Annotated in this window: 40 protein-coding genes and 3 pseudogenes (1 of these 43 running past the window's edge); 27 read left to right on the forward strand and 16 right to left on the reverse strand. The window is 69.3% G+C overall.

Translation table 11 applies throughout. From position 1 onward, the window contains the following. Positions 1-364: 364 nt before the first annotated feature. Positions 365-661 (reverse strand): hypothetical protein, encoded by a 297-nt coding sequence (locus PP1_RS29540; protein ID WP_010226681.1) that lies wholly within the window; start codon positions 659-661, stop codon positions 365-367. A 206-nt stretch (positions 662-867) separates the two neighbouring features. Between PP1_RS29540 and PP1_RS29545 the strand changes: the two are divergent. The 3 genes and pseudogenes from PP1_RS29545 to PP1_RS29555 all read left to right on the forward strand — a co-directional run. Continuing rightward, positions 868-1,215 (forward strand): annotated as a pseudogene (locus tag PP1_RS29545) (SRPBCC domain-containing protein); the annotation flags it as partial. 162 nt (positions 1,216-1,377) lie between these two features. Continuing rightward, positions 1,378-1,693 (forward strand): annotated as a pseudogene (locus PP1_RS29550) (ArsR/SmtB family transcription factor). Positions 1,694-3,161: 1,468 nt separating this feature from the next. After that, a complete protein-coding gene (locus tag PP1_RS29555; protein WP_337819693.1) occupies positions 3,162-3,575 on the forward strand; it encodes a hypothetical protein in 414 nt (137 codons plus the stop codon). Positions 3,576-4,212: 637 nt separating this feature from the next. Here PP1_RS29555 and PP1_RS29560 read toward each other — a convergent pair. The 4 genes from PP1_RS29560 to PP1_RS29575 form a co-directional block, all read right to left on the reverse strand. Then, positions 4,213-5,685 (reverse strand): acyl-CoA synthetase, encoded by a 1,473-nt coding sequence (locus tag PP1_RS29560; RefSeq protein WP_010226686.1) that lies wholly within the window; start codon positions 5,683-5,685, stop codon positions 4,213-4,215. Between the two features lie 267 nt (positions 5,686-5,952). Then, positions 5,953-6,639, reverse strand: a complete 687-nt coding sequence (locus PP1_RS29565; protein ID WP_010226687.1) for a TetR/AcrR family transcriptional regulator — start codon at positions 6,637-6,639, stop codon at positions 5,953-5,955. Between the two features lie 206 nt (positions 6,640-6,845). Next, positions 6,846-7,610 carry an SDR family NAD(P)-dependent oxidoreductase gene (locus PP1_RS29570; RefSeq protein WP_010226689.1) on the reverse strand — a complete coding sequence of 255 codons (765 nt, stop codon included), beginning with the start codon at positions 7,608-7,610 and terminating at the stop codon, positions 6,846-6,848. Then, positions 7,607-8,419 (reverse strand): crotonase/enoyl-CoA hydratase family protein, encoded by an 813-nt coding sequence (locus tag PP1_RS29575; protein WP_010226691.1) that lies wholly within the window; start codon positions 8,417-8,419, stop codon positions 7,607-7,609. Before PP1_RS29575 ends, PP1_RS29570 begins: the two co-directional genes overlap by 4 nt. A gap of 116 nt (positions 8,420-8,535) precedes the next feature. Here PP1_RS29575 and PP1_RS29580 point away from each other — a divergent pair, with 116 nt between their 5' ends. Further along, complete coding sequence (locus PP1_RS29580; RefSeq protein ID WP_029239321.1) at positions 8,536-9,633, forward strand: NAD(P)-dependent alcohol dehydrogenase; 1,098 nt, start codon at positions 8,536-8,538, stop codon at positions 9,631-9,633. A gap of 2 nt (positions 9,634-9,635) precedes the next feature. Further along, positions 9,636-11,078, forward strand: coding sequence for an aldehyde dehydrogenase (locus PP1_RS29585; RefSeq protein WP_010226695.1), 1,443 nt, complete (start codon positions 9,636-9,638; stop codon positions 11,076-11,078). Between the two features lie 51 nt (positions 11,079-11,129). Here the strand turns inward: PP1_RS29585 and PP1_RS29590 are convergent, their stop codons facing one another. Continuing rightward, the gene (locus PP1_RS29590) at positions 11,130-12,779 is read right to left on the reverse strand and encodes a long-chain fatty acid--CoA ligase (RefSeq protein WP_029239322.1); all 1,650 of its coding nucleotides are present in this window, start codon (positions 12,777-12,779) and stop codon (positions 11,130-11,132) included. Positions 12,780-12,929: 150 nt separating this feature from the next. Here PP1_RS29590 and PP1_RS29595 point away from each other — a divergent pair, with 150 nt between their 5' ends. The 8 genes from PP1_RS29595 (at position 12,930) to PP1_RS29630 (ending at position 21,610) form a co-directional block, all read left to right on the forward strand. Continuing rightward, positions 12,930-14,174 carry a cytochrome P450 gene (locus PP1_RS29595; RefSeq protein ID WP_029239323.1) on the forward strand — a complete coding sequence of 415 codons (1,245 nt, stop codon included), beginning with the start codon at positions 12,930-12,932 and terminating at the stop codon, positions 14,172-14,174. 76 nt (positions 14,175-14,250) lie between these two features. Beyond that, the gene (locus PP1_RS29600; RefSeq protein ID WP_010226701.1) at positions 14,251-14,445 is read left to right on the forward strand and encodes a ferredoxin; all 195 of its coding nucleotides are present in this window, start codon (positions 14,251-14,253) and stop codon (positions 14,443-14,445) included. After that, positions 14,442-15,683, forward strand: a complete 1,242-nt coding sequence (locus PP1_RS29605) for an NAD(P)/FAD-dependent oxidoreductase (RefSeq protein WP_010226703.1) — start codon at positions 14,442-14,444, stop codon at positions 15,681-15,683. Before PP1_RS29600 ends, PP1_RS29605 begins: the two co-directional genes overlap by 4 nt. A 36-nt stretch (positions 15,684-15,719) precedes the next feature. After that, on the forward strand, positions 15,720-16,877 hold the full coding sequence (locus tag PP1_RS29610; protein WP_010226705.1) for a thiolase family protein: 1,158 nt from the start codon (positions 15,720-15,722) through the stop codon (positions 16,875-16,877). Further along, complete coding sequence (locus tag PP1_RS29615; RefSeq protein WP_010226707.1) at positions 16,874-17,287, forward strand: Zn-ribbon domain-containing OB-fold protein; 414 nt, start codon at positions 16,874-16,876, stop codon at positions 17,285-17,287. Before PP1_RS29610 ends, PP1_RS29615 begins: the two co-directional genes overlap by 4 nt. A 607-nt stretch (positions 17,288-17,894) precedes the next feature. Next, complete coding sequence (locus tag PP1_RS29620) at positions 17,895-19,043, forward strand: acyl-CoA dehydrogenase family protein (protein ID WP_010226709.1); 1,149 nt, start codon at positions 17,895-17,897, stop codon at positions 19,041-19,043. Positions 19,044-19,070: 27 nt separating this feature from the next. After that, on the forward strand, positions 19,071-20,699 hold the full coding sequence (locus PP1_RS29625; protein ID WP_010226711.1) for a class I adenylate-forming enzyme family protein: 1,629 nt from the start codon (positions 19,071-19,073) through the stop codon (positions 20,697-20,699). A gap of 110 nt (positions 20,700-20,809) precedes the next feature. Continuing rightward, the gene (locus PP1_RS29630; protein WP_033199019.1) at positions 20,810-21,610 is read left to right on the forward strand and encodes a TIGR03084 family metal-binding protein; all 801 of its coding nucleotides are present in this window, start codon (positions 20,810-20,812) and stop codon (positions 21,608-21,610) included. 135 nt (positions 21,611-21,745) lie between these two features. Here PP1_RS29630 and PP1_RS29635 read toward each other — a convergent pair whose 3' ends face one another. Continuing rightward, complete coding sequence (locus tag PP1_RS29635) at positions 21,746-22,900, reverse strand: acyl-CoA dehydrogenase family protein (RefSeq protein ID WP_010226715.1); 1,155 nt, start codon at positions 22,898-22,900, stop codon at positions 21,746-21,748. Positions 22,901-22,922: 22 nt separating this feature from the next. Then, on the reverse strand, positions 22,923-24,461 hold the full coding sequence (locus PP1_RS29640) for an acyl-CoA synthetase (RefSeq protein ID WP_010226716.1): 1,539 nt from the start codon (positions 24,459-24,461) through the stop codon (positions 22,923-22,925). A gap of 310 nt (positions 24,462-24,771) precedes the next feature. On the opposite strand from PP1_RS29640, the gene PP1_RS29645 reads away from it, so the two are divergent. The 9 genes and pseudogenes from PP1_RS29645 (at position 24,772) to PP1_RS29685 (ending at position 36,411) form a co-directional block, all read left to right on the forward strand. Further along, on the forward strand, positions 24,772-27,102 hold the full coding sequence (locus PP1_RS29645) for a molybdopterin cofactor-binding domain-containing protein (RefSeq protein ID WP_010226723.1): 2,331 nt from the start codon (positions 24,772-24,774) through the stop codon (positions 27,100-27,102). A 9-nt stretch (positions 27,103-27,111) separates the two neighbouring features. After that, positions 27,112-27,581 (forward strand): annotated as a pseudogene (locus PP1_RS29650) ((2Fe-2S)-binding protein). 517 nt (positions 27,582-28,098) lie between these two features. After that, positions 28,099-28,626 carry a hypothetical protein gene (locus tag PP1_RS29655; RefSeq protein WP_010226727.1) on the forward strand — a complete coding sequence of 176 codons (528 nt, stop codon included), beginning with the start codon at positions 28,099-28,101 and terminating at the stop codon, positions 28,624-28,626. A 60-nt stretch (positions 28,627-28,686) separates the two neighbouring features. Beyond that, a complete protein-coding gene (locus PP1_RS29660; RefSeq protein WP_249266146.1) occupies positions 28,687-29,994 on the forward strand; it encodes a DUF1173 family protein in 1,308 nt (435 codons plus the stop codon). Between the two features lie 94 nt (positions 29,995-30,088). After that, complete coding sequence (locus PP1_RS29665; RefSeq protein WP_075315338.1) at positions 30,089-31,090, forward strand: gamma-glutamyltransferase; 1,002 nt, start codon at positions 30,089-30,091, stop codon at positions 31,088-31,090. An 18-nt stretch (positions 31,091-31,108) separates the two neighbouring features. After that, positions 31,109-32,419: an MFS transporter gene (locus tag PP1_RS29670; RefSeq protein ID WP_010226731.1), complete on the forward strand. Its 1,311-nt coding sequence runs from the start codon at positions 31,109-31,111 to the stop codon at positions 32,417-32,419. A 14-nt stretch (positions 32,420-32,433) separates the two neighbouring features. Continuing rightward, entirely contained in the window at positions 32,434-33,456 is a 1,023-nt protein-coding gene (locus PP1_RS29675) for a LacI family DNA-binding transcriptional regulator (protein ID WP_010226732.1), read from the forward strand. A 1,117-nt stretch (positions 33,457-34,573) separates the two neighbouring features. Beyond that, a complete protein-coding gene (locus tag PP1_RS29680) occupies positions 34,574-35,710 on the forward strand; it encodes an alcohol dehydrogenase catalytic domain-containing protein (RefSeq protein WP_083697415.1) in 1,137 nt (378 codons plus the stop codon). A gap of 56 nt (positions 35,711-35,766) precedes the next feature. Then, positions 35,767-36,411 carry a TetR/AcrR family transcriptional regulator gene (locus PP1_RS29685; protein ID WP_010226734.1) on the forward strand — a complete coding sequence of 215 codons (645 nt, stop codon included), beginning with the start codon at positions 35,767-35,769 and terminating at the stop codon, positions 36,409-36,411. A 651-nt stretch (positions 36,412-37,062) separates the two neighbouring features. Here PP1_RS29685 and PP1_RS29690 read toward each other — a convergent pair. Together PP1_RS29690 and PP1_RS29695 are read right to left on the reverse strand one after the other, a co-directional pair. Next, positions 37,063-38,067, reverse strand: coding sequence for a YdcF family protein (locus PP1_RS29690; protein WP_010226735.1), 1,005 nt, complete (start codon positions 38,065-38,067; stop codon positions 37,063-37,065). Positions 38,068-38,071: 4 nt separating this feature from the next. After that, a complete protein-coding gene (locus PP1_RS29695; RefSeq protein WP_050802260.1) occupies positions 38,072-38,905 on the reverse strand; it encodes a CPBP family intramembrane glutamic endopeptidase in 834 nt (277 codons plus the stop codon). Between the two features lie 199 nt (positions 38,906-39,104). On the opposite strand from PP1_RS29695, the gene PP1_RS29700 reads away from it, so the two are divergent. The 3 genes from PP1_RS29700 (at position 39,105) to PP1_RS29710 (ending at position 42,623) form a co-directional block, all read left to right on the forward strand. After that, positions 39,105-40,892: a DEAD/DEAH box helicase gene (locus tag PP1_RS29700; protein ID WP_010226743.1), complete on the forward strand. Its 1,788-nt coding sequence runs from the start codon at positions 39,105-39,107 to the stop codon at positions 40,890-40,892. After that, the gene (locus PP1_RS29705) at positions 40,889-41,425 is read left to right on the forward strand and encodes a hypothetical protein (protein ID WP_075315336.1); all 537 of its coding nucleotides are present in this window, start codon (positions 40,889-40,891) and stop codon (positions 41,423-41,425) included. The genes PP1_RS29700 and PP1_RS29705 overlap by 4 nt, the downstream gene beginning before the upstream one ends. Positions 41,426-41,510: 85 nt before the next feature. Next, positions 41,511-42,623 (forward strand): IS110 family transposase, encoded by a 1,113-nt coding sequence (locus PP1_RS29710; RefSeq protein ID WP_083697246.1) that lies wholly within the window; start codon positions 41,511-41,513, stop codon positions 42,621-42,623. A 324-nt stretch (positions 42,624-42,947) separates the two neighbouring features. On the opposite strand, the gene PP1_RS29715 is transcribed toward PP1_RS29710, so the two are convergent. Next, positions 42,948-43,172, reverse strand: a complete 225-nt coding sequence (locus PP1_RS29715) for a hypothetical protein (RefSeq protein ID WP_075315334.1) — start codon at positions 43,170-43,172, stop codon at positions 42,948-42,950. Between the two features lie 331 nt (positions 43,173-43,503). Between PP1_RS29715 and PP1_RS29720 the strand changes: the two genes are divergently transcribed. Next, positions 43,504-44,760: a hypothetical protein gene (locus tag PP1_RS29720; RefSeq protein ID WP_139324217.1), complete on the forward strand. Its 1,257-nt coding sequence runs from the start codon at positions 43,504-43,506 to the stop codon at positions 44,758-44,760. Positions 44,761-44,888: 128 nt separating this feature from the next. After that, complete coding sequence (locus PP1_RS29725) at positions 44,889-45,254, forward strand: hypothetical protein (protein WP_010243716.1); 366 nt, start codon at positions 44,889-44,891, stop codon at positions 45,252-45,254. Between the two features lie 375 nt (positions 45,255-45,629). On the opposite strand, the gene PP1_RS29730 is transcribed toward PP1_RS29725, so the two are convergent. From PP1_RS29730 to PP1_RS29750, 5 genes are all read right to left on the reverse strand, one after another. Beyond that, a complete protein-coding gene (locus PP1_RS29730; protein ID WP_010243714.1) occupies positions 45,630-46,700 on the reverse strand; it encodes a hypothetical protein in 1,071 nt (356 codons plus the stop codon). A 669-nt stretch (positions 46,701-47,369) separates the two neighbouring features. Beyond that, entirely contained in the window at positions 47,370-48,710 is a 1,341-nt protein-coding gene (locus tag PP1_RS29735) for a hypothetical protein (RefSeq protein WP_050802588.1), read from the reverse strand. A gap of 197 nt (positions 48,711-48,907) precedes the next feature. Further along, complete coding sequence (locus tag PP1_RS29740) at positions 48,908-54,064, reverse strand: helicase HerA domain-containing protein (RefSeq protein ID WP_010243708.1); 5,157 nt, start codon at positions 54,062-54,064, stop codon at positions 48,908-48,910. Then, complete coding sequence (mads7, locus tag PP1_RS29745; protein WP_010243706.1) at positions 54,061-55,716, reverse strand: methylation-associated defense system protein MAD7; 1,656 nt, start codon at positions 55,714-55,716, stop codon at positions 54,061-54,063. Before mads7 ends, PP1_RS29740 begins: the two co-directional genes overlap by 4 nt. Then, a protein-coding gene (locus PP1_RS29750) for a protein kinase domain-containing protein (protein WP_075315332.1) crosses the window boundary here: on the reverse strand, positions 55,713-57,671 show its 3' portion. The gene runs 1,872 nt beyond the window's last position; the window shows 1,959 of its 3,831 coding nt (coding positions 1,873-3,831); the start codon falls outside the window, past its right edge; the stop codon is at positions 55,713-55,715. The genes mads7 and PP1_RS29750 overlap by 4 nt, the downstream gene beginning before the upstream one ends.

Genomic DNA, 57,671 nt, shown 5'->3' on the forward strand with positions numbered 1-57,671 from the left:
GCGGGGGTTCGGTCTGGCCCGGCCGGTGTGAGACCGCGACCGGGACCACGACCCCGGCCGGGAACAGGCGCAACCGGCCCGGACCGTCCAGTGCCAGCAGGTGGGCCGCACCCCGCGAACCCGCACCGGGACGCGCAGCCGGCACCGGACTGACCGGATCTGCTCCAGTCCGTCGGGTTTGGGCGGTCTCACCCGGGCGGGTCGGGCAGGTTCATCGCCGCGCACCCCACCACCGATGTGCTGACCTGCGGGCGATCCGGCACGAGCCTCACCCGGCTCCTGGACCAGGCCACCACCCGACGCGCAGGCTGACCCCCGGACATGGCGCACTGGGGCGCCCCCGCCCCGGAGGCCGGCTATCAGCTCAGACCCGCGCCCCGCCGGCCTCCTCACCATCAGGTGCACCCTGCTCGTCGAGGTCGACGCATTCTCTGAGCACGACCGGCTGGTCGCCCTGCACGCCGTCCTGGTCGGCGGTGTCGTCGGCGGTGTCGTCGGCGAGGACGAGGTGTTCGACCTCGGCCAGGGCGTAGCCCCGATCACGCAGCTGGGCGAAGCAGCGCCGCGTCGCCGGGGTCGGTTGGGCCAGCTGTCGCAGGTGGTGCCGTCGTCGTAAGCGGACAGTACGAACGGAAACATCGTGGCCTGGCCGCAGTCGCATGTGCGGCGGATCGCCCTCGGCGCCCGCTGCAGTGGCCCAGCACGCTGCCTGGTTCTACTTCGTCCGCCGTCCGCTTTCGAACCGGCGGCTGAGGGGCTGCGAGCTGATGTGGGTGTCCTCGCCCTCGACGCGTTCGACGCGCGACTGGACGCTTGTTGCCCCACTAGATATATTCCCAATGGGCAATTATAGGTGGAGGTCGATCGATGACAGCTCTGGGGACTCTGAGCATCACCACGGACGGTCGATGCGCCCTGCGGTTCGAGCGCCGGCTGGCACACCCGCAGGACAAGGTGTGGCGTGCCCTGACTCAGATCGAGCATCTCCGTTGGTGGTTCGCAGAGGTCCTCGACTACGACCAGAGCAGGTTCGATGCCGCGCTCGGAGCCGAACTCGGGTTCGTGCCCACCGCCGAGCACGCCGCCATCGGCACCAGTCATGGACGCGTGACTCAGGTCGAGGCGCCGACGCTGCTGGAGTACACCTGGGGATCTGAGCTCCTGCGGTGGGAGCTGGAGGCGGACGGGGCCGGCTGTCGACTGGTCTTTACCAACATCTTCGACGACCGGGGTTCGCCCCCGCGATGGGCGCGGGGTGGCATGCAGGCCTGGAGCGCCTGCACGATTACCTCGACGATCGCGCCCCGGACCAGGCGACCCTGGAGATCGACCCGCCGCATGGGAACGGCTCCAGGCCGACTACGAGCGCGCACTCGCATGACGCCTGCGGTGCAGGAGACGTTCGCGGCGCTGGCCGAGCCGCATCGCCGTGCGATCGTCGAGCTGCTCCGCGATGGCGAACGCCTCGCCGGCGACCTCGGCGGGCAGCTTGCGCTCACGCAGCCCGCTGTGGTCTAAGCATCTGAAAGTGCTGCGGGAACCGACTCGTCGAGGTCCGCACGACCGCCCAACGGCGCTGTACGCCTGCAACCGCGCCTCTGTCCGAGATCGACACTGGCTCGCCCCGTACCGGCGATTGTGGACCGAGCGCCTCCAGCACTCGAGATACCTGGACACCATGCCGAACGACTGACCCGGAACTTTGCCTGCCGAGTCGTCGGATGGGGCGACCGCCCGCTGACCGAGCACCTGCGAGGCTCGTCTCGCCCGGGCGGATCAGCGAACTGCCACTGCGGCCGCATGGCGGCGCCGGTCGGGTGCAAGGGTCGACCCGGCTGGGTCCGGCTCCCGGGCCCAATCGCCGGGTGGAGACAGTGGACTTTCCCCGCGGCCTGCTCCGCCTCCGATTTGGTCACCACCGTCCTCGACCTCCTTGCCGGTGTCGTGGGTGCCACTGGGAGTGTCCTCGTGAGATTAGCTGCTCGACATCGGCCACGGCCTGCTCGACATCGGCACGGCGTAGTCCCAGTCGCGGAGCTGGCGACATGGCGTCGCGTCGCCGGGGTCCTATTGCGCCGACTGTCGCGGGGTCCGTCTTCGTTGCGCCGGGACGAGGGCGAGCGCGAGCATCGTGGCCCTGGCCGGCGAGGCCGCCGTGCAGCCTGGGCGACCGAGGCGCCTACGAGGTCGAGGCTTCAGCGCTGTCGCCGGCCTGAGTAGGCGATCACGTATGGCGCGCATGCCAGACCAGGTCGAGCGCCAGCGCCTGCTCCGGTGTGGCCCACTGGTACTCGTCTGCTCCACGGGTCGTAGGACCACCGGACTCTCGCTGACTTCCTCGGCTCGATATGTGACTGTGTGGAAGCAGATGGGGCGCCCGCCGGTGTCGGCGTTGGTGAAGTGGGTCAGCTTGTCGGTGATGCGGACATGTAGGCCCGCTTCCTCCGAAGTCTCGCGGTGGCGGCCTCGCGGGGTGACTCTCCCGTCCTGACGGTGCCCCGGGGATGTCCCGGTGCCCGCCCAGGTATCGGCCGGCCCGCCGATGCAGACCAGCAGCCGCCGTCCCGCCGTAGCAGCGCGTGCGCCACCCACCGGTGCTCGGCGAAGCGAAGGCCGTCGTCGATGCGGGGGCGCCAGTGGCGCCGGGGTCGGCGTCGGGGGCCATCGGGCTCCTTATCCAGGTCGGGCGAGGAGGGCGAGTCGTTGGTCATGGCGCCGCGCCCTGCCGCAGCCGGTCCGACCGATCGGCCTGCTCGGCCAGGCCGGCTACAGCCCGGCGAGGACAATCTGTACCTCGTCCGGTGGTGGCAGGCTTCGCGTAGCGCAGTCGAGAGCGGTAACGGTGTGTGCTCCGACCTGACCGGATACGCGGCCGTGCAGACCGCCGTGTGACGCGGCGCTTCGAATGGGGCTGGTGTTGACCAAGTGCGGGATGGGCGCACGATGCCGGCCAACTCGCGACGACCCTGGCCTGATGCTGAGGACGCCCGGCTGAGGAGGATGGGATGTGGAGGGTAGGCGATGACTGACGACGATCTCGAGTCCCCGTCGCGGATCAGTCGGCTTCTGTGGCGGAGCTGGACCGTGGTGGTCGTGGGGCTTGCGGTGTGGCCCGCGGTCGACGTCGTCGTCGGACGGGGCGCACGGGTGGACAGGATCTGATGGTGCTGGCCTGGTTGCTGCTGCTGACAGCTCCTGTGGCCGGGGTTGTCGCCTGGTGGCTGGCAGCGACGCCCCGTCCGGCCGAACCGCGTTATGCGATGACGCGTCGAGAGCTCGGGCCCGGGCACCGACGGGAGATCGATCTGTCGCTGCGCCGAGGCGAGGCTGCGGCCGTCGCGGGGCGCCCGTTCTACGCCAGGGCCCGGGTTGCCCAGGGCCGGCGCGAGCTGATCACTCTCGGCCCGATCGTGGTCCTGGTCTGGAGCATGTTGCTGCTCCAGCCCGACGGCGGCTGGTTCTGGCTGGTTGCTGCAGCGGGTGTCGCGGTGGCGGTGACTGGGATCTTGTCGGTGACGGGGCAGCTCCGCAGGGAGCGGGCTTTGAGTTCCGCGGGCGTGGCGGGGCTGTCCTGACGCCACCGGCAGTTCGTGCTCGTCGACGACCTCGCCGTCTGCCCGGACGGTATCGCTGACTCTCGCCGTGGTGGTGGTTCACCGCCAGGGCGAGGGCAGCGTGAGGACCCGGTGCGCCTGATGCCGCCGCTTGGTCGACTGCCCGGACCCGGCGGTCGGTTGTCGCCGCGCTGTGAGGCTGTGTGCTGCTCGCACGCGAGGTCGTAGATCCAGGCAAGCCTGAGGCGCAGTGTCCACTGTGGCCATATCGATCCGTTTGGGACGTTGTCGAATGACCCTTGGCCTTCAACCGATTCGCCCGAGCGACACGACTGGCGCTGGCCGAGATCTTCGGCTGAAGATCGGCCTCCCGAGACGAGGTACAGCGCAGCGCCAATCCGCCGGCACCGTCGGCGTCGTCCGGGTGACGTCGAGAGGCGGTACCGACATCGCGGGCCTGCGGCTACCAGGGGCCCGGAGCCCTGTCCGCAGCGGTTCCTTGCTCGGCATGTTCGGATCGATGCGCGCTCACCCGACGCGATAACCACCGCGCGCCGCATCTCTTGGTGTGGATCGTCGGTCGTGCCTGGCAGTGCGGAGCTAGCCCGCGTCGCCGACGTCCGTCCTGGACCGCTGTCCGTGTGCTGGCATCTGACCGTCAAGCGAGGCGCAGGCGCAGCTCGCGCTTGAGGATCTTACCCGTCGGGTTGCGGGGCAGCGCTTCGACGAAGTCGACCGAGGTCGGGCACTTGTAGTGCGCGAGCCGCTCCCGAGCGAAGGCGATCAACTCCGCTGCTGCGAGCCCATCCCCGACGGGCACGACAACCGCTTTCACCGTCTCGCCCCACTTGGGGTCGGGCACACCGATGACTGCGACCTCGGCGACGACGGGATGCTGATGGAGCACTCGCTCCACCTCGGCGGGATAGACGTTCTCACCGCCGGTGATGACCATGTCCTTGACCCGGTCCTCGATGTAGAGGTACCCGTCGGCATCGATGCGGCCGGCGTCACCGGTCCTCAGCCAGCCGCCCGGCAGGAGCGTTTCCGCGGTCTGCTCAGGCTTGCGCCAGTAGCCACCCATGATCTGGTCGGACCGGACCCAGAACTCGCCCGTCGCTCCCGCCTTCGCGTTCTGCCCCGTGACCGGGTCGACGATCCGGACTTCCGTGCCGGGCAACGGTCTTCCCGCCGAAGCCCGTCGGTGTGGGCGATCGGAGTCGCGGTGGTCGGCCGGGCCCAGCACGCAGAAGACTCCCGACATCTCGGTCATCCCGTACACCGAGTACAGGGGCGTAGGCAGAGTTTGCACGACCTTGTCCATGAGTGGTGCAGGCATGGGAGAGCCTCCGTAACCCAGCACCGCGAGCGATCGAAGTGCAGCCTGTGCCCGATCCTCGTCGGCGACCAACATCTGGATCACGGCGGGCACGAAGAACGCGTGTGTGGCCCGCTCGGCCTCGATGAGGTCCAGGATCGCCGCTGGAACGACCTCGCGGACGATCACCGTGTGTCCGCCCGCGTACATGCTGCCAAGTGCCCAGCTCGTGCCACCGACATGGAACAGGGGCATCGCGACGACGTTGACGCTGTCCTCGTCCATTTCGTACGCGGGTCCGACCGATGTCGTGTGTGCGCACATGCTGCGCTGGGTCAGCATCGCGCCCTTCGGCCGGCCGGTGGTGCCGGATGTATAGAGCTGCAAGAAGCAGTCGTCGTCGCCGGACTCGTACGGCACCGACACAGGGTCGGCCGCGCCGATCCACTTTTCGTACGAGTCGATCCCGATGACAGTCTCGACCGCCGTCTCTCGTGCCTCGCCGAGCACGGCTGCAAACTCCGAGCCGACGACGACTAGGCGTGCGCTGGAGTCAGACAGGACGTACTCCAGCTCCTCCGGTGCGAGCCGGTGGTTGACGACAGCGTTGACCGCGCCGATCAGGGAAGCGGCCAAGGTCAACTCGATGCAAGCGGGGTGGTTCTTGTCCAGGACGGCGAACCGGTCCCCCGGACCGATCCCGGCCGCCCGCAGAGCACCGGCCGCCTGCCGGATCCGCTTGTCGAGCTCCGCCCACGTCCAGGATCGGTCGGCAAAGGCCAGCGCAGCGCGGTCAGGCTGTCCTCCGCCCACCTCGACACGATCTCGTGCGCACGACGCAGCCCGTTGGGCATGGAGTCTCCTCGCTGAGAACTGACCGTATGAGCGGTCAGTTTCGCAGCACTGCCCTCGACGCACAAGCCTGCAACGACCAGGCGGCGACCATGGGGACCCGTCCGACCGGCGAGCGATCGAGCAATGCGCGGGCAGTGTGTCCCGCGCTCGACGATCCACCGCAGCTACCAGCGGAGGACGGAGTGCCCACTGGCGCCTTCGGAGCCAGCGGAAGTCGATGTTGGCTCAGGATGCGCGGACGGCGGGCTCGGGCACCACAGCATCGCGGATGGCTTCGTGCATCACCTGCGCCGCGTGGCCGTCGGAGGCAGAGAGCTCTGCGAGTCCGTCCCGGTCAACCAGGAGTCCACCCAGAGCCAAGTCGACGAACGCCGTACCGATCTCGTCGATGCTCCGATTCCCGTCGGGTGTGAACCATGTCCATGCCCACTGGGCCGAGCCGAACATCAACAAGGCATCGATCCCGGGATCGACGGGGCGAAAGACCCCTGACGCAACCCCTGCCTCGACGAGACAGCGCACCCGAGCGAGGTAGCGCTCGCGCAGGGCGCGTCCGTCGGCCATCGCTGGTTCGTCGGCGAGACGCGCGATCTCACGCTGGAACGCCACCGTCGCCGTCCGGTCCTCGACCTGATAACGCATGAAGGCATGCAGCACCGCGGCTAGCTGCTCTTGCGGGGCGTCTAGCCGCTCGACGATCAGATCGAATTCGGCCAGACGGCGCCGCATGTACGACTCGTGCAGAGCGGCAAGTATCCGCTCTTTCGTGCCGAAATGGTGCACGATCGTGCCCTTGGACACGCCCAGCTCGGCGGCGACGGCCCCGAAGTTGGTGCCGTCGTAACCGTCGCGTGCGATGTGCCGGGTGAAGGCGGCCAGGATCTCTCCGTATCGTCCCGCACCCCGAGGCATGCCAACTCCGTCCGCTGCTGTCCACCAGTGGCGATTCAGTCCGCCGTGCGCCGAGGATAGCGTCCTGACCGGTCGTCCGGTCGGCCGCCGCTGAGTGGCGTTCCTCATCGCCGGTGCGGCTCACCATGCGCCGGAACCGACCGTGTGCGGAGCGGCATGGCTCGGGGTGCACGAGCCGGTCTGGCCGTCGCGCACCCTGACCCTGTTCAGTGACCAGCCATGCCGCCATCCACGGCGAGCGTGCTGCCGGTCACGTAGCTCGATGCGGGACTGGCCAGAAAGATCAGGGCGGCGTCGAGCTCCCTCTGCTCCCCCAGACGGGCGAGCGGGCTGCGACTGCCGATGAAGCCCGTGAGCATCTCGGTCGGGACCTCGGCCGTCATCTCGGTGGCCACGTAGCCGGGGGCCAGGGCGTTGACGCGAATTCCCCGACGTCCGGCCCACTGGGCTGACAGGTCCCGGGTCAGGCCGACCAGACCGGCCTTGCTCGCGGCATATGCGGCCTGCGGGGCCGACGGGGCGATGAACGCCAATGTGCTGGCGATGTTGACGATGCTCGCGCCTGACTCCATCACCCGCGCGCACGCCTGCGCCGCCCAATAGGCACCGAGCAGGTTGACATCCAGGACCCGGCGAAAATCCTGTGGGGCTTCGCGTAGAGCTGGAACTGCAGTTCCCAGGCCTGCGTTGTTGACCAGCACGTCGATGCGCCCGAACTCCGCGACTGCGGCTGCGGCCATCGCTTCGCAGTCCTCCGGTTGCGCTACATCCGTGGCTACCGCGATCGCGCGCCGGCCCCGTGACCGCACTTGCTCGACGACCTGAGCGAGTCGGTCCTGGCGACGCGCGGCGAGGACGACGTCCGCGCCGGCTTCGGCGAGTGCCATGGCGAACCCGGCCCCCAGCCCGGAGCTGGCTCCCGTCACCACGGCGACCCGGTCGTCGAGTCGGAACTGGTCGAGGATGCTCACGAGCCGTCCCACTGCGGCCGACGCTTCTGGGCGAACGCCGTCGCTCCCTCTCGAGCATCGTTGCTGCGACGGACCGCAGCGAACTCGGACTCGTTCATCGCCCAGACCTCGTCGTCCCAGTCCGAACCAGTCGTGCTGCGCGACATGATGCGTTTGCTGGCTCGAACTGCCATCGGCGCGTTGTCGGCAATCCTGTCGGCGAGATCGAGCGCTTCGTCCAGCACGCGCTCGGCGGGGACGACGCGGTTGACCAGTCCATGGTGCTTGGCGGTGGCGGCGTCGATTGGGTCGCCGGTGAACACGGCTTCGAAGGCCAGCTTCGGCGGCATCTGGCGATGGAGCCGCAATAGGCCTCCCGCCGCAGCAACCAGACCACGGGTGACCTCGGGAAGGCCCAATGTGGCGTGGTCTGCGAGTACTGCCAGATCGCAGGCGAGCATGATCTCGGTCCCTCCGCCGAGCGCGAAACCGTTGACCGCGGCGATGAGAGGTTTGTCGACAAAGTGGCGCACGATCCCGGCGAAGCCGCGTTCGGGGTGCGCGGCGTCGTGTACGGGACGGCCAGCGGCCAGTTCCTTGAGATCTGCACCGGCGCAGAAGGCACGGCCTGCTCCGGTGATGACCGCGGCGCGCAGGGTCGGGTCCGCCGTGAACTCCGCCAGTGCATCGCCGGCAGCTCGGGCGAGATCTGCGTTGACGGCGTTCATCGAGCGAGGCCGGTTCAGAGTGATCAGCGCTACCGCCCCACGGCGTTCGAGCACGGCAGCCGGGGCGACCTCGGTCGCGGTCGTGCGATCGCTGCTTGTCACTGCGACTGGCCCTTCTCTCGGGAGGGTTCGGGGTGTGACTCACGCCGCGGGCAAGGACCGCGTGCGGCGCCGACGCTAGTATTGACCGTACGAACGGTCAACAAAGGAGCGAAGTGATGCAGATCGAGGCCGCGGTGTTGCGCAGCTATGACCGCCCATTCGTCCTCGAGCAGGTGGAGCTCCCCGAGCCCGGCCCCGGGCAGGTGGTGGTCGAGATCGCGGGCACCGGGTTCTGTCACACCGACGTCCTGCCGCGGACCCCGGGCTTCATGGCTGCGCCGCCGTTGATCGCGGGTCATGAGGGTGCGGGGGTGGTTACCGCGATCGGCGAGCATGCCGCGGTGCCGGTAGGGACTCCGGTGCTCCTGTCCTATGACTCGTGCGCGACGTGTGAGACCTGCCTGGACGGACATCCGGCGTATTGCAGGCAGTTCTTCCGCCTCAACATGACCGGTCGCGGAGCGAAGGGATCACCCATCGTCCGGGATCGGGGTGGCGAAGCGGTCGCATCGCGCTGGTTCGGTCAGTCTTCCTTTGCCACCCACGTTCTGGCCGGTCCGCGCAACGTCGTTCCGGTGGCGGAGGACCTGCCTCTGCACTTGTTCGGGCCGTTGGGCTGCGGGATCCAGACTGGCGCAGGCTCGGTGTTGATCGCCCTCGGGGTGCGTGCCGGTTCCGGGGTCGTGGTGTACGGCGCGGGCGCCGTCGGGCTTGCCGCCGTCATGGCCGCCCGCGTCGCCGGCGCCACCACCATCGTGGCCGTCGACCTGCACGATGCGCGCCTGGAGACCGCGCTGGAACTCGGCGCCACCCATGTGGTGCGCGGGAACTCGGACACCCTGGTCGAACAAGTGGTCGCGGTGACCGGCGGAGGCGCCCACTACGCTTTGGACACCACGGCCGTGCCCCGGATCATCTCCGCAGGAATAGACGGGCTGCGACCGACTGGGACGATCGGCCTGGTCGGTGCCGGGGACCAGGACCTCGTGCTCGCGTCCTCGGCGCTGGCGGCGGGCAAGAACATCATGGGCATTCTCGAGGGCGATGCCGTCCCGCAGCTGTTCCTGCCGCGACTGATCGAGCTGTGGCGTCAGGGGCGCTTTCCCTTCGACCGGCTGGTCACCACGTACCCGCTGGCGGAGATCGACCGCGCTGAACACGACGCCGCATCGGGCGCGACGATCAAGCCGGTCCTCATCCCCGGAAAGGACTGACCATGCACAATGAGCGTGAGCACCTCTACATCGACGGAGGCTGGCGGCCGGGCTCCGGAGCGTCGATCACGGTGATCAACCCGGCGACCGAGCAGCCGTGGGGGTGGTCCGCCGGTGCCGGACGAACCGACATCGATTCGGCGGTCGACTCCGCCCGATGTGCCCTGCGCTCGCCCGCATGGGCCGGTCTCGAGCCGCAGGACCGCGCTGCGTTGATGGAACGCTTCGCGCAGGCGCTGGCTGCGCGCGGTGACGACACTGCGGCGGTGGTGACTGCGGAGAACGGCATGCCGATAGCGCTGTCTCGGGTCGCCGAGGGGCAGGGCCCGGCCGCAACTCTGCGGTACTACGCACAGCTGTGTCGGTCCACACCTGTCGAGGAACGTCGGCGGGCGGTCGGCGGCCGTGGAACCACCGTCGTACGGCGAGAGCCGATCGGCGTCGTGGCCGCGATCGTTCCGTGGAACTTCCCGCAGTCGCTGACCATGTTCAAGGTCGCACCGGCGCTGGCGGCCGGGTGCACGGTGGTGCTCAAGCCAGCCCCTGAGACGGCTCTGGACGCATTCGCGATCGCCGACGCCGCTGAGGCGGCGGGACTGCCGCCGGGCGTGGTCACCGTCGTACCGGGCGAACGCGAGGTCGGGGAGTATCTGGTTGCGCACCCCGGAGTGGACAAGGTGGCGTTTACCGGGTCGACCGCTGCAGGGCGAGCGATCGGGGAGGTGTGCGGTCGCCTGCTGCGACCAGTCACCCTCGAGCTCGGCGGCAAGTCGGCCGCGATCGTCGTCGACGATGCCGACCTCGGCGCTGTCGCTCGTGGTCTGTCTTGGGCGAGCCTGCTCAACAACGGGCAGACGTGCTATCTGAGCACCCGGATCCTGGCTCCGCGTTCTCGCTACGGCGAGATCGTCGACACCGTCGCCGACCTGGCGTCCTCGATGCGCGTCGGCGATCCGGCCGATGAGGGCACGCGTATCGGACCAGTGGTGTCGCAGCGGCAGCGTGATCGGGTCGAGGAGTTCATCGCATCAGGGCGTGTCGAGGGCAGGATCGTGACCGGGGGCGGGCGTCCCGCCGGCTTGTCGCGCGGCTGGTTCGTCGAACCCACGGTCGTCGCAGACCTCGAGCCGCACGCCGTGATCGCCCGCGAGGAGGTCTTCGGTCCGGTCCTTGCGGTACTTGCCTACGACTCCCTTGACGACGCCGTCCGCCTCGCCAATGACTCCCAGTACGGGTTGGGCGGGACGGTGTGGACCGCCGACGAGGAACGCGGTCTCGACCTGGCTCGGCGGATCGAGACGGGTTCGGTCGGTGTCAACGTGTTCGACCTCGATATCGGCTCGCCGTTCGGCGGAGTGAAGGCCAGCGGTCTTGGGCGTGAGCTCGGGCCCGAGGGGCTCGCGGCGTACGTGTCGTACAAGTCCATCTATACCCGGGGCCGTTGAGACGGCTGTCGGCTCCGGGGCCTGTACAGACCCCGGAGCCGGTGGTCTCGCTCAGGCGTCCTTCGCAATGGTGTTGATCTCGACGATGTCGAACCGCCCTGCGCCGTGAGTGGCTCGCACGGTCTTCTTGTCGAGCTTGCCGACGCTGGTCTTCGGAATCTCGTCGACGAATGCCCACCGCTCGGGCAGCCACCAACGCGCCACCTTTCCGTGCAGGAACTCCCGCAGTTGTGCAGGACTGGCATCGGCTCCCTGCCGGAGGCGGACGCACACCAGAGGCCGTTCCTCCCACTGCGGATCCGGTACGCCGATCACGACGACCTCGGCGACCGCCGGGTGGGCAGCGAGCTGGTTCTCCAGTTCGACACTGGAGATCCACTCGCCACCGCTCTTGATGCCGTCCTTGAGCCGGTCCTTCAGCTCGACCCAGCCGGAAGGATGGATGACCCCCAGATCACCGGTGCGCAACCAGCCATCGCGAAACTTTTCGGCGATCGCGGCGGGACTCGCCCGGAAGTAGCTCCCGGCGATCGTGGCCCCGCGCAGTTCGATCTCTCCTGCGCTCTCACCGTCCCAGGGCAGCTCGCTGCCCTGCTCGTCGACGGCGCGGGCACGCACGCCGGGGACCAAGCGCCCGGTGCGCGCCCGGTAGGCGACGTCGGCGCCCTCGCCCTGTGCTGTCCCGGCCGGTGGCCGGGAGAAGGTGAGCAGGGGGCTCGTCTCGGTCATCCCCCAGCCCTGCGTCAGACGCAACCCGTGATGTGCCGCGAAGCTCTCGACCAGGGCGGCAGACAGCGGCGAGCCTCCGACGACTCCGAGACGGAGGCTGGAGAAGTCCGTGTCGTGTTTGACCCCGTGGGCGTCCAAGGCCGTCCACAGGGTGGGCACTGCCGCCGCGGCAGTCGGCCGATGCTCGGTGATGATCTGGGCCAGGTGCTCAGCCTGCAGATATCGGTCGGTCATGATCAGGGCAGCCCCGGCTACCCAGGCGGCGTAGGGCCAGCCCCAGGCGTTGGCGTGGAACATCGGCACGATCGGCAGCACACGGTCTGCGTCGGAGAACCCGAAGGCACTTCCCGTGGAGATTGCAAGGGTGTGCAGGTAGATGGAGCGGTGGCTGTAGGCCACCCCCTTCGGGTCACCGGTTGTCCCGGTGGTGTAGCAGAGCACGGCTGCGCTGCGCTCGGGCAGTTGCGGCCATCGCCGGACTGGTTCGGCGCGGGCCACCAGGGTGTCGTAGTCGAGGACCCTGACTCCTGAGAGCTCGGCCTCGGCAGGGCCGACCACGATCACGTCTGTGACGCTCGGGCACCGCGGCAGGATGCGGGCGAGTTGCGGGGTCAGGTCGGCGCCGACGAGCACGACCCGGTCCTCGGCGTGGTTGACGATGTAGATCAGCTGGTCGTCGGACAGGCGCAGGTTCAGCGTGTGCAGCACAGCGCCCATGGCCGGCACGGCGAAGTAGGCCACCAAGTGGGCCGGTGTGTTCCAGCTCAAGGTCGCGACGACATCGTCGCGACCTACCCCGAGTTCACGCAGACCACCGGCCAACCGGGCGGCCTCATCAGCCACGTCGGCGAAGGTCGTGTCCGTGCTCGGCCCGCCGTCGTAGTGCACCACGCGTGCCTCAGCGTGGACCCGCGCTCCGTGTTCGAGCAGGTCTGCGACCAGCAGCTCGGTCTGCTGCATCGTGCTGTCCATGCGCTCCACTCCCTCGGGGCGCGCGAGCTTCGGCGCCCGATCATGCTGTGAGACCGTACGGACGGTCACATGCAGGTACCTTGCCTTCCTTCCTCGGGAAGCGCACTATGATGTGACCGTACGGACGGTCAATTTTCCAGGGAGTGCGACGTGGCGTCAACGCAGTCATCGGGGCCCTCGACGAGGGTCGACCTCGGTCACCCCGACACCTATACCCAGGGCATGCCGCACGCCGAGTTCGCCCGTCTACGCCGCGAGGCGCCGGTCGCGTGGGTCGAGGAGCCGGCCTACGAGGGGTTCGCAGGCGGGCCCGGTTTCTGGGCTGTCACCCGTCACCGCGATGTCATCACGGTGTCCAAGCATCCCGAGATCTTCTCGTCTCATGCCGGCGCCACGTTCCTGCGCGACCAGAGCCCCCGTGACCTAGCGGCACTACAGCAGATGATGCTCAACATCGACCCGCCCGATCACTCCAAGCTGCGCAAGATCGTCAGCAAGGTGTTCACCCCGAAGATGGTGAACGGGATGTTCGACTCGGTCGACCGTTATGCAGCCCAGATCGTCGACGACCTTGAACCGGGCACGGAGGTCGATCTGGTCGAGAAGGTCTCCTCGGAGATGCCGCTGCTCGTGCTGGCCGAGCTACTGGGTGTGCCCACCGAGGATCGCCACCTGCTCTACAGCTGGACCAACCGCATGGTGGGCCTCGACGATCCCACCTACGGTGGCCGGCCCGCGTTCCTCGCCGCCTTCATGGAGATGTTCGCCTACGCCGAGAAGCAGACCGAGATCCGCCGGGCGAACCCCGGCGAAGACGTCTGGAGCCTGATCGCCAATGCCGAGATCGACGGCGAACGGCTCACCCTCGATGAATTGCAGCGGTTCTTCCAGCTGCTGATGATCGCCGGTAACGAGACGACCCGGAACCTGTTGACCGGGGCGGTGATCACCCTCGACGCCCACCCCGACCAGTGGGCCCGGCTGCGCGCGGAGCCCGATCTGCTCGCGCCGGCGATCGAGGAGATTCTGCGCCATCACCCGCCGGTGATCCAGTTCCGGCGCACTGCGATCAGCGAGACAGAGCTGGGCGGGCAGCGGATCGCCGCTGGCGACAAGGTTGTCATCTTCTACGCCTCGGCGAACCGCGACGACGAGGTGTTCATCGACCCCGACCGGTTCGACATCGACCGCAACCCGACCGGGCACCTGGCTTTCGGGGTCGGTCCGCACTTCTGCCTGGGCAACAGCCTTGCTCGGATGGAGGCCCGGGTCTTGCTCGGCCGGCTGTTCGCGCGCTTCCCGCAGATGCGCGTGGCCGGTCAGCCCGCCCGCTTCCGCTCGCATTTCATCAACGGCTACCGCGAGCTGCCCGTAGCGCTCGGGCCGGCTGCCTGAACGCTGCCTCGCCGTTGAGACCCCGAGGCACATCAGAACCCTGTCACGCCGTAGCACCGCAAGGGAGGACGAACACATGAAGGTCACTGTCGATCGCACCAAGTGCACCGGGCTGGGCATCTGTGAGGCCATGGCACCGGACGTGTTCGAGGTCGACGACGACGGCGAGCTCGTGCTTCTCGCCGACACCGTCGGCGCCGACGGACTCGACGAGGCCCGGGCTGCGGTCGAGGGCTGCCCCACCGAGGCGCTACGGCTGGTCGAGGAGTGAACAGCCCGCACCTGGTCGTCGTCGGGGCGTCGCTGGCGGGGCTCCGCGCGGTGGAGGCAGCCCGTAAGGCGGGCCACACCGGCCGGATCACCCTGGTCGGCGCGGAGCCGCACCTCCCCTACGACCGGCCGCCGCTGTCCAAGGCTTTCCTGGACGATTCGGAGCTCCCCGACGTCGCCTTCCGCGAGGAACGCCACCTGCGTGAGGATCTCGACGTCGCTCTCGAGCTGGGATGCCCGGCCAGCGGCCTCGACACCGAGCATCGCACCGTCGAGATCGGTGATCGCGAGCTGAACTTCGACACCCTGGTCATCGCGACCGGTGCTCACGCCCGCCGCCTTCCGGCCGCCGACGGGATCGACGGGGTGCACCTGCTGCGGACCCTCGATGACGCCCGCGCAGTGCGGGCTTCGCTCGAGGCCGGCGCCGAGACCGTCGTGGTCGGATCCGGATTCATCGGCTCGGAGGTCGCGTCCGCGGTACGCAGGCGCGGGCTGCCCGTCACGATCGTCGAGGCCGCTCCGACCCCGCTCGTCCGCGCGATCGGCGAGCAGATGGGCGGGGCGCTGGCCGAGTTGCACCACCGCGAGGGAACCGACCTACGCTGCGGGGTGTCGGTCACCGGGCTCGGCACCGACCACGGCGGCCGGGTCACGACCGTGCAGCTCAGCGACGGCAGCAAGGTACGCACAGACCTGGTCGTGGCGGGCATCGGAGCCGACCCCGCCACGACCTGGCTCCAGGACTCCCAGCTCGGCATCGACAACGGTGTCGTTGCCGACAGCACCCTGCGAGCGCTCGACACGACCGGCCGCCCGGTGCCCGGTGTCTACGTCGCGGGGGACGTCGCCCGCTGGCACAACCCGCTGTTCGACCGAACGATGCGCATCGAGCACTGGACCAGCGCCGCCGAACAGGGCGCCGCGGCGGCACGGAACGCCCTCGATCCGGAAGCCGCGAAGCCCTACTCCACGGTGCCCTACTTCTGGTCGGACTGGTACGGCCAGCGCATCCAGTTCGTCGGGCTCACCGTCGCCGACGAGGTGCGCGTCGTGTCCGGCGCTCCGGACACCGACCGCTTCGTCGCGCTCTACCGCACCGGCGACCGGCTCGGCGGCGCCCTCACCCTCAACGGACAGTCGGTGATCATGAAGTACCGCAACCAGATCGCCAAGGGCGGCAGCTGGGACGACGCCCTGGCCTTCGCCGACAAACGCAACGCCACCGAGCCGGCCTGACACGGGTCTGGCAAGGATCGACCGAAGGAGCACTCCGTGCAGCGCACCGCAGCAATCGTCGGCGCCGGGCTGACCGAGGTCGGAAAGGTCTACGACCGCAGCGCACGGACATTCGCCGCCGACGCGGTCCGTCTGGCCGTGGCCGACGCCGGACTCGAGATGGCCGACCTCGACGGGCTGCTGATCAACGCCGGCAAGAGCGGCGGCCTGGACCTGAGCCTGGCCCGTCAACTCGGTCTACGGGACCTGCGCATGCTCAGTATGATCGATGCGTTCGGGGCCTCTGCGGGCATCATGGTCGCTCAAGCCGCACAGGCCGTCCTGTCCGGCGCCGCGGACGTCGTGGCGTGTGTCTTCGCTGACGCCCCTCGCACGCAGGGCACCTCGACCGGAGCCGCCTATCAGGCGTCCTCACAGCAGGCGGCCGGGCTGCGCAGCGCCGAGACCGCCGCGGGGTTCACCAGCGTTAACCACCGCTACGCCCTGGCCGCGTCTCGGTACATGCACGAGTTCGGAGTGACCCAGGACCAGCTCGGAGCGGTGGCTGTGGGGCAGCGGGCCTGGGCGGCGGGAAACCCGGCCGCGCAATTGCGTGAGCCACTCACCCTGGAGGACTACCACCGGTCTCGGTGGATCGTCGAACCATTGCACCTGTTCGACTGCTGCCTGGTCTCCAACGGCGGAGCCGCCGTCGTGGTCACCACCCCCGAACGGGCCGCGCACCTGGCCCGCCCACCGGTCTTCGTCCTGGGCTGGGGCCAGGCCCACCCCGGCTACGTCCTCGAACGCGACTCGGACTTCGGGCTCGTGACCGGAGCGGTCGCCTCCGGGCAGGCAGCGCTCAAGATGGCCGACCTCACCGCGGCCGACATCGACGTTCGAGAGATCTACGACTGCTACACCTACACCGTTCTGGTCACTCTCGAGGACTACGGATTCTGCGCCAAGGGTGAGGGCGGCGCGCTCGCCGCGAGCGGAGCCCTGGCTCCCGGCGGCGCGCTCCCGACCAACACCGGCGGCGGTCAGCTCTCCTCGTTCTACCTGTGGGGTATGACCCCGCTGATGGAGGCCGTCACCCAGGTGCGCGGCGAGGCCGGTACCCGACAGGTCGACCGGCACGCGACCGCCTTGGTCAGCGGGAACGGCGGCATCCTCGACCACCACGCCACCCTCGTCCTCGGAGACCCGTCATGAACGCCCCCTCGGTGCCCACCGCGGACCTGCGAGGCACCGCACGGCGCGACGACCGCACCGCCCCCTGGTTCGATGCGCTCGCCGGCGGCGTACTCGTCCTGCGCAGGTGCGCAGCGAACGGCCACTGGGCACGACCCGACGCGGCCGCCTGCTCCCGCTGCCACGATGCGAGCCTCGAGTGGGCCCCGGCCCGCGGCGGCGGGACCGTCGTCGCGGTGATCACCGACCACACCCCCGTGCGTGACGGCGGCGAACCGCTCACCCTGGGGCTGGTCGAACTCGACGAGGGGCCGTGGCTTCACGCCCGCTTGCTCGGCGAGCCCGAGATCGGCGACGTCGTGTCGCTAGTCGTGCTCACACCGGAGCCGGGCGGCGAGGGCGAACCTGCACCGGCGTTCCGCCGCGCCTGAGCGGCTCGTGATCGCCGTGGTCCGGACGTGCCGGTCGCTCGGTGCCGACATCGACACCCCCCGACCCGGAGCGGGGCACTGTCAGCCCAGGACCCGGCCGCCGTCCACCGCCATGTCGGTGTCGGTGACGAACGTGGTGTCGTCCAGGCCAGGAACAGCGCGCGGACGCGGTCTCGTCCGGCCTGCTGATACGTCCCGCTAGCTGCGTAGCGCCGACTGACTTCCGGGAACGCGGCGGATCGGCCGTCTTGCCGATGAAGCCGTCGAGCAGATCGGTCTCGACCACACCCGGGTTCAGCGAGTTGACCCAGGATCCGGGCGGCCGAGACTTCGACCGCCAGAAGCGCGCGTCAGCGAGATGACCGCCCTGTTGGACGCGATGGAGGCGACCAGGTTGGGCCACGCCAGGCCCTCACGGGCCGAGCCCGAGCCTGCCGATGACCGTACGGTCGGGCGATCCAGCAGGTCGGTCACCGACCGCCTCGCAGTGGCGACGATAGCTCGACGAGCGTCTTGACCGTCCGTACGGTTAACGCCCATCGTCGGGCTCGGTGACAGGACCGGTGACCGTTCCAACGTGCACATGCCACAGGCTGGAGAGTTGTTGATGGTGACGTTCAGCGAGGAGCACATCGCCTTCCGCAAGATGGTGCGGCAGTTCGTCGACAAGGAGATCCAGCCCTTCAGCGACGACTGGGAGGCCCAGGGCGGATTTCCTGCGCACGAGCTGTTCCCCAAGCTCGGTGAGCTCGGCCTGCTCGGTCTCGAGTACGACGCCGCCGTCGGCGGACAGGCCGCCGATCATCTGTTCACCGTCATCCTCCGCGAGGAACTCGGCCGCATCGACGCTGGTGGGATCGCGATGGCCATCGGTGTGCAGACCGACATGGCGACCCCGTCGCTGCACCGCTTCGGCAGCGAGGAACTCAAGCAGCGCTACCTCGTGCCGGCGATCGCCGGAGAGGCCGTGTGCTCGATCGCGGTCACAGAGCCCGACGCCGGGTCCGACGTGGCCGGCCTGCGCACCCGCGCAGACCGCGACGGCGACGACTGGGTGATCAACGGCTCGAAGCTGTACATCACCAACGGCGTGCAGGCCGACTGGATCTGTCTACTCGCCAGGACCTCTGACGAGCCCGGAGCGCGGGGCTTCTCCCAGATCGTCGTCCCCAGCGGCCTGCCCGGTTATGCGGTGTCGCGCAAGCTCGACAAGCTCGGCATGCGTTGCTCGGACACCGCCGAGCTGACCTTCACCGATCTGCGGGTCCCCGTTGCGAACACGATCGGCGAGATCGGGCGCGGCTTCCAGCAGCAGATGACCCAGTTCCAGAACGAGCGGATGAGCGCCGCCTATGACCGCGTCGGCGGGCTCGAGCAGGCCCTGGACCGGACCCGGGACTACCTCAAGACGCGGCGGGCATTCGGTCACCCCCTGATCGACAACCAGTACCTCGCGTTCCAGCTCGCCGAGCTCTACGCCCGCCTGGATATGGTCCGGCACTACAACTACGCGTGCGCAGAGGCCCACGTGCGGGGCGAGGACACGAGCCAGTTCGCCACGGTCGCCAAGCTTGCCGTCGGGCGCCTCTCGCGCGACGTCGCCCAGACCTGCCTGCAGTACCACGGCGGTATGGGCTACATGGAAGAGACGTGGACCGCGCGCTTCCTTCGGGACATGACGCTCACCTCGATCGGCGGCGGAGCTGACGAGGTGATGCTCCAGGTGCTCACCAAGATGCACGGCCTCCATTCCTGAACCCATCTCGTAGAAACGGGAACAACGATGTCCCTGCGACCTGCCATCGACAACGTCGATCCGCTGGCGGTCAACCTCATCGGCCGCGTCTGTATCGGTGACGTCCTGACCCGGTCCGCACGGCACTTCGGCGACCGCCTGGCGGTCGTCGACGGCGAGTTCGAGCTCAGCTATCGCCAGCTCGAGTCCCGTGCGAACTCCGTGGCCCGTGGTCTCAGCGGGGCCGGAGTCGAGCGCGGCGATGCGGTCACCCTCGTCCTACCGAACTGCTGGCAGTTCCTGGCGACGTTCTTCGGCTGCGCCAAGCTGGGCGCCGCGGTCGTACCGGTCAACCTGGGCCTCGCCCCAACCGATATCGCGTTCCAGCTCGACGACACGGGCCCCCGGGTCGCCGTCGTCGAGGAGTCGTTCCTGCCGCTGCTGGAGAAGTCGCTCTCGGCCGCCGCGAGCGCGACCTCCACCTTGGAATCGATCGTGGTGGTGGGCGGGGGTGAGGATCACCCGGCTGAGGTCGCCGGGATCACGGTCACCAGCTTCGACACCGTCATGGCCACCTCCGATGCGCCGGTCGAGACGTTCGTCGACGACCGCGACGTGGTCCAGTGTCTCTACACCTCCGGCACCACTTCGCGCCCGAAAGCGGTGTTGACCAGCCATACCGCGGTCACGATGGCCGCGTTGAGCGCCTGCCTGCAGTTCCGCCACGAGCGCGGCGATCGCTACTCGGTCTTTCCGATCGTGCTGCCGCTGTTCCATGTGACCGCGCTCGACACCCTCACCCTGCCGGTGCTGTTGAGCGGTGGGACGGTGCTCTTGCACCGCGGCTTCGACCCCGAGGCGATTCTGCGCGACGTCGCGACGCGGCAGGTCACCCATTTGATGCTGCTCCCGATCATGTGGGGTGTGATGGCGCAGCGGGCCGGCGTCGCAGCTGCTGGGTGCGAGAACGTACGAATGGCTGTTTACGCCATGGCCCCGATGAGCCAGGAGCGGCTCAGCGAGGTCCGAGTGGCCTTTCCCAACGCCGACGTCGTCCTCGGCTCCGGACAGACCGAGTTCATCCCACCGACGGTCATGCAGTGGCCGTCGCATCAGTGGCAGAAGTTTTCCTCGTGGGGGGCGCCGGTGGCGACGACCGACGTCCAGATCATGAACGCCGACGGACGACTGCTGCCTCCCGGCGAGGAGGGAGAGATCGTCTACCGGGGTCCGCAGGCAATGCAGGGCTACCACGGCAACGAGGACGCCAACACCGTCGCGTTCGCGCACGGTTGGTTCCACAGCGGCGATGTGGGCTATCTCGACGAGGACGGCGTGTTGTGGTTCACGGACCGACTTAAGGACATCGTCAAGAGCGGCGGGGAGAACGTCTCCTCGGTCGAGGTCGAGCGCGTGCTGCTCGCCCACCCAGACGTAGCCGACTGTGCAGTGGTGGGGACGCCGGACGACCGCTGGGGTGAGGCCGTGACCGCGGTCGTCGTGCCCGGCGACGGCGTCGCGGTCGACGTCGAGACGTTGCGGTCCTACGCAAAGCAGCACCTGGCCGGTTACAAGGTGCCGAAGCGGTTCGTCGCCGTCGAGCAATTGCCAAAGACGACCACCGGCAAGATCCAGAAACACGAGCTGCGGGCCCGGATCGACACCGACGAAGGCTGACGCGATCCCGGGTAGGCGACGACCGGAAGGCGTCGCCGTGCGCGGAGCCCTCGCCAAACCATCGCGCTGGCAGGCCGTCGATCGGCCGTCCGTCTACCACGGAGTTGGCAATGACAAGAACTGGTGACGCGGCCGACCTGGTGGGCGACCTTCTCGCCGATCTGGCCGCCGAACGGGCGCAGCTACGCGCCATCGTGGACACGATCGAGAGCCCAGCGTGGTTCGCGGCGACACCGTCGCCGGGGTGGTCAGTTCGCGATCAGATCGCCCATCTGGCGTTCTTCGACCAGATGGCGGTCCTGGCTGTCGCCGATCCGACGCAGTTCAGCCTCGAGCGTGCCGCCGCTCTGGCGGACACCTCGGCGTACGGGATCGAGCACCTGCGAAGGGTCCCGGCGCGCGCTCCTGCGCTGCTCACGGAGCGGGCAGACGCGGCGGATTCGTTCCATGCAGCGGTGCACTCGGTACCCGCAAACAGCCGGGTGCCGTGGTACGGACCGCACATGAGTCTTGCCAGCATGGTGAGCGCACGTCTCATGGAGCACTGGGCGCACGGACACGATGTCGCCGCAGCGCTCGGGGTTCAACGCGAACCCACCGACCGTCTCCGACACGTCGCGACGCTCGCCGTCCGGGCACGCGGCTACGGGTACGTCGTTCGTGACCGCGAGCCGTCCAGCGTCCCCGTCCGAGTCGAACTCACCGCACCCTCCGGAGAGAGTTGGACCTACGGCCCGCCGGACGCGCCGGATCGCATCAGCGGCGGAGCTGCGGACTTCTGTCTGGTACTGGTGCGCCGGCGCCACCCTGACGATACCGAGCTGACGATCACCGGAGCGGCCGCCCGAGAATGGCTGGAAATCGGCCAGGCCTATGCAGGCCAGCCGGGCGCCGGTCCCGCACGGCGCTAAATAGGGATGTGGTCCACGGAGTACGCCGAAAGCTGCTCCGACGAGATCGGCGCCGACGTCAGTGGCACGCCCGCGGCTCGGCCGCCACTCCGGCATGGTCCCTGGTAGGACCCGCCGAGCCGGGGCGCCCTCAGATCAGACCTTGTCGATGATCTGCTTGGCGATGATCTCGTTCATCATCTCGGTGGTCCCGCCGCCAATACCGAGAATCCGAGAGTCGCGGTAGTGGCGTTCGACCTCGGAATCGCGCATGTAGCCCATTCCGCCGTGGATCTGCACAGCTGCGTTGACCACGCTGTCGCAGGCGGCGACCGCGGCGTTCTTCGCCATCGCCACCTCCTCGGGCGTGTGGCCTTCTTCCGACCAGCGCACGGCGACGTCACGGACGAAGGTGCGTGCGACGGCGACCTCCCGCGCCATGTCGGCGAGCTTGTGGCGGATGACCTGGCGGTGAGCCAGTGGTTCACCGAAGGTCACCCGGTCCCGGGCCCACTGCCGGGCTAGGTGCAGTGAACGCTCGGCGGTCGCGGCGGCCTGTGCGGCCATCAACAGCCGCTCGGACTCGAAGCGCTGCATGATCTGGACGAATCCGGTGCCCTCGTCCCCGATGAGATTGCGGAGGGGTACCCGGACCTCGTCGAAGGACAGCTCCGCGGTGTCCGAGCAGAGCCAGCCCATCTTCTTGAGCTTGGAGGTGACAGCGAAGCCGGGCCGGTCCGACTCGATGATCAGCAGCGAGACACCCCGGTGGCCGGGGCCGCCGGTGCGCACCGCGGTGGTCACGAAGTCAGCCCGAGTGCCGGAGGTGATGAAGGTCTTCGCGCCGCTGACGACGTAGTCGTCGCCGTCGCGCCTCGCGCGGGTGGTGATGGCGCCGACATCGGATCCGGTGCCCGGCTCCGTCACACCGAGCGCAGCGATCTTCTGTCCGGCGAGCGCGGGCCGGACGAAGGTGTCGATCTGCCACGGGTCGCCGGCCGCGGCGATGTGGGGCGCCCCGATGCTGTGGGTAAACAGTGCCGAGCACACTCCCGTGCTGCCGCCGGCCAGCAAGATCGCCTCGTTGGCGACGAGGAAGTCGATAAATTCCCCGGCGCCACCCGCCTTCTCCGGGAAGCCCAGCTCGAACAGCCCCAGCTCGGCCGCCTTCTCGTGCAGGCTGCGCGGCAGTTCACCGGCGTCTTCCCAGGCAGCAAGGTTCGGAACGATCTCGCGAGTGGTGAAGTCAGTGACGACCTCGCGTAGGGCCTGGCGTTCGGGTGTCGTCCATGCGTCGTTGGCCGAAGTCATCAGTAGCGCTCCATCAGTTTTCTCATCGGGTGACGGCGGTCGCCGCCGACGTGAAACGAGTCCGAAGCTCCCGCTTGAGCAACTTGCCGGTGGCGTTACGAGGCAACTCGTCGACGACCTCGACCCGGCGGGGGCACTTGAAGTGGGCGATCCTTTCCCGGCAGAACGCGATGACCTGGTCGCCGTCCACCGTGGTTTGCGGGGTCGGCACGATCACGGCGACGATCATCTCGCCCCACTGCGGGTCCGGCGCACCGATGACCGCGACATCGGCGACATCCGGGTGGCGATGCAGCACCTGCTCGATCTCGATGGGGTAGACGTTCTCCCCGCCGGAAATGATCATGTCCTTCTTGCGGTCGACCAGGGTCACGAACCCCTGGTCGTCGCGCCGGGCCAGGTCGCCGGAGTGGAACCAGCCGCCGCGCATCGCTTCGGCGGTGGCCTCCGGCAGGCCCCAGTAGCCGGCGAAGACATTGGGCCCGCGCAGCACCAGCTCACCGACCTCGCCGGGCAGGACGTCCTCGTCGCGCTCGTCGACGATACGGACGTCGACGTGCAGGAACGGGCGCCCCACAGACCCGGCGCGGGAACGCACGAAGGCGGCCTCCAGCACGAGCGCGGCTGGGGCGAGCTCGGTCATCCCGAATCCCTCGACGAAGGTGAGGCCCTTGCTCTCGTAGAACTCGATCACTGGCAGCGGGCACGGTGCCCCACCGCAGAGCAGATATCGCAGATGAGAGAGGTCGTGTGAGTCGAAATCGGGAACCTGTGACATCGCAGCCCACATTGCGGGCACCATGAAGTGTACGGTGATCTTCTGGCTGGCGATGATGTCCAACACCTGGCGCGGGTCGAACTGGCTCGCAACGACTACCGTCCCGCCGGCGTAGAGCAAGGGCAGTGTAAACAGCGCGAGTCCGCCGATGTGGAATAGTGGCGCCACCGCCAACGTGGTGTCGGCGGGACGCAGCCCCTCCGCCGAGGTCAGCATGTTGACGGCATTCCATTCGAGGTTGCCGTGCGTGATCATCGCGCCCTTCGGGCGTCCGGTGGTACCGGACGTATACATGAGCATTGCGATGTCGTCTGTGCCGACCGTTTCCCCGCCGAACGGGTCAGTGTCGGCGTGGAGAGCTATGTCCTCGACCAGTTGCAGTCCGGTGCAGGCGGACTTCTCGGCTGCGGCCTTCGCCAACGGGGCAAAGGTAGCGTCGTGCACAACGACTGTCGGACGAGCGTCGTCGAAGATGTAGCCGACCTCCGGGGCGGACAGCCTGTAATTGATCGGCACTGCTACCGCTCCCGCCCGGGCCACGGCGAACAGGATCTCCAGGTAGTCAACGGAGTTCAGCCCGAGCAGCGCCACCCGGTCACCCCGCCGAACCCCCAGAGCGCGCAGCGCCGCGGCGCGCCCCCCGATCCGGCGCTCGAGCTCACCGTATGTGGTCTGTTCATCGGTGGCTGCGTCCACCAGAGCGACCGCTTCCGGGTCGCGCGCCCCACGACGTGCGATCCATTGGCCAAGACTCAGAGGCATGTCCAACTCCATCGTCAGCATGGGCCGTGGTGGAGCCCGCGACCGAAGTGACCGTACATCCGGTCAATCTGCTGGCACAAGCAACGCCCTGCAGAGGCTCGACCGAGCGGACCGTTGAACCCGGTCCGCGTCGAACCATCACCCCCGGCTCGGCGCCTGTCGTGCGCGATCCACGTCGGAGGACCGACCGACCGACGCCAGGACTACGGGCGAGGTGCTGGGTGTAACCCACTGCATGGGCCCCTCGTTGACCGCCTGTACGGTCAGCGGGCTTCGGCTCGCAGGTACGCCCCTTCCGCCGCGAACGGGGCCTCGATGATGAGGATCCGAGATGTCGCACTCTCACACTCAGCCACTTGCCGAGCGCACGATCGGTCGGCGCCGCTTCCTCGGCTATCTCCTTGCGGCTCCGACGCTCGTCGTCGCTGCTGAGGTGGGCCGGCAGACCCTCGTCGACAGCGCGCCGACAGCGTCGGCGGCCGCCTTCCCTTCACCGCCGCAGACACCCGAGGTCTACGACCTACTCGATGCGTTGCGCGATGAGATGCGGCCGTTCGCCAACCTGATCCGCGTCGAGGTCAACCGCGACGGCACCGTCTCGTTTGCGCTTCCGCGCTCGGACAACGGTCAGGGCATTATCACCTCCACGCAGATGATCATCGCCGAGGAGATGAACCTCGATCCGGACCAGGTGATCGTCACGCTCGCCGACGCCCGCCCGGAGCTGATGACCAATCAGGTCACTGGCGGGTCCAGTACTACGTTCACCACCTACACGCCGATCCGGGTGGCGGCCGCCCTCGCTCAGGGTCGGTTGCTCAACGCGGCCGCAGCCCAGCTCGGACAGGAGCAGGCTGTGCTCACGAGCCGACGCGGTCTGATCATCGGCAACAACGGCGAAGAACTTCCCTTCGGCTCCCTGACCGAGGCTGCTGCAAGTCCGGTGACCGAGGCAGTGGAGGTAGTACTCAAACCGCGCGAGGAGTTCACGGTTATCGGCACGCCGCATTCTAAGTCGGATGCTCTGGCAATGGTGACAGGCAAGAAGATGTTCGCCACCGACCTGCAGATCCCGGATGCGCTGCCGACGGTGATCTGCCGCGGTCCGAACTTGAACTCCGCGCCGCAGGGAGTCAGCAACATCGACGAGGTCCGGACCATGCCGGGCGTCACCGACGTCGAGCAGGTGTCTACTGGTGTCGCCGTGCGCGCGAAGACTTTCGGCCAGGCCGTCGACGCCGTCAATGCGCTGGACGTGGCCTGGGACGGCGGAACCGTCGAGGGCGAGAACGACAACTCAGTCCTGCGGAAGCTGCGCGCCGGGGAACTCCCGCTGGCGGTTCCCCAGGCTCTGGGAGAAACGGTCGAAGGCGACTTCGTCTTTTACTTCCGCAGCAACTCCTCGCTGGAGACAAACTGCGCTATCGCGGACGTCCGGAACGGTACCGCAGAGATTTGGGGGCCGGCGAAGAACCCGATCGCCGCACAGGCCGAGATGGCCAAGAAGCTTGGCATGACCCAGAATGCAGTCACATTTCACGTGGTCGAGGGCGGCGGGTCGTTCGGGCGCAAGCTATTCTTCGACGCGGCGCTCGAGGCCGCCGAGGTCTCGCAGACCATGGGGAAACCGGTCAAACTCATGTGGACCCGGGCCGACGACTCCCGCCAGGGTCGCGTACACCCAATGGCCACCACTCGTATTCGCGCTCAGGTGACGAATAAGGCCGTGTCGAGCTTCGAACTGCGCCATACCAGCGTGGCGACTGAGATCAACCCTGGCCTCGGTGATGGTCTGACCGCAGCGGCATTCCAGGCACCGCTTGCCAACCTCGCCCTGTCCGAGACGATCTTTGAACTGACTCAGGTCACTCCCTACCACTTCGGCGCCTCGACCCGCTTGCTCAACGAAGTGGACATGCGGTTCAACACCTCGTCGATGCGCAATATCTACTCACCGGACATCGCAACGGCCCGCGAACTGGTCGTCGATCAGATCGCCGCCAAGCTCGGGCAGGACCCTTACGAATTCCGATCGGCGTTCCTGAAGCTTGACCGGTGGAAATCAGTCCTGGATCGGGCAGCCGAGGAGGCTGACTGGGGAAAATCAATGCCGGCGGGCACTGCGCAAGGCATTGGGTTCCATACCGAGTATAAGGGCGCCACAGCCTGTGTCGTAGAACTTGACTGCCGCCCCGAAACCGTGAACCGGCAGATCCGCGAGGCCCGCACCGGGCCCCGTGTCACGAAGGTGACTTTCGTCATCGATATCGGCCTGATCATTAATACTCGGGGACTCGAAGCCCAGATGATGGGCGGCATCAACGACGCCATCGCGATGACGCTCACTTCAGGACTGCATCTCGACGACGGCCATTTCCTTGAAGCCAGCTGGGACAACTACTTCTACACTCGACAGTGGAACACCCCACCGGAGATGAACATCGTCCTCATCGAGGACTCCGAGTCCCCGGAGCCCGGCGGCGCCGGCGAGTTCGGTCTGGCGGCCACCTGTGGCGCGATCGCCTGCGCCTACGCCCGCGCGACGGGGACGGTTCCGACCGAGTTCCCGATCCTGCACAACGAGCCACTGCCCTTCGAGCCGTACCCGACCGTCCCCCCAATCCCCCCGTCGCCGACCAACGGTCGGGAGCTGGCTCGCTAGGAGCAACCGATGTCTGGGCACACCTTCGTGTTGAACGGCGAGCGCGTCACCGTCGAGATCGCGGACGACGTCGGCCTCCTGTGGGTCCTGCGCGACGTTCTCGGTGTCACCGGAGCCAAGTACGGCTGCGGCATCAACGTCTGTAAGGCGTGTACGAGCCACGTCAACGGCAATGCCTTCAACCCCTGCGCCGCACCGATCGGTGCGGCGCAGGGTCTGACGAGGTCACCACGATCAAGGGTCTAGCCGACGGCGACGCTCTTCATCCGATGTGACAGGCGTGGACCGACAACGATGTCGCGCGATGCGGCTACTGCCAGCCCGGCCAGATCATGGCGGCCGTCGATCTGGTCAACCGCTGCACTGCCGAAGGGCGATCGATCGATGACGCTGCCCTGGACGGGATCCGCAACATCTGTCGGTGCGGGACGTACAACCGCATTCGCGAAACGATCAAGACTGCCGCCGAAGCGATGTGACCATGCCGGGCCCAGTCCGGGCAGTCTCGGACACCCTCCGTCGCGAAACAACACTGCGGAACCGGAGTGAACTCGGGCAGCCTCGGTGGGGCCGGTTCCGGTCCCACGAGCACCCCGCCGATGTGGCCGGGAGCTTGGGCATGCGACTACATGGTGGGCCGGTTCGCGGCCTGGAACAAGATCGCCATCAGCAGGTCAGCGGTCGTGCACCTCGAGTGTCCGGCCGTTGTCGTGGCTACGCATATGTGTGACGGTGCGGGCGATCGCCTTCCACGCGCGCACGGCCTGAGTGGGCGGGGGAGGCTTGCGTTGGCCCGTCCACGGCCGGCACAGGTCGCGGGCTGCAGGTAGTGGGCGGCTGCCCGGCGGTCTCTAGCACCGATCGTCTGCTGCACTGGACACGCTGGCGCTGATTTCTACTATTCTGCTCGAAGCTCGGGCTGTGTCGGCTCGGGCGGCATGTGCGGCGAGAAGGGAGCGGTGGGTGGCGGCGGAGAGGACGCGGCGGTCACGCCGGGTGCGCGATGACGTGGCGGCGATGGTTGCCAAACGCGACCAGCTCGATCGCGAGCAGGAGCAGCAACGCCGCTTGGAGGAGTCGGCGTTCGAGCGCTACGCCCGGGCCCAGGAACGGATCATCGAGATCGAGCAGAGCCGCGACGTGGTGCTGGCCGAGCTGGACCGACGTCGCGAGGAGGCCGTCGCCGAGGCCGAAGCCGAAGCTGAGTCGATCGGCGCCCAGCAGTGCGCAGTGCTGGCGGAGCTGCACGGACGCCAGCGCAGCGCCGAGGACCTGGCGGCGATGTTCGGGCTTCCGGTCAAACGGGTCCGCACGATGCTGCGACGCACACGCGACGAGGCGACCAGCGGCGGTCAGGCACCGGTGGGTGCGATGTCGGACGATGACGACGCGGCCCACTCCCCCACCGAGGCGCCACCTGATCAGCCCCGGGGGGTCGACGGACTCCCCGGCCTGGCCAGCGGTCGCGCCCCGGTGCCATCAGCGGCGGGACCGGCAGTGGCACCAACGGTGGGACAAGGCTGATCAGCCATGTCCACGCGGCCCCACGAGTGCAGCGGCGACACGATGTGGCCGAAGGTGAAGATGAGGCCGGGTGGGAGCGGGAGCGGGCACCCGGACGGTTGCGGCGTCGCGGGCACGGACGGGCCGGGTGGCCGGCGCCGTGAAGGCGGTCGACCGTGGCAGGCGCCGCGGGGTGCCCGGGTCTTGTTGGCGGGGCGGTCGGTGTCGTTGGCCCGGTTCCGGGGTGATGCGCCGGCGCATCGGGCGTTGGCTGAGCGGGCGCGGGTCGTCGAGGGTTGCGGTTGGTGTCTGTGTGCCGAGCCGGCGCCGCGGTTGGTGATCCGTCGTCGCGGCGGGGTGTACTACCTGGCCTGTTGGCCGAGCGGCGGGTCCGAGCACGCGCCGGGTTGCGCGTTCCGCACCGAAGCCAGCGCGGGTGCTGCCGGAGTCGCCTCGCGCGGTGGTGTGCTGCGCGAGGACGACGGCGGCATCGCCTCGGTGAGTCTGTCGGTGCCGCTGCATGCCCCGGTCGCCGGCCATGGCGGCCGGCTCGAGTCGCCGGGCTCCGGCGGCGGCGCGGATGGGGCGGGGCGGGCCCGTATGGGGCTGCTGGGTTTGCTGCAGGTGCTGTGGGAGCGAGCCGGGTTGACGGTGGCGCCGGCGGGGCGCCGTGGGTGGGCCGAGTGTCATTGGCTGCTGCAGGCTGCCGCTGAGTCGGTGGTGGTCTCGGGGCGTCGGTTGGTCGAGTCCTGTTATGTGGTTCCGCCGTTCGATCCCGCGGATCCGGATCGGTATCGGCCCGCTTTCGAGCACTTCATCGACGGGCTGGGCACCCGCGACGGCGTGTCGCATCGGGGGCTGGTGCTCGCCGCGGTGCGGGGGTGGGCTGAGACCCGCTACGGGCACCGGATGGATCTGCGTCATCACCGGGTGCCCGTGTTCGTCTCGGCAGCACTGATGGCGCGGGTGCGCCACAGCGCTCCATCGGTGTTCGCGGCGGCGCGTCCGGCCGGCAGTGAGCAGGTGGTGCTGGCGTTGGTGCAGCGCAGCGATGCAGGCAACCTGTCAATGGTCTCGGCAGCGGTGATGTTGACCAACGCCGGGTTCGTTCCGGCGGATTCGTCGCACGAGGTCGTCATGGCCGATGCGTTGTCTCGGGCGGGGCGGGCGTTCGTCAAGCCGTTGCGCTACGACGGCGCCGCGGAGGTGCTGCCGGACTTCGTGCTGACCGACACCGATCCCCCGACGGCGGTCGAAGTGTGGGGCATGGCCGACAACGAGGACTATGTCGCGCGTCGGGACCGCAAGCGGCTGCTGTATCGGCTGCGCCGTACGCCGTTGATCGAGTGGGATCCCGGAGATCGGTTGCCGGACCTGACACGGCATTGAGGAAACACCGAACCGTCTCCGCCGCTCCCTACGACCATCGCCGAGGGTCCAGCTGCACCTGATCCGTGCCACGCGACGCGTTCGGGGACCTGCAGTGGTCGCCGGGTGCCGTAGTGGTCGGTGCTGGCCGAGACCTAGGGCACCGCCGAGCCGCTGCGCGCGCAGGCCGGGGCCTCGCCCGGGACCTGCTGGGCATCTTCGCCGAGCTCGCCCGAGCGGCTGGAGGCCAGGGTCGATCACGTCGGGTCAGTTCGCGCAGTGCGATCCGACCACGCTGCGGGACCTCGCGCTGGTGCTGCGGCATGCTTTCGCCGACCGCTATCACTGGCTGGGCGACCCGCAGGTCGCTCCCGTGCCGCTCGAGGGTCTGCTCGCACCGGGCTATGCCCGCGCGGTCGCGGACTCGGTGCGACGCGGCGAGGACGCGCCGCGCTGGCGCGATGGCGCGCCGTGGGCCACCTACGCCGCGTATGCCGCCCACGATCCGTGGCCCCATGATCCCGCAGTCGGGGACGCTCCGCTCTGGCGGCCGGGCGGGGGCAGCACTCCGGGCAGCGGAACGACGCATGTCTCGGCCGTCGACGCCGCGGGCAACGCCGTCGCCGTGACGCACACGGCGGCGAATCACTTCGGCAGCGGTGTCCTGTGCCCGCGCACCGGCCTGCTGCTGGACTCGGCGATGGCGTGGTTCAACGCCGCCCCAGGCGCCGCGAACAGCATCGGGCCGGGTGCTCGACCGCTGGCGAACATGGGACCGGTGCTGCTCAGCCGCGACGGTCGGGCGGTGGCCGCGCTGGGAGCATCGGGAGGTCGGCGCATCGTCAGCGCCGTCGCCCAACTCGCCATCGGCCTGATCGACAGCAGGGCAGGCGTGGAGGACGTGCTGGCGGTCCCGCGCCTGGAGGGCAGCGGCCGCGACCTGGTCGTCGATGAGGCCCTCGAGGGTCTGGGCGCCGATCTCGACGATCTCGACCCGGTCACCGTGGCGGCGTCCAACGAGCCATTCGCCATGGACTTCGCCCGCCCCAGCCTTGCCGGTTTCGACAACTCGGGCCAGCCGGTCTCGGCGATCTCCACCCTCCACTACAACGACTGATCACGGACGGACCGAATCATGGACATCGGGAGCAACCGGCCGACGCAGACCGGCACGCGCGTCTCGGGCACCAAGGCCTTCCTGGTAGCAGGCCTGGGGACCGCGCTGGAGTACTACGACTTCCTCATCTACGGGCTCGCTGCCGGGCTGGTGTTCAACCAGGTCTTCTTCCCGTCGCAGGATCCGCTCGTCGGCACCATGTACGCCTTTGCCGCCTTCGGAACGGGATTTTTCGCCCGCCCGCTCGGGGGGATCGTGATCGGGCATTTCGGCGATCGCATCGGACGCCGGAAGATGTTGATCCTCACCTTGGTCACCATGGGGGTGGCCACCCTCGGCGTCGGACTGCTGCCGACTTATGAACAGGTCGGGCTGCTCGCCCCGGCGCTGCTCGTCCTGCTCAGGCTGGTGCAGGGCTTCGCTGCCGGAGGCGAGTGGGGTGGAGCGGCGTTGTTCGGCATGGAGAACGCGCCTGCGAACCGGCGCGGACTCTGGGGCAGCTTCACCAGCGCCGGAATCGGGCTGGGCACCCTGCTCGGCACCGGGGTGTTCGCGCTGGTGAGCATCGGGTTCGACGGGGACCTGACCGGATATGCCTGGCGGATCCCGTTCTTGCTCGGTGGGGCACTCGTCGTGATCGGTCTGCTCGCCCGGCTCACCATGCCGGACGAGGAACCTGTGAGCACAGACCCTGACGCGTTGCCGAAGGTTCCGCTCGTCGAGGCAGTCCGGCGCCGGCCGCGAGCGGTGCTTCTGGGGCTCGGTGTCAGCTACGGCTACAACACGATCGCCTACATCGGTTTCACCTTCTTCCTGTCGTATCTGACCGGCATCGGGTACGGGGCGACTGAGTCGTTGGGTGGCCAACTCGCCTACAGCGCGGTCCTGTTCGCCTCGGCGCCGGTGTTCGCGCTGCTGTCCGACCGGATCGGGCGCCGGCGAACGATGGCGATCGGCGGGCTCGCCATGGGTGCGTTCCTGTTCGCGTACTTCCCACTGGTCGGTACGCTCGATGTGACGCTGGCTGTGCTGGCGTTCGCGGTGACCGGGCTGCTGACCGGCATCACCCAAGGCCCGATCCCCACCTTCCTCGGCGAGCAGTTCCCGGCACATGTGCGCTACAGCGGGATGTCGGTGTCGTACCAGGTCGGGGCGGCACTCGGTGGGGGCACCGCCTCGTTCGTCGCCACCGGGCTGCTCATCGTGACCGACCACAATCCGGTCTCGGTCGCGGTCTACGGTGCAGTCGCGATGGCCGTCCTCGTCGTCTGCTCCTTGGGGCTCGAGGAGACCGCGTTCCGTTCCACGGAGCAGATCAATCGGGGCTAGGCCAGGAGGTGAGTATGGCGACCGATGGTCCGACGCTGTCCGCGGTGGCCGATCTCGCGGGGGTGTCGGTCTCCACGGCCTCCCAGGTCTACTCGGGCCGCAGGCCCGTGGCGAAACAGACCCGGCGGCGGGTACTGGAGGCCGCGGCCGAGCTCGGTTTTCATCCCGATCGGGGTGCACCCGCCGTGGGGATCGTCATCCGGCCCTCCGAGGCCATCACCGGTTTCGTCTTCGGGACCGCCACGTTCTCCAACCTGGCCGGCGCAGTAGCGGTGGCGTGTCTGAACCGCGGCTGGTCGGTGTTCACCGCACGTGGCGCCGCCGACGTGCTCGGGCAGGTACCGCGGCTCGACGGCTGCGTCGTGCTCTACCCGGATGTGGGCGACGAGACGCTGGGGCTGCTGACCCGGCGTGGTGTCCCGGCCGTCTCGCTCGACCCGGACCCGGGTACCGGCTCGTTCCACTGGTGGTCGGGTGCCGACTATCGGGTCGCGATGACCAGGCTGCTCGAGCACCTCACCGAGCAGGGTGCGCGCCGCATCGCCTTGCTGGTCGGACAGACTGACAACGCGTACCGGCGTTCGCTGTTGTGGACCTATTCGGCGGCGGTGACCCGCCGCGGGCAGGCGCCGATCTTCAGGGTCGCGGACAACGCCGAGGGGCAGCTCTCGGCCGTCGCGGTCGCCGAGGACCTCCTTCGACGCCCGAACCCACCCGATGCTGTCGTCACCTCATCCAGTGTCTTCGCGGCGGGCACGTATACCGCAGCGCAGCGGGTCGGAATCGGCGTCCCGGACGACCTGATGATCGCGACCGCTACCGACGGACCGATCGCGGAGATGTCGCAGCCCTCGATCACGGGGCTGCGGATCGACATCACCGCCGCTGCTCACCGTCTGGTAGATCTGCTGGCGCAGCGGATGGGCGACCGCAGCGGCCCGCCGGCACATCGGTTGCTTCAGCTCGACCTCGTGGTGCGCGAGTCGACACGTCGCTGCTCCGAGCGTGGCCCGGAGGTTGCGGCGGACCCGGTGTAGGGCCGGAGGAGGGGCTGGGTGGAGTCCGTCCAGCCGAGCACCGGGTCGAGCGCCGAGTCGAGCGCCGAGTCGAGCGCCGAGTCGAGCTCGGCGGCCTATCGAGGCGGGCCGATGAAGTTCGGCTGGGTCGTCCCCCGCCTCGGGGACCCAGCAAGGCTGGGCAGACATTTCTGGCTCGGCCTGCTGCGCGCCTGGGTCACGGTCACGGTCCGGGCCGACAACCGGGTCATTGATCTCACCGCCGGCGGAGCCCGGATCAAGACTGTCCGCTCCCCCTGCACCGATGACCAACTCGCCACCCTCCCCACGACGGGAGGCCGACCCGCCACCGGTCGAACCCGACGGCACCGCCGAGGTCGACCCCACCGTCTCCCGCGCGTCGGCACGATCTGCCCGGGCGGGCGCTGGACCTCGCCGCGAAGCTCCTCGGCGGACGCGAGGGCACCATCCGCATCGGCGAGCAAACCCTGCGGATCGTCGGCCCCGAGGCCCGTGAGCTGCTGCGGACACGACCGAACCGAATCCGCTCAGCTACGACCGGGCCCGCCGACTGAGCGGCGCCCGACCCGCCGACCAGCACCACGCCTGTGCCTCGAGCCGATCACCCTCAACCGCCGGGTCTCGGCCGCCGGAACCATCGTCCTCGCCCGGCAACTCAACTCCTTCGGACACGACCACGCCCAGCGCGTGCCCGCCGCCCACGTCGCCGAACACACCAGCCCCGCCGAGATCGGTCATCTCAAGGCACACATGAGCGCACGGTTTCCTAGCCCGAAACGGCAACCATCACCCGGGGACAGGAAAGTCACGCATCAGGTGGGGGCCCCGGCAGCGCACTTCCTGCTCACTCCCTCGCACGAGGATCGCCTGCGCCGGCCCTGGTCGGGCTGATGCCTGTCGTGCGGCCCAGCATGATGCCCGCTGTTCGTGCCGAGTCTCCGTGTCCGCTGCCTCCAAAATCTTCCTTGACCGGACCTCGACGGCGGACGTGAGCCGTCGGGGCAACATGGCTGAGGTCACCCCTGCATAAAAAGATACGTCTTAGTATCGTTCAGTTCTAGCGCGAACCCGTGCGGCTGACGACGACCGTCGTCGAGTAGACCTACCGGCTCCCGAGGTGACCCTGAACATGACTGGAATCAACGTGGCCCGGTTGGTCGAGGTAGGCCGGCCTCTGCAGGTCGGCACTGCGACGAAGCCCGCTCCCGGCCCCCGAGAGGTTCTGGTCCGGGTCGCGGCGTGCGGCTTGGTCCCGAACTCAGACAACGTGGTGAACGGCCGGACTCCGTTCACGCTGCCCGAACTGCCGGCCATTTTCGGGCTCGACGTGTCCGGCACGATCGAGGCTGTCGGCGAACACGTGCTGAACCTCGCAGCGGGCCAGCGGGTCTATGTCGACCCGCATCTGGTCTGCGGGACCTGTCACCAGTGTCGGCGCGGACGTACGGATCTGTGTCCGAACGGCTGCCTACGCGGCTACTTCGCGTCCTCCCCGGGCGGAGCCAAGTTGCTGGGCCGCTACGAGTTCGGTGGGCTCTCGGAGTATGTCGTCGCCGAGGACCGCAACATCGCGGTCCTACCGGACTCGATCGACCTGGACACCGCAGCCCGGTTCGGATACGTGGGCACGTCCTTCGGGGCCCTGAAGAAGGGCCGGCTCGGGCCGTCGAAGACCCTGCTGGTCAACGGCGTCACCGGGACGCTGGGAGTCGCGGCGGTCGCGATCGCGCTGGGCATGGGCGCGACCCGCATCCTCGGCGTCGGTCGCAACCAGGCGCTGCTTCAGCGCATCAACGCCCTCGCGCCAGGCCGGATCGCGACGGTGTCCTCCGAGGACGGTGTCGATCTTCCCAAGTGGACGCTCGACCAGACCGATGGGCTCGGAGTCGACGTGATGTACGACTGCCTCGGGGTCGGCGGCGACGGCAACACCACCGACGCCCTGCGGCGCGCGGTCAAGGCAGGCGGAAGAACGATTCTTGCCGCCGGCGGCGTGGACGCAGACCTGACCGAAACCTACGCCGAGGCCATGTCCCGCGACACCGCCACGCTGGGCTCAGGCTGGTTCGACGCGGGCGAGGCCGACGAGATGATCGCCATGATCGGCGCCGGGATCATCGACCTGTCGATCCTCGAGCACAAGGTGTTCCCCTTGGCCCAGGTCAACGAGGCGTTCACGTTCGTCGGCGACCGCCCGGGCGGCTTCGCCAACGTTGTCGTCCGACCCCGACCCGACATCCACCAGGTCGACTGACAGCACGATGCCCGGGGCCGCCCACGACGCGATACTCCGGGGTCAAGGAGGGCTCCATGGGCTCCACACCGCCGACACCACGTCGTGGGCGCCCCCGCGCCGCCGACGCGGCGCAGGTCGCCGAGCGCGTCCTGGACGCGGCAGAGGAACTGTTCCTGCGCCAGGGCTACGCCCGCACAACCGTCGATCAGATCACCGAGGCCGCGCACGCCGGGAAGAACACCGTCTACGCTCGCTACCCGACCAAGGCCGCGTTGTTCACCGCCGTCGTCGAACGCTCCGGTCGCATCTTCGCCGTACGGACGGAGGCGGTCATGACGGGCACCGTGCGGGAACGCCTGATCGCCGCCGGGCTGGCTCTCGCGGATCAGACTCTGACTCCAGATGGCATCGGCCTGATGCGGGTGACCGCCGCCGAGGCGAACTCGTTCCCCGACGTCGCCCGCGAGGGGTTCGCCGTCGGCTTCGGCCAGTGCGTGCACCTGATCACCCGCAGTCTGCCCGACGACCGGCCCGGTGGTGGCGCCACGGTACTGGCGACCAGGCTCGTCGAGATGGCGTTGCATCCGCTCTACATGCATGCCTTCTTCGGGGCCGACCTCGCGGACCTACGAATCCGCGCACGGGACGACGTCCCCCGCGTTGTCGACGCACTGCTGAACCGGACCGACACTGATCCGGCTCGACCGTCGAACGTCTGAGAAGACGCGCCGCCCCTCATCACCCGGATGCGGACCGCGTGTGAGAGTCATTTGGCCTGTGCCCCAGCTGCTGCACCCTGGACAGTGGCCGCATCGGCGGCGGCGGTCTGTGCGGCAACGCGTTCGAGGTCGTCGGGGCTGGGTTCGGGGGTTAGCACGGCGATGTCGTACGCGGCTTCACCCCCTTCGTCCATGGGGATCGATGAGCCGCAGCCGTCGACTCCTGCGAAGCAGGTTGGGTGGCGAGGGGTCGCCGTGGCACACGCCTCCAGATACTCCGTCGGCGGGCTGTTCAGCGGAGCGGTGACAGGTGGCATCCGACGGGACGTTCAGCGGAGCGAGCAGGGCGTTTCGCGCGGGCGACCTCCGGTGTCCCGGTCGTCGGCCGTGTCAGTCAGGTCGAGCGTGGCTCGGTACGCGGCCCGGTATCAGCCGCAAAGCCCGGGAGGGGTATGTCAGCGTGTGGGAGGCTTGCAAGGTTGCAGGGAGCCGTTTCGGCCCTCGTCGGACGCCATGCCGGGCCCGCCCGTTCGCTGATCACCCTCGGGTAGTCGAGGGGCCACCTACCGGTCCGGCCGGGCACGACGTCCGGTTGAGTTCGGTCCTAGAAGATCCCTGTGGGGGCGCCACCGCCGTGAGCCTGCGACGGTGTCATCGCTCGGCACCGACCATGGCCCCGACCGCTACGAGAATCGCGGCGATCGCACCGTTGAGGAGCGGATGCGACGCCAGGATCGCGACGAACTCCCGGATCGTCGCGCTGGGCAAGTAGTAGCGTGCGGTCGGGGATCCGAGCACGTGCCCGTCGACGCCGGATTGCCGGGCCAGTAGCGCGGTACGGAAGACGTGGAAGTTGTTGGTCACCACGACACAGCGGTAGCCGGGCACCCGGTCGGCCATCAAGCGATCGGTGAAGGTCAGGTTCTCCAGGGTCGTGCGGGAACGGTCCTCGCGCAGCACGGCGTCCTCCGGCACCCCCTGCTCCAGCAGGTACCCCGCCATCGCCTCTGCCTCGGCGACGGGTTCGTCGGGTCCGCGACCGCCGGAGGTGACCAGCACGGGGTCGTTGCCCGTACCCGTCTCACGCTCACGGAGCGCGATGGCCCGGTCCAGGCGGCTCCGGAGCAACGGGGTCACCTTCCCCCGGATCAACCCGGCCCCCAGCACGACGACGAAGTCCACGCCCGGACGCGCTGCGAGCCGGCCGTAGACCACGGCGTAGGTCAGGAAGGTGCAGAACAGGAAGGCCACGTAGACGGTCAGTAGCAACAGGGCGATCGTGATCGCCCCGAGCACGTGGCCGTCGTCGTACAGGGTCGCGACGGGCAGGGCCAGCACGACGATGCAGGCGAGCCCGGCGAGCAGCGACATCAGGTTCGCCGGTCGGCGGCCCTCGCGGCGCAACATCGTGATGCCGTTCGTGAGCAGGAAACCGGCCAGGACGACGATCGCGAGGAATCCCAGCGCGAACGTGAGGAACGTGGCGATGTCGAACAGCTCCGGTGGCAACCGGTAGATCTCACCGAAGACCGCGAGGGTCAGGCAGCTCAGAGCGATCCCGAGCAGCACTGCGTTGCGGAAGCGGCGCCGCTCCCGGACCACGCCGAGCACGAAGAGCAGGGCGAACAGCGCCGCGAGCAGATAGAAGATCCACACGGGCTCAGGCCGCCGCGGGCGCGGCCCGACGAGCGCTCCGCCGCAGCAGGAGCGCCGTGACCACCGCATAGCAGAGCACGGCAGCGACGAACACCCAGATCAGGTCTCCGGCGCCGACGCCGGAACCGTCCTGCTCGCTGCCCGGCTCGCCGGCCGATGGGATGGACTGCGCGGCGTTCCATGCGGTGTGGAAGGCACACGACATCCACAGCCCGCCCGGCCCCAGCGCGATGAACCCGAGCAGCACCCCCAGCGCGAAGGTCGCGGCCACGTACCCGGCGCTCGCGCCCGGGTTCAGCCCATGGCTCAGACCGAACACCAGGGAGCTGAGCAGGACGGCGGGGTAGGTCCCGAGGTGGCGCAGCGAGCCCATCAGGTAGCCGCGATACACCAGCTCCTCGGTCGAGGCCTGCACCGCGGTGACCGCCAGCAGGCCCACGGCGAGCCCGAAGCCGGGCCCGGCAGGGTCCCCGGCGTCGTCGCCTCTAACGCCGTCACCCACCACCGACCCGGCCACGCCCATGATCACGTTGGTGAGCAGCAGCAAGGCGACCGCCAGCACCGCGCCGACGAGCACCGATGGGAGCGGGCGGCGCACCGGGTGCGGCCGGAGGTCGGTCAGCGGCCGTCGTTCGGCGAACCGGAGCCACAACACCAGCGCGAGCAACGCGGCCAGGAAGGCGGTCAGGTCGAAGGCCGCCGACTCGGCGACGCCCCCACCCTCCAACCCGTACACGGGGCGCAGGGCCCGCCAAAGCAGCTGCCCGAGCGCGATGACGGCCACCGCGACGACGACCGCCCGAACCACCCGCCAGCCGCGTGCTGCGGTATCGGCCATGCCCGCCTCTCCCCAGTTCCGGCGGACGGTCCATCGTGGACCGGCCCGGTCGCCGGCGAAAGTACCCGGGCGCGTGGCCCGGGCGGCCCCAGCGCACTCGATCGAGCGGCGCGACCACACGGCCGAGACCACAATGGCCCGCCTCCCGGGCCGACAAGGGATGTGCGTGACAAGGCGTTCGCCTGCTAAGCAGGGTCGTGTGCGGGGGCTGCAGCTGTGTTTTCTGGTCGAGCGGGAGATGTTCGCGTGGTGGGGCACAGCGGATCCGGCCGTGGCGCCGGAGGCGCTCGGCCTGCCGGTGGCGGCCGAGCGGGTCCGGATCGCTCGTCCGGACGGGGGCCGGATCACCGACGGCCCGATCGAGGTCGCGTTGACCGAGCCACGACAGACCCTGACGGGGTTGCGTGACTCCCGACCGGGCGAGGGGTGGGATCACTCGGTGCTGGCCTGGCGGCACCTGGCCGGGCCGCTCCTACAGGACGCAGACGTCGACGCGTCCGTGCTGCCGGTGGCCGGTCACGCCGGGGTAGGAGGCGACGGGGCGACGATCTGGTCGGCCGAGGCCGCTGTCCGGGCGGTGCGTCGCGCTCTGCCCGGGGGTGGCGAGGCCGGCGAGGCGTGGGCGCAGCTTCGCCCGTACCAGCGGGTCGGTGCGCGCTGGTTGCTCGAGCGGATCGAGGAGTGCGGCGGCGCGGTACTGGCCGACGAGATGGGGTTGGGCAAGACCGCGCAGGCGATCACGGTGCTGGCGCAGAGTGCGGGTCCGCATCTGGTGGTGTGCCCGACCTCGGTGGTCGCCACCTGGCGCCACGAGTTGGCCCGGTTCGCGCCGGGGATCGTCGTCGTCGAGCACGCTCGCGGCGCCGTGGCCCCGGCACACGGTGTGGTGATCGCGACCTACGGGATGCTCGCCCGCGACGACGTGCTCGGCGCCCAGGAGTGGGGTGTCGTGGTCCTCGACGAGGCGCAGAACATCCGCAATCCCGCCACGGCTACGGCACGGCGGGCCCACGGCCTGGCGGCGCGGGGCCGGGTCGCGTTGACCGGCACGCCGGTGGAGAACCGCCTCGACGACCTGTGGTCGCTGTTGGCGTTCACGACACCGCAGGTGCTGGGGTCGCGGACGGTGTTTCGCCGGCGCTTCGCCACCGCGAGCCACGCCGGGGCTGCGGCGACACGGCTGCACACCCTGGTGCGGCCGTATCTGTTGCGGCGGCGCAAGAGCGAGGTCGCCGCCGAGCTCCCGCCACGCATCGACCTCGGCCACGAGCTGACACCGACGCCGGAGCAGCACGAGCTCTACACCGCCGTCCTGGACGAGGCGTTCGGGCGCGGGCTGGGCTCGGGTTCGGCTCGGCGCGGTCATGTCCTGGCGCTGCTGACACGGCTCAAGCAGATCTGTGTTCATCCGGCGCTCGCCGGCGCCGAGGACCTCGAGTACAGCGGGAGATCGGCCTCGTTCGACCGGCTCACCGAGCTGGTCACCGAGATCGTCGACAACGACGAGGCCGCGCTGGTGTTCACCCAGTACCGCACCGCGGGTGATCTGCTGGTGAGCCGCCTGTCCGATCGCCTCGGGATGGCGGTGCCGTTCCTGCACGGCGGTCTCAGCCGCCCGGCACGCGAACGCCTCGTCGCCGAGTTCTCCGGCGGTGCCGGTCCGCCGGTGCTGATCCTGAGTCTGCGCGCGGCGGGAACGGGACTGACGCTGACCCGAGCGACGCACGTGCTGCACCTGGACAGGTGGTGGAACCCTGCCGTGGAGGCACAGGCCTCGGATCGCGCTCACCGGATCGGCCAGACGCGTCCGGTCACCGTGCACACCTTCACCACCCGCGGCACGGTCGAGGAACTCATCGCCGAGCTACACCGTGGGAAGGCCGGTCTCGCTGATGCGGCGCTGGGCCAGGCCGAGGCCTCGACCGTGGGGTCGTTGGCCGGTCTCGGTGACGATGCCCTGCGCGCGACGCTGGAGGGCGCACGATGAACGAGTTCGGGACGACGGCGTGGGGGCGGGCGTGGTTGCGCCTGGCCGAGCCGGTGTCGGTGTCGCGGCCGAACCCGGCGCTGCCCAAGGCGAGGTCGCTGGCCCGTCGGGACCGGGTCGGTGCGCTGGTGCTGGAGCCGGGCCGGATCACCGGCACGGTCGACGACGGCAGTCCGCGATCTGTGGAGCTGGTGTTCCCCGCGTGGCCGGACACCGTCGGTGTCGACGCGGGCGCGGCACTGTCGGAGGTTCTGGTCGAGCGGCTGGCCGCGGCCGGGACACCGGTTGCGCCGGGCCACGACGAGCTGGTGGCGACGTGCGGTTGTACGCACCGCTCGGGGCACTGCCGTCACGTGTGGTCGGTGTTGTTCGAGACGGCTCGCCGGGTCGACGAGGACCCCGAGGTCGCGTTGCGGCTGCGCGGTGCGCCCCGAGCACCGGTGCGGGTCGACTCGGACCGGATCCCGATCAGCGCGCTCGATCCGGAGGCCTTCTTCGTCAGCGGGCTGGCCCGAGCCGAGGGGTCGGCCTAGACCGTATGAAAGGCCGGCGCCTCGCTCGTAAGTTGGCGCGGGTCACCGTCAGCGGGTGGCGGTGCCGCAATTACGGGAGGCGCCGGTGTCTGGAGAGGGTACGTGGGTCGGGCTCGACGTTCACGCTCGTTCGGTGGTCGGCTCAGCCATCGACGAGGCCAGCGGGGAGATCTCGACTCGGCGGGTCGGGCCGCGGACCGAGCAGATCGTGGAGTGGGTCCGGAACCATCCGGGGCCGGTGATGGCCTGCTATGAGGCCGGTCCGACCGGGTTCGGCCTGGCCAGGGCTCTGGCCGCGGCCGGGATCGCCTGTGAGGTGGTGGCGCCGTCGAAGCTGGAACGCCCGGCCGGTGACAAGGTCAAGACCGACCGCCGTGACGCGGAGCGGCTGGCGCGGCTGTTGCGGATCGGGGAGCTGCCCGCGGTGCGGGTCCCGACCGAAGCCGAGGAGGCTGCTCGGGATCTGGTTCGGGCCCGCGAGGATGTCCGCACCGATCTGATGCGGGCCCGGCACCGGCTCTCGAAGTTGCTGCTGCGCCAGGGACTGGTCTGGGACGCCACGGCCTGGACCGGGGCGCACGAGCAGTGGCTCCGTGGGCTGCGCTTCGACCGCCGCGGCGTGCAGCTTGCTTTCGACGAGGCCTTGGACGCGGTGTTCACCGTCGGGGCACGGCGGGATCGTCTCGACGCCGCGATCGTGGAGATGGCCGAGACCGCTGCCTTGGCCGGGCCGGTGGGGCGGCTGCGCTGTCTGCGTGGGGTCTCCACCCTGACCGCAGTCGGGCTGTGTGTGGAAGTCGCCGACTGGCACCGGTTCACCGGCGCCACGATCGGCTCCTACCTCGGTCTGGTCCCCTCCGAGGCCTCCTCCGGGGCCCGACGGGTGCAGGGCCAGATCACCAAGACCGGGAACACCCACGCGCGTCGGCTGCTGGTCGAGGCGGCCTGGCACCACCGCCGTCCACTACGGACCAGTCGGGAGCGTGCACGGCGGGCCGACGGCCAACCCGCCATGGTCCGAGACCGGGCCGAGGCCGGAAACCGCAGACTGCACCAGCGATGGACCAGGCTCGACCGGCGCAAGAAGCGGCCCACGATCTCGGCGGTCGCGGTCGCCCGCGAGCTGGCCGGCTGGTGCTGGAGTCTCGCCGTGCTCGACGAACGCACCCCAGAATCCACAACGACTCCGCCGGGCTAACCCCGGCGCGGCACCACAGACCCCGGCGGGGTCCGGGCAGGAGCAGGCAGCGCGAGGAGCGACCCGCGACACAGCTATGAGCAGCTCAGGTCCCGCGACCACGATCGCGGACCCGGGGCGACGCTCGACCCTAGACTCGCGGACAGCTCCCGACGGATATCCGGTCATGCGGTAACCAACCCGCGCATATCAGCCTGACCGCGCGTCGCGACGACATGCCTCCACCAGCCCGGACCCGCCGGACCCATAGCCACCCTGACCAGCAACGATGCCGAGCCATCGAGGCCAACTCTCCCTGCCCACTTGACAGGAAAGGCCTCCATATCAGCTGTCGTACTCCCCGGCCGCGACACGGCGAAGAAGCTCCCGGGCCGGGACGGCGGTGCTGTCCTCGGCGGCGGGTTCGGTCTCGGGCGGAACGGTCTCGGCGAACTCGTGTGAATCGCCGAGGTGTCGTGGCGGGACTGTGGTGGCGTCGTCGACGACCGGGCTCTGGTCGTGGGGCTGTGTGCCGTCATCGATGATGAGCAGGTAGTCCACGAGGCTCATGGGCGACCTCCTTCTCACAGCCAGGTGGTGGGGATGCGCTGCCTCGGTCGGCGCCCGCACCGTGTGATCGACGGTAGCCGATGTCGACCGGCACGGTCGGGCGATCATGTGGTGACGGTGACGAGTGATGAGACGAGCAGGGCCCGTGTCGCCCTCCCTCGGAGTCGGCGAGCGGGTCACCGCGGAGGCAGCGGAGTTCTGGCCCGTTTCGGAGGAGTCCACACACGACACTTGGCATTCTCGTCTGGCACAGGGAAGATACGACGCGATGGCGGGGGCACAGAAAGTACACGGACAGTTACGAACCGCTGTTGTGGCTTTGACAGCGGCGGTGATCGTCGTGCTGGCCGGGTGCTCCGGCGATGCCGAGCCTTCTGCAGCAGAAGGCGGGTCCGATCGGCCCTCCAAGGCCGCACCACAGGCCTTCGACCCGCCGACGGACTTCGGAGCACCGGTGGCGTTCATGACCCGCCGGGACGATGCACAGGTTCCCAGCGTGCGGGTACTGGACGGGCTCGCGGGGTGGACGGTCGGCTCGGGCGGGCTGGTACGGGTGGACTTCCCCGCCAATGTGGTCGGGCCAGGGGTTTTCCCAGACAACGCTCTCGACCCGACTGTCGACCTCGACCGAGGATCGGGCATCACCTCTGAGCAGATCGGCAATCCGGTCGTGGCCGCCACGCCGGTCGGGCGGCTAGCCGTGGCGGCGTTCCCGGTCGAGATCGCAGGCCGGGGCACGACTCCCGGCGGACCGGCGATCGAGCTGGTCGGCGCTGACTCGGCCACGGGAGCCAAGACGCTTTCGGCGACGGTGCCGCTGCCCGCCGGCTCCTCCCCCGGGTTCGATCCGCTGGTCCACTACGTGGGTGTGGTGGGCGTCGAAGGTTCGACGGCGGTGGTCACGGCGACGACCAGCGAAGGTGGATTCACCGCTGCTGTCGATCTCGGCACCGGGGAGACGATGTGGACGGCTCCCGACCTCACCGGCCGGCAGGTCGTCGACGGCACGGTGATCGTCTACCGCCACGATTTTGCCTCCCCTGAGATGCGCGGCTTGTCGCTGACCGATGGTGCTCAGCGCTGGGCGGGTGGCCCTTCGGGAAAGGCGTTCCCGATCGGGGAGCGTCTGGTTCTGGTCAGTGACAACACGGGAACAGCTGTCCTGGAGGCCGCCACGGGAGCCCGGGTCACCACGACGCCGCTCGGGGAGGATCAGAAGAGCTGGCGGTGCTACTACGACCAGCGTTCGATCACGGTGTGTCAGCTCGATCAATTCGGTAAGCCGTATGCAGTGGTGGGGCTCGACGAGTCCGGTGCCGAGCTGTGGCGGATCGTGGCTCGTTCCGGCGGCGATCGGGTGCCGCCGACGGTCACCGCGACCTGGCACGGAGCGGTTTATGGCCACACCCCCGACGGGGGTCCGGTCGTGCTCGATGGTCAGACCGGTGCCGACCGGACTCCGGCGGCGGCCGCCGCGCCACTGCTGGTGAACGAGTACTTCGGTATCGCTCCGGCTCCCGCCGAACCAGGGAAGGTGCCGGACTACCGGTGGTACTCCGAGCTCGCCGCTTTTCCGTCCACAGCGTGAGCCTCGGCAGCGACACGACACATCCCGTTACCCGGAGCGTGCGCCCGGTTCCCCGAGCGGAGAAGATCTCGATGACGCCTACGCGCTCGACTCGGTCCCGTCGACAGGTCGCCGGGACACGGCGGGTCGTGGCGGCTGTGCTCGTTGTGGCAGGCCTAGCCTGCCTGACCAGCTGCGGGGGTGCCACCACCGATCTCGCCGGTCAGTGGGCGGGGACTTGCTCGCCGTCACCGCAGGACTCGATCCTGCGGTTTCCGACCTCTCTCGAGCTCGATGACAGCAACGTGTCGATGACGGTGCAGTACGCCAACCCGGAGACGGAAGATGTGGCCGCGCAGGGCACCTACGAGACGGTCGGAGACACCATGACGCTGGACATCGGTCAATCAGAGCCCGTTACGGCGCGCTACACGATCGATGAGGACCAGCTCGTGCTGTCGACGCTGAAGCTCGAGCTCACTACCCCGTACTGGTGCACGTTGATTCGCGGTTGACGAGCCGAGGCTCATCGGCGGTGGGGCAGCCGGCCGGTGATGCCGACCTGCGCGGGCACCGCGGGTCCCTGGCCGGGACGCGTCGGGGCGCCGGTGCCGTGGTGTAGGCCGCAGCGGGCGAGGAGCCGACAGAGGGTTCTGGCGGCGCCGAGCAGGGCGGAGGGGGCCCTTCTTCGCCACGGCGCCGACAGACTCGGACGCGAGCAGCTGCCGGAGACGAGGTGCTCGGGCCGCGGCGCTCGCCCGCTGCAGTATCCGGAACCGGACCCTGCTGCGCGACCCAACTGCAACACCGCACGCACGCCTGCAGACGCCGTCAAGCCACCTTGAGGTCTGCTCTGCTCGGTCCGACCTCGTCTGAATGTCAGTACCCGATCACTGTGTGCCCATGACCTCGTCTCGCAGCTCAGCCGCCTGGTCCGAGGTGATGACACCTTGTGCAAGCAGGGTCCCGATCCGCTCCAGCTTCCCCAGCCTGTCACCCTCGTCGCGAGCCGCGAGCTCGGGTCGCGCGACAGCCCGCTGCTGCTGCAGCTGATCAGCGGTGGCGTTGATCCTGCCCGCGATCGACCGTGGAGTGCCGACTCGATCCGGGGCCACCGCGACGGTGATCGACCATTCGGGATGGCTGATGGTCATCGACGCCGTCCGGTTGTCGTGTTGCTGCTTCTTCTGAAACGCCAGCCCGGGGATCAGCGCTGTGCCCGGCAGGACAGACCCGATCATCATTCGAGTCATCGTCGGCCGGTGTGAGACGACGACGTTGCCGTCGAGGTGGACCGCCGCGGAGACGAAGGCGTCCATCGGGTAGACCCGCTGGCCGTGCAGGAGCCGATCGCTGAGTGCCGTCACTGCCTCGCCGCCGCGCGTCGCCTCGATGACGCCGAGCAGACGGGCTCCGCGCCTGATCAGCCCCTTCCCGTGGTCGCGGTCGATCTGCTGCTGCAGCCACTGCCGCACTTCAGGCCGTGAGAGCAATGACGCGCGCTTGGCGAGCCCCAGCACGTCGCGGAGGAAACCTTCCTCTCGGAGCAGCTCTCCCGCTTCTGCCGCGGCAGCTGCGGACGCGAGTAGACGGCGAGCGTCGTCGTGGACCAATGGGACCTTGGCCGGGGTCGCCGCCGTTCCGGAACCGTACGGGGTGAGACCTTGGCGCCGCGCTGCCGCGACGACCTCGGGGGGACCTGGCCTCCGCATGAGCCCGGCCAGTGCGGCGTCGAGGGCGTCGGCGTCTGCTGCGTGCAGGAGCTGAGTCATGAACACGTCTTCACCGGCGGTGGTCTGCACCCGAACGCGGGGTGTTCCACCGGCAAACCGCCGAAGGCTGTACTCCGCGATCTCGTCGACCAGGACGTGGCGTTTCAGGTACTTCCGATATTGATCTGTGGTGTCGCCGACGACGATGCGGGCGTTCGTGATCGCAAGGAAGTTCGTGATCGAACGCATCCCGTTGGACCGGAACAGCGCTCGCACGGTCTCGCCGTCTGCTGCTGCGTCACGAATGTGGAACAGAGCCTCTGTGGCGATCTTGTCGGCCTTGTGTCCCAGGACTGGATGGTTGTCCTCACTCGTGTCGCCCTCGACGGGTGGGTCCAGATCCGCGGAGGCGGCCTGGGACTCGTCCGGCGTCGGAGGATGCTCGTCAGGTGCGATCGATTCTCCGGGCGCCCTCCAGAACCGCCAGCCCTCGGGAGCGGGGCCCCATCGTGGATCAGGCTGCCAACCCGGTGGTGGTGCCCACCCTTGAGGAGGCTCTGGCCAGGTAGGTGGTGCAACCCATCGCAGGTTCGCGTCATGTCCACCCATAATGATCGGTACCTTAGCCGGACCTGCACGATGGTGGGCTTCGGTGCGTCCCTGCCGGGGCCGACCCAGCTCTGGCGACCTCTGGATCGTGCCGTCTGCCGATGCTGATCGCGAATCCGTGTGTGCCGGGCGCTGACCAAGGCCATGCACCTGGACATGTGATGAGACCCGGCCGTGGAGGCGACGGGTGGACGAGCTCATCGCTGAGCTGCACGCCGGCAAGACCGGCCTCGCCATCCGGGTGTTGGGCCGGCCCTCGATCGTGGTGGGGTTGCCCGGTCTCGCGCGCAAAGCTCGAATGGCGCGGATTCAGTCGACCGGCTCGGACTCCTGCGCCGACCGCTCTGGAGTCACCGCGCTGGTCGACTCGGTGTCACTCACCACGATGCCGTCAGGATGCTTCTGCTCGTGGCTGTCGTCGGGCGGGGTGGTGCGCCACCTGTCTGCTGTGGCCTGGACGGCTCCGCCGGCACGGCTCACACCGGCCAGCCCCGAGTCGAGAGCTGTGGAACCGAGGCCCCGCACCGCTCGTCCGGACTCGATCGCGACGGTTCGTGCGTGTCGCAAGGCGTCCCGGACCGTCGGCGCGACGAGCGATACCCATCCCTGGACCTGCACGCCGCGGGCGGTCACGAAGTAGTCGAGGTCGCGGCGCAGGGTCTGTACCGATGATCGGAGTTTGCGCCCGCTCAGCGTGCGGTGGAACTCCGAGGGCTTCAGGACGCCGTAGGCGTCGAGGGTGTCGCGCAGGTTCTCCACCAGGATGCTGTCGGCGTGCAGGTGCTCGGCGAGCACGGCGTGGGCGTCGGAGACGGCTTCGTCGAGCGAGTCCGGTTCGATGGTGCTGATGCGTGTGATGCGCAGGCGCTGCCACAGGTAGTGCGACTGTTCGGCGACGACGAGCAGGCGTAGCACCTCCCCCAGCCGGCCGTCTGCCACGACTCGTTCCAACCGGCGGGCCCGTTCCGGGGCGGTCAGGCCGGGGGGCAGGTCGCGGGCCAGCCGGAGCGCGTGCTCGCGCAGTCGCTCGACGCTGACCTCGAGTTCCGGTCCGAGGTAGGCGACGGTGGACCAGTCGACCTCGCCGAGTGATCCGCCCTGGTCGATGCGGTCGACCCGCCGCCGGAGCAGGCGATGGTGCCCGACGACGTCTCCGGTCCGCTCGGCGCCGGCGAGGCGGAGCAGCTCGTCGGTCTTGCCCTCGACGCGCTCGAGTGCCTCGCTGATGCGGTCGGTCGCCGCCTGGGTCGCGGCGTTCAGCGCGATCATCGCGAGTACGACCGGTGGCGGGCCGACGGCCCTGTTCGACACGATCCGTCCCGAGGCGTTCGTGACCCACAGTCGTAGCGTCGCCGAGCCGCCGGTCGGGACGTTGTGCAGTGCCCGGATGTAGTGGACGGTCGTCGCAGCGGTGGAGCCGAGGGCGCTCGCGTGGGCGATCGCGGTCGTGCGGTCCGAGCCGGACAGCCCGACCGAGCGCACGGCGACTCCGGTCTCGGCCTCCCAGCGCGCTACGAACTCGGCGACCGCGATCTCGTCGCCCACCAGCAACGTGCCGGACGGGTGCTCACTGACGACTACGGGGCTGCCGGCGACATCGACCTCGGCGTCGTCGGAATCGGATGTGGGTGCGGATTCGTCATCGGCCACGACCAGCTACCTCCTCGTGCGCTCGTCGTCTTCATCGTGACGGCAGGTGCGATCACGGGCACCCTGGGCCTCTATCCGGTCGCGGGCCCAGGGACCGGTCCGAGGTTCTGGGCGCCGCGCTGAGTCGGAGCGCCACCGCACGCCCGGGCCAGGGCCCGGGCCACCCGAGCACCACAGCTTATGGCGGAGATCAGCGCTCAATCCTTGGCCATGAAGACCTTCCGTGCTTCGGCGCGGTCCGGAGTCGAGACGTAGGCCTGGCCCACGGACAGGTTCTCCAGGGCCACGGCCAGGTCCTGGCCCGCCCGCCCCCGCATGAACCCCGCCACGGTCCGGCTCTCCGGAAAGTTGCAACGAAACGCCACCTTGGTGCCGGCGTTCGCGAGAACGTCCTTGTGGAAGTCGGCCACGCCCTGGCTCGCCACGACGACGGCGACCCCGTACTTCCGCCCTTCCTTCATGATCTTGGGGAGCGTGACGTCCTTGGCGAGCCGGTGGGCTTCGTCGAGGACGACGGCGAGGCGCAGCTGTTTCGACTGTCCCCACTGGAACATCTCGCGGTAGACCTTGCGGAGGACGAATGCTCCTGCGGCGACCTGCACCTGCTCCATCAGCCCGTGTACGTCGAGCACGACTCCGCGCTGCAGCAGGTCGGTGAACGTGTGCTCGGCGTCGTCGGTCAAGAGGCCGAAGTCGCTCAGGGGCCGCATACGCGCGACGACGTTGCGGCCACGGCCGGCACTCTCGACGGCGGCGACCGCCTCGGAGAGCTCTTCCATGGTGGGCAGCCGGTCCGGGCCTGCCGCTGAGCCGAACCCACGGCTCTTGTAGACCTCCCGCAACCCCTCGTAGGCGGCGTTGCGCTGGATCTCGCCGAGCCCGCAGACGTAGCCGATCACCTCGGACAGTTCCCAGGCCGCCTGCTGGTAGCGGGTGTGGTCGTTGCCGCGCAGCTCGAACGGAGAGAACGGAAGCCCTTCGGTCGCATCCAGTACGGCAGAGCGTCCCGGGGGCTCGGCAGCCATGTCACCGTGGAAGTCGAGAACGAGCGAGGGCAGTCCCTGGCTCGCGAACGAGTTCAGGATGCGCCGGGTCGTGACCGACTTGCCCTGCCCGGGGATTCCGAGCACGAACAGGTGTGGGCTGCCGGCGGTGCTGATGCGCCAGCGCGCTGCACCAGCGTGCGCGTCGTCCCCGAGGTGGACGTCCACGAGTTCCGGGAAGGCGGCGGGTGCGGCACCGTTCGGTCCCGGAGAGTGACCGTTGCCCTCCGGCCGGGTGGAGGCGGATTCGGCCCGTCCGCCGGACGGCGGGACCGGTCGGAGGGGAACGGTGGACTCCACCCCGCCGTGGGGGCCGCACAGGCCCGGCGATTCGCCGGACTGTCGCGACGGGCTCTCGGGCGCGGCGGGGCCGCGGCCCGGCGTGCCGACGACGGGAGGTACCGGTCGCGGGGTTCCGGCCGATGGAGCCGTCGGAGTCCGCGGGGCCGACGGGGTACCGCCGGCCGGGGAGGTCGGTTCCGGTGGGGTCGGTGTCCGCGGGGGCGTGCTCTGTTGCAGTGAAGCGTCTTCGGAGTCGTCGTACGGGGTCGGCGTGGCGACCCGTTGCCTCGCCGCATCCGGCAGCTCCGGCTCGCCCGTGCTGCTCCGCGCTGAGAAACCGACCTCGCCCAGGTCGCCGGCCGTCAGCACGTCGATGCGGACACCGCGGTGGGTCGAGGGAAAGCCCTCGGGGCCGGCGAGGCTGACCACGTAGCCATGGCGCCCGATCTCCGGAACCAGGGTGCCGTCCTCGACCTTCTCGAAGAGCCGCTCGATCTCCGAGCGCCGGTCGGTGTCGAGCAGTCCCATCGCAAGCGCCCGGTCGGCGTGGTGGCGCAGGATGCCGCTGAGCCGTGCGCGCTGCAGCTCGGCGTCGATGCGCGGCGGGTCGGTGCGGAAGAAGGTGTCCTGCAGCATCGACACGGTCGAGTCCAGCTGCTCGACGATGTCGTCGACCAACGCGGTCGGCAACGCGGCCGCCTTGCGTGACTTCACCTCAACGCACTCCAGGCGCAGCGTCCGGGCGGTGGAGCGGACCAGGACGACATCGCAGCGCCGTGCCCCGGCCTCGGCACCGGACTCGCCGAAAACGTCCATGTGCGCGTCGACCGGGACGACGACCGTGCCGTCGAGCTCGCCGCGTCGGCGCAGGTGGGCCATCAGTGCAGCGAGGCTGACCGCCTCGGTCGCCAGGTTGGATCGGCCGATCAGGCGCATGGCGAGCCGGCCCGACACGACCTGGAGGTGGCTGAGGATCTCGCGGACGGATTGATCGACTGTGGCGAGATCGAGCTCGACCATCGCGTCGGCGAGGAGACGCTCGACCTCTCCGCGGTGGGTGGTGGTGACCGTCAGCCGTGGGCCGAGCCCCTCGAGGAAGTCCGGGGCGTAGTCGAGGATGTAGGGGCGGTCGGGGTCCGGTCGGCCCGCCGGTCCGGTGAACAGGTCGACTCCGAGGTTGCGGTCCAGGGTGAGTACCCAGTCGGAGCGCTCATGTGCGGCTTGCAGGGATTGCCGTTGTTCGGGTCCGAGCCGCGCTGCCAGTGCCACCGAGCTCGCCGGGTAGCCGAGCTCGGTGGCCAGTAGCGCCTGGTAGGACCGGTGTGCCTCGACTGAGTCCGAGGCTCCGTCGCGGGTGCGGGCGCGCAGCGCGGGCGCGGTCCGCCAGACCACGGCACCGTCGACCGCGGCACGCTGGTTCGAGGCCGGAGTCAGCAGGTTCCGGAAGGATGCGGCCGGGTCTCGCACGGCGACGTGGGTGGCTTCGGCTGCTGCGTCGGCCTGTACGTGGGCGAGGTCAGCGACGATTCCGAGGTGGGCGGCGGCATCGTCGGAGGAGAGCATCCCGTGCGGGCGGACGCTGATCCCCAGCGGTGGGGTGAGGTAGGACGTGGTTCCTCGCACCTGTCTGGCTGCCACCCGGTGTTGCAGATCGGTCAGTGCCGGCAGCGGATCGGTCAGCGACAGCCGGGAGCTGTAGGCGGTGACCTCGATGCGTGCCGGTGCGGCCGCCAGCTCGTCGGTGTCCTGCTCGAGCACAGCGCCGGACAGAGCACGCGCGAGTAGGTCGCCGGAGCCGGGGTTGTAGGCGAGCAGCCGCATCGCGCTCTGTCCTGGGTTCACCGTCCGGTAGGCCTCGACCCGTTCGGCGAGCACGGATGCCGGGACTTCTGGGGTGACGTCACGCCGGTCCAGGCCCAGGACGTCGAAGACGGCCTGGATCGCGGCGCCGGGTTCGGCCTCCCCTGGGTCGAGGTAGAGGCCCGTGCCCAGGGTGGCTTCGCGGACGTAGACGAAGGGGGAGCCGTCGGCACCGAAGACCGCGAAGGGCAGGTTGGCCGGAACGACTCGTGCGACCAGCCGGGGGTCGACCGCCTGCTTACGTGCGACCTTGGATTTTCCCAGGTCCGCGAGCTGGAGGGCCCACTGTCCGAGGGTCGCGGCGTGCTCGGCCGCCCAGGCCAGGCGCATCGGGTGTAGCGGGAGCACCACGACTGAGGCGATAGGTGCGTGCCCGGCGGTGGCCACGCTCAGCATGAGGGTGTCCATGGTCAGCAGTGCCCGGCGGGTCGTCGTGTCGGCCGCGGCGTCGAGGGCCCGCTTGTAGCTCTGGCAGTAGGCATTGACCTCGGCGCGCAGGCCGTCGTCCCACTCGAGCGCCTCGACGACGTCGTGCGGGTGCCGGGCGGCCAGGCGGTCGAACAGCTTGCGCCGCCGCTCGGCCAGGGTTTGGGGCAGCTCCCCACGGATCGGCTCGATGGCGTCGCTGTCGAGGGTCTCGCCGAGCCGGCCCTGTGCCTCCCAGGCCGTGGTGGCGCCTCGCTCGTCGAAGATGCGTCGCTGCAGGTCGGTGAGAGCCGGACTGAGTGAGAGCCGGACCGTGCGACGCCCGCCCAGGCGCACCGAGAAGGTACCGCCGTCCCAGGCCGGAGCGTCGGCACCGAGGTCGTCCTGGCCGTCGAGCGCGGCGTCGAGGCGGGCCTGGGCCATGGACGCGGCCGAGGCGCGGCGCCCGCCGGTCGGGCTGGGCGCCTCGTCCTCCCAGCGCACGGCGAACTGCTGACTCTCTTCGACGGCGTCGTTTCCACCGGAGAGGACAACAGGTTGTCCGGTCTCGTCGAGGGCCGTCAACCGCACGACCAGCAGGGCAGCGGCCGCGAGGTCCTCCTCGGCAAGGTCGATTCGGACCGTACCGCGCCGCTTGTCCCCCTTCACGGTCTGCTTCGCAAACGCCTCGGTGTCCTCGTCGCGCAGGTCCTCGGGCGGGACGGCCTCGAGCAACCAGCGGTCGATCGCCGTCGTCGTCGCCGGATCGGTCTTCCACATCAGGGTGACCGACGCCGGGCTGTCCTGCCCCAGCTCGAGGTAGGGCAGCTCGCCGGAGCCGTCCTGCAGCAGCCGGGTACCGGCGCGCAGCGCCCCGTCTTCTTTGAGGAACGGTGTCACCCGAAGCGAGGTGACGGGCACGTGCATCGCCTGCCCGTGCGGCCACCGCTCGAATGTCAGCTCGCCCGCCCACTGCGAGCCCATCAGGGCACCGGCCCAACAGACGGCGTCGGACAGGTCGACCGCGGGCGCGGTGAGGTACTGGGTGATCCGATCGCGGATCACCCCCTCCGGGACTCCGGCGCTACTGAGCCGGTCGGGGACAGAAGCAACGGCGCGCAGCGGTCGCGAGATCGCCTTGACACAGCGCGCGTTACGCGAGAGGCGCTCGACAAGGGTGTGGCCGCCGAGGTCCGGGATCAGCCCGACCATCCACAGCGCTCCCCCGGCGCTCGCCCACGTGGGGTCGTCGAGGACGGTGGCGACGTAGCGGGCCCATGCCTCGACCGGGCGGTCGCGGCCCAGCTCACGACCGACGCGGCGCACCGCGTCCTGCAATTCCGTGTCGCCGATGTCGGCGACGAGGTTCTCCCCGGTTTCGGTGAGCAGGGCGGCGACGTCGATGCGGGCGAAGCTGTTGTCCAACGAGCTGGCGCTGGTGCCGCTGCCGATCGGCACCATCAGGATCAGCGGGCGTTGCTTGCGGTTGCGCAGCTCGACGGCGCGCTCGGCAGGCACGAACAGGTCACCGTCGGCGTGCTGGCTGTCTGCGGCGAGCACGTGAACGTCGGCGTGATCCGGTGTTGCGAGCTTGCTGCGGACCGTGTGGACCAGTGCTGCGGCGTCGGCCGGTCGGATGCTGTCGATACGCACGCAGTGACCGGAGCCGTGATCTTCGATCGCGTCAACGATCTGCGCGGCGAGGGCGTCGATGATCAGCTCGGGCAGCCCGGTACGGGCGGTGGCGGTGGCGGCTGCGGTCATCGGGCGTCTCCGAGGGGGTGGCGAACGGTCTGTACGGAGAAGTCGTCGGACAGGCTGTCGAAACAGCCGAGCAGCTGCAGGCGGCGCTTGAACGCCTCGAGGTTCGCGGTTGCCGCGGCCCGAGCCTCGGCGCCGTCGAGGAAGGCGGGCGGGCGGTCGATCAGCAGGCCGTAGCGGTCGCGGAGTCCGACGAGGACGTCCTGCAGTGGCATCGTGCGCCGGTAGGAGCTGCCGTCCGGGGTGAGGAACAGGGCCATGAGCAGGGCGGTCAGCTGCTCGTCGCCCGGGGCGTAGCGCCAGGTACGGCGGTTGGTGGAGACACCGTCGAGCAGACCGTAGGGCTTGGTCAGGCCGCCGACGCTGCTCAGCCACGCGACCGAGTTCTTCAGCGCCTTGGTCTCGTTGACGAGCTGAATGATGTCGAGCAGTTTGTCGAGTTCGGACTCGTCACGGCCCTGGACCTGGCGCAGGAAGTCGACCTCGGTCTCGGTGGCCGCGTCACTCTCCTCCGCGTCGGCGACCAAGTCGTCGATCCGGGCTTCGCAGTAGGACTCGACGCGGCGATGTTCACGCAGCGAGGCGAGCAGCGCGAGCTGCCCGGTGCGGTCCAGTTCGTCGAAGCGGGCCTTCTCTGCGGCGATCCGGTTGAGCGCCTGTTCGATGACGACGAACGTCATGCGATCGCGGAATGCGAGCCGGGTGTGGTCGAGGTCGCGCTCGACGCAGCGGCGGGCGAGCCGGTCGGACGTCGATCCCAGGTCTCCGGTGAGGTCGCAGTAGATTTCCAGCTGGGATGGGGGCGCGGCGACCCCGTACCGTTGCTCGATCATGTCCGGAGTCAGCTCGCCACCGTTGCGCAGCAGCTCCCGCCCGGCGGCATCGGCTCGCAGGGTGAAGGTGTACACCCCGGTCGCGAGCAGCGCAGCGAAACTCGCCATGAGCGACTGGGTGGGGACGATCGGGCCGTAGGCGCGCAGATGACCTAGCAGGTCGGCACCGATCTGTGTTGCGACCGCGGGCAGGGGGCTGTCGGCTGAGCCGCCGTCGATGGCACGGGCATCGGCCATCTCGAATCCTTCGAGGAATCGGAATTCCAGCAGGGCGCCGATGTCGAGCTGGGAGGGGTCGTCGAGATGTGGTTCCCAGCGTGGCTGTGGGCCGATGGACAGGCCACGGCCGACGGTCTGGGTCACTAACTCGCGCAGGTCTGCCACCGGGTTCTCCGAGCCGCTGTGGGCCAGCCCGTCGACGAGGACCTGGTAGGCGAAGTCGTCGATGCCACGGTGCCGCGACCGGTCCTTCGGTAAGCCGGCGCGGTAGGCGGCCAGGGTCAGTGGGGCGACCGCGAGCATCTGCTCGCCGGAGCGCTCACGTCCGAAGGCACCCATGTCGACGACGCAGGTCCGCAGCCATCCGTCCAGGAGGGACTGCCACTGGCTGGAGTAGCCGACGACCGTGCCGCTTTGCAGTAGCGCGCTGCGGTAGCCGGCGAAGTCGCCGGTGTTGGTGCGTGAGCGGCTCGACCGTCCTCCCTTGACGCACATCTCGAACAGCTGTGGCAGCACTCTGTCGGTGTCGGTGTCGATCAGCGAGAAGACCGTGAGCGGCCGGTACTGATAAGTCCGCAGCGGCTTGGGCAGGGCGATCGTCACGTGGCGTCCTCCAGGGCGATGCGTCCACCGTCGATGACGCGGGCGCGCACGGCGCGGCCGGAGCCGTCCACCACCCGGACCGACCGTGCCGGTTGCAAGCGCAGCCGGTTTCCGAAGCCGTGGATCTCTTGTCGCAGGGCTGCCGAGGCGGTGTCGGCGACGATCTCGCCGTCAGCCGCGCGTAGGAGCAGCTCGGCGAGGTCGACGGTGACCCTCAACCGCGCGTTCGATGCCGGGTGCACCAAGACGAGCTGGTCGGTGAACGACTCGACGTAGGGCGACGGTGAGGTCGCCGGCTCGAGCTGGAACTCGTCGGCGCGCAATTCTTTGACTACGACGATCGCGCGAACCGAGGGGTCGTCGTAGGCACGGTCGCGCAACGCGAGGTGCTCGCCGTCGTAGCCGGGATAGGCCAGGATGCGCGAGATGCCGAGCAGGACCCGGGCCAGCGGCGGTTGCGGGGCGCTCAGGGCGGCCAGGTACTCGTCGAGGTAGCGGTATCCACGGACCTCGCGGCGCGCCGATTGGGGCGCATTCCAGGCGCCGAAGAACAACGAGCGCTTCAGGGCGCCCATCACGTCTGTTTCGACGGCGGACAGGTCCGGTAGCAAGCGTCTGTCGGCGCGGGCGGCCCGGCCGACTCCTGGAGCGGCGAGCCCGGCCGGGTCAATGTCGGACCACTCGTCGACGAGGTAGTCACCGGTGCCCGAGGTGAACGCCAGATCTGGCGTCAGACGGGCCGGGCCCGAGCTGGGGTCCTGGCCGCGGTCGTACTCGGCGTGGACGGTGGCGCAGGACAGGTCGCCGGTGATCACCCAGCCGAAGGCCGATCGCACATCGCGCACGGTGGCCCGGCGTCGGCGGCGTAGGTGGCTGGTCAGCAGCAGTTCCGACACCGCGGCGCGGGCACCGTCGGTGCGCAGCGACTCGGCGTTGCGCCGGATGGGGCACACGTCGTGGGTGATGCAGCCCGAGCACACTTCCCACCGGGCGGGTGCGGTGAGCGAGTCGAGGATCCCCAGGCCGAGTCCCTTCTGGCCGACATCGGCCGGGAAGGCGAGGGCACGGCGTTTGAGGTCGACGAGCACGACCCGTGCACCGCTTGCGGGTCCGTCGATGCGCTGACGGTCCAGTGCCGCGACGATGTCGGGGTAGCGCTCGGCGTGCTCACCGAAGAACTGGGCCACCCGGCCGTCGTTCGCGGCGAGCAGCACGGTCCTGCGGGCGGGGTCGTCGCCGTCGCCCGGGTCGAGCGCCGAGCGCAGCAGGTCGTCCGCGGACAGCTCACCGTGGGATTCGGAGGCGTCGTAGACGGCCGCGAAGGTGTGCCCGCCCAGCCGCTTTCGCCATCCCGCCGCGTCGGTGTCGAGGGTTGCGGCGCCGTGGCCATCGAGGGCCTGCCCGACCTGGACCAGGAACGAGGTTTTCCCGTCACCGGGATTGCCGCTGAGCACGACGACGTCGAGTTGCCCGCCGAGCACCGCGGGCAGTAGCTGTTCGTCGAGCCGGGTGCCGACATAGGTGTCGTGGGCGAATACGTCGTCCATGCCGCGGTTGCCGGCGTTGCCGATCTCGCTGCGCCGGTACAGGCCGCGCAGGGCATCGACGGTCGGGTTGATCAGTTGTGTGCGCGTCGGGTCCGGCTGCGGGGTGTCGCGCGCTCGGGCCAGCTCGTCGGCGAACGCGCGGGCGCTTTGCGGGCGTTCGTTCTCGTCGAACGCGGCGGCGCGGAACAGCGTGTCCAGCAGGGCGCTTCCGTATCGACGCCGTTGGGCCTCGGATGGCGCCAGTAGCATGCGCCGCTCGTCAAGCGAGAGCCCCGCGTAGGGATATCGGCCCAGCACCGCGTGCAACACCGACACCGCGGCGCTGTAGATGTCGGCGGCGGGGCTCCAGTGCCGACGGGTGATCACTTCCGGTGCGGTGTAGGGCGGGGAGCCGACCGCCGACTTCGC

It is taken from the genome of Pseudonocardia sp. P1, from assembly GCF_000178675.2.
In the GTDB taxonomy this organism is placed as follows: Bacteria; Actinomycetota; Actinomycetes; order Mycobacteriales; family Pseudonocardiaceae; genus Pseudonocardia.

What these genes read in the sequence shown, in the direction of transcription:
- PP1_RS29540 (WP_010226681.1), bottom strand. Translation starts at nt 661, where the DNA reads ATGCGACTGCGGCCAGGCCACGATGTTTCCGTTCGTACTGTCCGCTTA.
- PP1_RS29555 (WP_337819693.1), top strand. Translation starts at nt 3,162, where the DNA reads ATGGTGCTGGCCTGGTTGCTGCTGCTGACAGCTCCTGTGGCCGGGGTT.
- PP1_RS29565 (WP_010226687.1), bottom strand. Translation starts at nt 6,639, where the DNA reads ATGCCTCGGGGTGCGGGACGATACGGAGAGATCCTGGCCGCCTTCACC.
- PP1_RS29580 (WP_029239321.1), top strand. Translation starts at nt 8,536, where the DNA reads ATGCAGATCGAGGCCGCGGTGTTGCGCAGCTATGACCGCCCATTCGTC.
- PP1_RS29585 (WP_010226695.1), top strand. Translation starts at nt 9,636, where the DNA reads ATGCACAATGAGCGTGAGCACCTCTACATCGACGGAGGCTGGCGGCCG.
- PP1_RS29590 (WP_029239322.1), bottom strand. Translation starts at nt 12,779, where the DNA reads ATGGACAGCACGATGCAGCAGACCGAGCTGCTGGTCGCAGACCTGCTC.
- PP1_RS29600 (WP_010226701.1), top strand. Translation starts at nt 14,251, where the DNA reads ATGAAGGTCACTGTCGATCGCACCAAGTGCACCGGGCTGGGCATCTGT.
- PP1_RS29615 (WP_010226707.1), top strand. Translation starts at nt 16,874, where the DNA reads ATGAACGCCCCCTCGGTGCCCACCGCGGACCTGCGAGGCACCGCACGG.
- PP1_RS29620 (WP_010226709.1), top strand. Translation starts at nt 17,895, where the DNA reads ATGGTGACGTTCAGCGAGGAGCACATCGCCTTCCGCAAGATGGTGCGG.
- PP1_RS29625 (WP_010226711.1), top strand. Translation starts at nt 19,071, where the DNA reads ATGTCCCTGCGACCTGCCATCGACAACGTCGATCCGCTGGCGGTCAAC.
- PP1_RS29630 (WP_033199019.1), top strand. Translation starts at nt 20,810, where the DNA reads ATGACAAGAACTGGTGACGCGGCCGACCTGGTGGGCGACCTTCTCGCC.
- PP1_RS29635 (WP_010226715.1), bottom strand. Translation starts at nt 22,900, where the DNA reads ATGACTTCGGCCAACGACGCATGGACGACACCCGAACGCCAGGCCCTA.
- PP1_RS29640 (WP_010226716.1), bottom strand. Translation starts at nt 24,461, where the DNA reads ATGCTGACGATGGAGTTGGACATGCCTCTGAGTCTTGGCCAATGGATC.
- PP1_RS29645 (WP_010226723.1), top strand. Translation starts at nt 24,772, where the DNA reads ATGTCGCACTCTCACACTCAGCCACTTGCCGAGCGCACGATCGGTCGG.
- PP1_RS29660 (WP_249266146.1), top strand. Translation starts at nt 28,687, where the DNA reads ATGAGGCCGGGTGGGAGCGGGAGCGGGCACCCGGACGGTTGCGGCGTC.
- PP1_RS29670 (WP_010226731.1), top strand. Translation starts at nt 31,109, where the DNA reads ATGGACATCGGGAGCAACCGGCCGACGCAGACCGGCACGCGCGTCTCG.
- PP1_RS29675 (WP_010226732.1), top strand. Translation starts at nt 32,434, where the DNA reads ATGGCGACCGATGGTCCGACGCTGTCCGCGGTGGCCGATCTCGCGGGG.
- PP1_RS29685 (WP_010226734.1), top strand. Translation starts at nt 35,767, where the DNA reads ATGGGCTCCACACCGCCGACACCACGTCGTGGGCGCCCCCGCGCCGCC.
- PP1_RS29695 (WP_050802260.1), bottom strand. Translation starts at nt 38,905, where the DNA reads ATGGCCGATACCGCAGCACGCGGCTGGCGGGTGGTTCGGGCGGTCGTC.
- PP1_RS29705 (WP_075315336.1), top strand. Translation starts at nt 40,889, where the DNA reads ATGAACGAGTTCGGGACGACGGCGTGGGGGCGGGCGTGGTTGCGCCTG.
- PP1_RS29715 (WP_075315334.1), bottom strand. Translation starts at nt 43,172, where the DNA reads ATGAGCCTCGTGGACTACCTGCTCATCATCGATGACGGCACACAGCCC.
- PP1_RS29730 (WP_010243714.1), bottom strand. Translation starts at nt 46,700, where the DNA reads ATGCGTTCGATCACGAACTTCCTTGCGATCACGAACGCCCGCATCGTC.
- PP1_RS29740 (WP_010243708.1), bottom strand. Translation starts at nt 54,064, where the DNA reads ATGACCGCAGCCGCCACCGCCACCGCCCGTACCGGGCTGCCCGAGCTG.